This is a genomic window from Clostridium sp. (genome assembly GCF_047718555.1).
GTDB lineage: Bacteria > Bacillota > Clostridia > Clostridiales > Clostridiaceae > Clostridium_I.
The window spans coordinates 1-41,218 of the sequence record NZ_JBDNRK010000036.1 but is presented as its reverse complement, the minus strand read 5'-3'; the positions used below and the strand labels follow the sequence as shown (position 1 = coordinate 41,218).

Genomic DNA, 41,218 nt, shown 5'->3' with positions numbered 1-41,218 from the left:
GTAGGATTCAAAATAGGCTAGCATACTGACTAGTTATTTATTTGAATATGCCTTAAAGCGTTAAAAATATTTCTAGCCAAAAAGCCTAAATGATATTTTTAGGCAGATATCTATACTATAAAGCAATCTTTGTGCCAATTAAAAAAACAGATCTTTTTTTATCATTTTATTAAATTAAGACCTGCTTCTCTAGCATTTTACTATTTAATTTGTCATATTTTGCATTTGTCCGATGACTACCCACTCTAATACTCCCATTGCGCTCTATGAAAGCTATTCACATAAAATATAAGATTTTCTCTGCTTTTTTAAGTGGGAGTAAAGAGTGGGTACGTCCCTGGATAACGATTCACCCTAAAGGACAACGATTTCTAAGTATCGAAAATACCGATACTAAGGACTCTATTTACCTTTATGATAATTAATATCATTTTGATAATTTTTATTTTAATTTGATAAATTTCCTATTCTTTTCATATATAATATTGATTCCAGCACAGCTCCCCCAATATTTCTGGCTTTATCTGAAATAGTAAAACAATTTTTTACTTCTGAAAGCCTTGGATCAATATCTGCAATTTTTAAACCTTTAGACACCTCTGTTTTATTTCTTATTATTCCCCTTAGAACTCCATTTATAGTAGCTCTTACAGGCTCATTGTCTATATAAGCCAATATATCTTCTTTTCTAACTATATCGCCAATGTCTTTTATGTTATTGATAATGCCACTGATAGGGCTGTATATTACACGTTCCTTTGAATATCCTGCTATTACTCCAGGTACACCTGTATTTTCTGCCGCTTTTCCATGGAATATTAATCTTCCCAAATTATGTCCTCTATTAGTTTCTACAACTATATCTACATCTAAGCCTGCTTCAAAACCAGGGCCAAGAGCAATGGTACAGGTCGCCATATTCCTATTTGTTCCTAAGTTTTTTTTAGCCAGTATGGCATCCACTACAATTTCCGGTCTTAACAAATCTATGTACTTACCCTTAGGATCTATTACCACAGGAATAATATCTTCTCTCCAGGCTTCAAATATTTCATCTTTATTTTTTACCTTAGCTGCTGTTATTTCCTCTATAGTAATTCTGTTTTCATACACCGCTTCACCAAAGCATACCTTTCTTCTAATAGAACTTGGCTTTTCTATTTCTAAAACTAAAACTCTGAAGCCGCTTCTATATAATTTTTGTATGGAACCTGACGCAATATCTCCTCCACCTCTTACTACAACAATTTCATTAAACAAAATTTATCATCCTTTTCCTATTGTTTTTAACATATAATAATCTTCCCAGGTATCAACATCCATAAGCACTTCTTCTCTTTTAACATCCACAAATATTATGGATTCCCTGTGATCATTAATAACCTTTTTACCTCCTGTATCTCCTTGAAGCTGTATTAATTCTTTAAAAAATTTAGATGAAAATACTACAGGACTTCCCTTTCTTCCCATGAACCTAGGAACAATTATACTATTACTATTCTTATAAAAAGCATCCATTAAAAGTTCAATAGTTTCAATATCCAGAAGGGGCTGATCCGACGTAAAAAACATATATCCATCACTAACAGGTGAATTATTCAATCCAAGCTTTATGGCTTCACTTTGGCCTTTATCTGCCCATTCATTTTTTACAGTTTTAAAATCTAAACTCTCAGCTAATTCAATTATAGCTTTATCCCTTGCTACAACTATTTTACTATAAAAATTACATTTTTTAACTTTATCCAGAGTATGCTGAATAAAAGTTTTGCCTTTATATTTTAATAACAGCTTATTTTCACCCATTCTCCTAGCATAACCAGAAGCCATGACTATAGCAGTTATTTTCATTATATCACCTTATTTTTACCATATTATAAACAGAGTTCTTGGTATCAGGTGGAGTTTTTATTCCACCTGATGCTTAGAAATCGTTATCCAGGGACGTAGCCACTCTTTACTCCCACTTTTAAGAAAGATGGAAGTATTAGAGTGGGTAGTCATCGGATAAATTTTACATAACATCCTTTAAATACCATATTAAGGATGACATTTTTGCTAATCTTTTTATTAGAATTTTATTATATCTCACTAAAATTACATTTTTCAACAAACATTTATTCTTTAATATTGAATATGCCCGCACTTTAATATATAATCAAAATAAAATTAAGTTTTATTGATAGCAAATAGAGAACAAAGGGTGAGATGCTACTTGATAACTTTTATGTACCTATCCATAATAATCATTATACCAGTTATCCTATTATTCAATTGGCAAAATAATAAAATAATCAAAAAGAATTTTACTCTCAATTATAAATATAAAAAAATGTGTCAATTTCTCATAATAGACATTTTCATTGCCTGCATAGGAATTTTTTTTATAACTTTTATTCTTCCTTTTTTAATATGGAATTTAGGTAACAAAGGATATGTAGTTGAAACTGAAGTTTTAAATAGTTATAATATAAAACCCATATCATCAAATAATAAAAATAATATTTATGTAAAAGAAAGTTCTATAGATAACAAAAAAGAATATATGATTAATGTAAACGGATCATTACAAAATTACGATGCTGCATCAATAGAAATAGAAGAAAATAATTATTATGCAAACAGTCCCAAGTACGAAGAAGTGAATAGTTACAAAGTTTACGAATTAACGGGGAGCAATATAATCGCCAAAAGTGTTAATGATATTTATGTAGATGTATATCTAGATAAGGGTAAAAGCACTTTTTTATATAAGAAAATACATATATGTATACCTGAAAACTCCATTGACAATTCAATTAATTAGGTACTGAAACATATGATTAATAATTTTTCATTCTAACTTATTAATTATCTGTACCTCCTAATTCTAGATAATTAGCAATTTATCACCTTCAATTTTCCCTTGACATTAAGCAATATATAGTGTTATAATGTGTAAAATAATTACTTGACAAAATATTTTGAAAACTTAATATTCTTGACTCTTATCAAGAGTGGTGGAGGGATCGGCCCTTTGAAGCCCGACAACCGGCATTATTTAAATGTATCGGTGTCAATTCCTACAGAATATAATTATTCTGGAAGATGAGAACTGTAGTATAAGTTTTTTTATACCCCAAAAGCTACTTTTCTCATAGGAAAAGTAGCTTTTACTTTTTTCATTAGTTAAATCTTAAAATTCTAAATAGATGGAGGTATTTTAAATGGATATTGGAAACAGGTTTCTAAACATTCTCAATGACAGCTTTGAAAATTCTAAACAAAAGGAAAATTTTATCATTTGTCCCAAAGCTTTTTACAGCGGCCTAACTGAGCGAGAAATTTCTGCTATGCAAGAACTTTATAGCAGAGCTTATGCAAAAGCATTAGAACAAGTAAAGAAAAAGAAAAATAAATATGGCGACTTTTTTAATGGAAGTGGAATATAAAAACTATGATCATCTTACCCATAGAGTTATATCAATTTATCAGGTAAAACTTCTTAATGTAATATTTAATTTTACACTTGACATCAATACTAATATGGAATAAAATACAATTAATAAGAAATTCTATTAGGTTAAGGAAGGCGTAAGCATGAAGTTATTAAAAGTAAATTTATTAAATAAAAATTTAATAATCAATGATATGTCACCTTCTGCAACTATGGATAAATCTATGAATATTACCTATTTTTCATGCTGTATGATTATGTACCATTTATGTTGTTGCACAATGAATGGAATGTGTATTTTGTATACCTGTTTATGTAAAATTATAAATAAAAATTATGAATATATTAAATATAGAACTACAGTGATATTTATGAAATATTTTATGAATACTACTGTAGTTTTTTGTGTTTAAAATATACAGATATTAACCTGCTGACCAGAAAACTGGAGGCATTGGCTGACTAGATAAACTAGAGGTACTACTCACTGGAAAAACCAGAGGTACAGCTTACTGGAAAAACCAGAGGCAAAACTTATTAAACAACCAATTATATGGCTAACTAGTAAACTAGAAGCAATTTATTATCAATTTTTAAAATTTTAGGAGGGTATAAAATGCAAACAACAAAAATGATGGGTTCTAACATGAATATGATGATGGGTAAAGGTATGATGATGAATAATGGCATGGGTATGATGGATATGCCAATGACACAAATGAACATGATGATGATTCCACGTATGGAAATGAAAATGGAAAAATGTGAAAATGGAATGAAAATGATGTGCATGTCAAAAGATGAAACAGCAGTTGCAATGATGCAGAATCTTTGCTCAATGTTAAGCGGCGGAATGACTAGTATGTGTATGATGATGAATGGAATGAAAATGATGGAATGCAACATGATGATGGGAATGTGCAAATGTGAAATGACTATGGACGGAATGTGCATGACTTGGACTAGTGGTGATGAAATGATGTGTTCTATGATTCAACGATGTTGTGAATGTATGATGAGCATGATGGAATGTGGATGTACTGCTATGATGTGCATGAACAATACTCCAGTTTGTTGCTGCTAGTTTCTAGTTTATAATAAACATAATTATAATTCAAAATGTTCAAATTGCAGATTTGTGTAAAATAGAACATATCTAGTTATAAAATAGTCTTGATAAACTTCTTTCTATGAAGCTTATTGAGACTATTTTATTATTTTTTCATTACATTTCTTTACCATATTATACCAAACTTATGTAAAATTTTAGAATTGATTAATATTATAGAAAAATTTAATATAACAAATATTAATTTTCCTTAATATTCTAAAATCTTGCAATTCTAAAATACATTGTCTTTTTTTCACCTGCATAAAAAACAAGAGGTACACTCTAGCACAGTGTACCCTTTTCAAATTATATATTAAAATTTAGGGGAATATAATGAATAATTTTCATCACCTTTTAATTATTACCACAATTCTTATTATATATTCAGTATTTAATAAATTAATTTTATTTTTTAAGTATAAGTACTGATTTTACACTAAAACTATATTAAGTATGATTTTGATAATTAATATAAATTTTATTATTCATCAGGCATTGATATTCATGCATTTAGACTGCTTCTAAATCCAATTGTTAAATAACTGCTATTGATTATTCAGTAATTATTTTATAAAATACAATTAAATGTTTAATAGCTCTAATTTTACCACAAACATTTATACAGTTGCTTTTAAATTCTATATAATAAAATAATAATATAATTTATCCATTTGATTATTGGTTGTATTTTATATGTAAAAAATTATTCAGTGGAGGTAAAGACAATGTTAAATAGATTTCTTGACATATTAATTGGTAAACCCCTGGCAAACGAAAAACGTAGTGGTGAAAAGTATAACATCCTCTTTGGACTCGCAATAATGGCCAGTGACGCAGTTTCCTCTGTAGCCTATGCAGCAGAAGAAATTTTACTTGTATTAATAGCAGTTATAGGTTTGGCATCCTATCAATGGCTTGGATGGGTTTCCTTGATGATTATAGGATTACTTTTTATGCTTACAATTTCTTATATTCAGATTATAAAAGCCTATCCTCAAGGTGGAGGAGCCTACATTGTAGCAAAGGAAAATTTAGGCATTAAAGCTGGTCTAGTTGCAGCAGCCTCTCTACTTATTGATTACATATTAACCGTTGCCGTTAGTGCCAGTGCTGGAATGGAAGCCGTGGTATCTGCATTTCCAAGCGCTGCAAAGCATGAGGTTCTACTTGTTGTTCTACTTATTGTAGTATTGACTATATTAAATTTAAGAGGCGTTAGCGAGTCTTCAAAGATATTAAGTATACCTACATATTTATTTATATTTAGTATGCTTTTCATGATTGTTTATGGGTTAATAAGATATTCTCTTTATGGAGCTCCAGCTCCCATGATAAATACACAGATAAAAGTAACTGGAGATATAAGTTTATACTTAATTTTAAGAGCATTTTCATCTGGTTGTTCAGCTTTAACTGGTCTTGAGGCAGTAAGTAATTCAGTTCCAAACTTCAAGGAACCAAGTCAGAAAAATGCCATAATTGTTATGCTTTTATTATCCAGTTTAATATTTTTTATATTCGGAGGTACTTCACTACTTGCAAGATTTTATCATGCATATCCTACAGCACAAGGTAGTCCAACAGTAATAGCACAAATAGCCCATGGAGTTTTTGGAAATACCTTCATGTTCTATGTTGTACAAATTACTACCGCTATAATACTTCTTATGGCCTGTAATACTGCATTTACTGGCTTTCCAATGCTTATGTATGTAATTGGTAAAGATCGTTTTGCACCAAGACAATTTACAGTAAGAGGTAAAAGATTGAGTTTTTCTACAGGTATTGTAGCACTCTCTTTTATAGCATGTATACTTGTTATTTCCTTCAGTGCACAAACTCATAGATTAATTCCATTATATTCAGTAGGAGTTTTCTTTTCTTTTACATTAGCTCAAACAGGAATGGTTATGCATTGGAAAAACAAAAAAGAAACTGGATGGGAAAAACGTGCTTTCATTAATGGTCTAGGAGGTGTTGTTTCTGCAATAACAGCGATAATCATTATATATGAAAAATTTAGGCAAGGTGCATGGATAGTCATAATACTCATACCAATTATTGTACTTATTATGATATGTATAGAAAGACATTACAGTAATGTAGCAAGACATTTGAGTACATCCCATGAAGAATTATCTAATGCAGATATAGGTAAAAATTTCACTCATATTATGGTAGTTCCTGTTCAAAGTTTAAACAAAGCTTCGCTAAATGCACTACAATATGCTAGAAGTATTACATCTAATGTAATAGCGCTTAATGTATATACAAATAAAAGTGAATTAGAAAAATTGCAGAGCAAATGGAATGAACTTAATACAGATATACTTTTAGTTTCTAAATACTCTCCTTATAGAGCAATATTTACACCTTTAGTAAGTTATATTGATACCATAGCAAAAGCTGCAGGTAAGGATGAAAGAATTACATTATTATTATCCCAATTCATGATTGATAAATGGTGGGGAAGTATACTACATAACCATACAAGTTTCTTATTAAGAGAAACAATTCTCCATAATGAGAATATTGTAGTATCAACTTGTCCTTATCATTTTGATGATAAATATTCTAGAAGTTATAGAGATAAGACAAATTAGACTATATTATAATTGAAGCAAGTTCTTAATTCAGGTGGGGATTCTTTTACCCCATCTGAATTTTAGAACTGCAAATGCATGGCTTACTTGGCGTAAGTTTCCCACTTGAATAAGTGGGAAACTTACGCCAAGTTAGTCAGGTTAAATATTATACCAATGAATTCTGGAAAAATTAAAAGAAGCTGCAATACATGCAGCTTCTTTTAATTGTATTTAATCAACTATATCTTATACTAAATATAGAGTACAACTATATCTTATACTAAATATAGAGTACAACTATATTCCATGTTTAGGGTAAATAAAAAAATTGTTTATTTTCTAACAACCACTTACAAATTTATTTTCAATATATTCTTCACTAAAAGTCCCACCACAAATGAAAATCCTGCAACTCCGAGACTTACTACAGACATTTGCAAAAATCTTTTTTTGAAATTAAGTCCTTTAGCTACTGATATATAATAATTGAATATGAATATTATAATAACGGCAATAACAAGACTTATTATAAGTGACTGTACATACATATCATTATTCATAAAAATGAATGGAAGTATCAATAAAATTACAGTACCTAAGTAAGAAAGTCCTGTATACAAGCTAGCTTTTAGAGCATTTTTAGCGCCTTCCGTTTTTTCAGCTATATATTCACTGGCGCCCATGGAAAGAGTTGCAGCTATCCCTGTAATTAGTCCTGCTAGTGCTATTACCCTAGTGTTTGCCATAGACAGAGTAAATCCCGCTAAGCTACCTGTTATCTCTACCAATGCATCGTTTAATCCAAGTACTATAGCCCCTACATATTTAAGTCTTTCCTCATCCAGCATATCAAGCAATAAGAGTTCGTGTTTTTCCTCTTCCTCTGCTATTTTAGAGAGCTTTGGAAAATTAACTGCTAATTTTTCATAGCTGTATCCTTTAACTACTTCATTCTCCCTACCCTCCATTTGCTTAACAGCAAAAGTAAATCCAAAAATCTTAGCTGCTAAATAGTAAAACCATACTCTTATTTTATTTACAGAAACCTCTGTATTAGTATAGTATTTTATTAAATTATAATGCTGCTGCTCTTCTGCTGCGATTTTAAGCATTATTTTTTTATTATTTTCATCTTTTGTAATTTTTGAAACCTTGATGTAAATTTTCTTTTCAGTTATTTCATTACACTGCATTGTAATAAGTATATTTTTTAAATTCTCTTCCATAACTATACATCTCCATGTATGTTTTGTATACAAGCAACAAAAAGCCCAATAGTTATCTTTAATCTTAATTTTTTATTTTTCATTTAACCCCACTCCCCTTATACCATATAAGCAGAATTTAAATTAAAGCTTACATATTCATACAATTTAATTATACTACTATAAATATCATCTTAGAAGCGCTGTATATAATCAAATAATTTTTTAATAAAAATCTACATATTTAAATACTACAAAAAAAATTGTCATCTACTTATTAATATATAAATAGATGACAATTTTTTATGTAAATCTCTACTTTATAATATTGCTAGATGTATCCTTAAGCACAACATCATGTGCTCCTCCCTCAACAATAGAAGTAGCTGATACCAAAGTAATTTTTGCCTTTTCCTGAAGTTCTGGAATTGTCATTGCTCCACAGTTACACATAGTTGAACGAACTTTATTTAAAGTCAATGATACATTATCCTTAAGGCTGCCAGCATAAGGTACATAGGAATCAACCCCTTCTTCAAAGGATAACTTGCTGTCACCGCCCATATCATATCTCTGCCAGTTTCTAGCACGGTTAGAACCTTCTCCCCAATATTCTTTCATATAGGTTCCATTAATACTCACTTTGTTAGTAGGACTCTCATCAAAACGTGAAAAATATCTTCCAAGCATAATAAAGTCAGCTCCCATTGCAAGGGCAAGAGTTACGTGATAATCATACACAATTCCTCCATCAGAACATATCGGTATATATATTCCAGTTTTGTCAAAGTACTCATCACGGGCTTTTGCAACTTCTATAAGCGCTGTTGCCTGTCCTCTACCAATACCCTTTTGCTCTCTGGTAATGCATATAGAACCTCCGCCTACACCTATCTTAACAAAATCAGCTCCTGCTTCTGCTAAAAACAGAAAGCCCTCTCTGTCAACTACATTTCCCGCTCCTACTTTAACTTTATCTCCATAATTTTCACGAATATAGTCTAATGTTAGCTTCTGCCATTCAGAAAAGCCCTCAGAGGAATCTATACATAAAACATCCGCTCCTGCTTCCACTAGAGCTGGTACTCTTTCCTTATAATCACGAGTATTAATCCCTGCCCCAACAATATATCTCTTAGAGCCATCTAAAAGTTCTAACTTATTTTCTTTATTTGAATCATAATCCTTTCTAAATACCATATAGACAAGATGCTGATCATCATCTACAATTGGCAATGAATTTAATTTATAATCCCAAATAATATTATTAGCTTCTTTTAAAGAAGTTCCTTTTTTTGCAGAAACCAATTTCGCAAAAGGTGTCATAAAATCAAGGACCTTACAATCTGGACTCATTCTGCTTACACGATAATCTCTACTGGTAACAATACCCAAAAGTTTTCCAGTAGCTGTACCATCCTCTGTAACTGCCACCGTAGAGTGTCCTGTCTTCCTCTTTAGTTCTAAAATATCCTGCAATTTTTGATCCGGTCTAATATTTGAATCACTAATAACAAAACCTGCTTTATGATTTTTTACACGTGATACCATAGCAGCTTCGTTTTCGATAGACTGGGAACCATAGATAAAGGAAATTCCACCTTCCTTAGCAAGTGCAATTGCCATTTTATCATCTGAAACAGACTGCATAATTGCAGAAACCAAAGGAATATTCATCTCAATTGCTGAGGTTTCTCCTTTTTTAAATTTTACCACTGGCGTTTTCAAACTAACATTTGCTGGTACACACTTTGAAGATGAATATCCAGGAACTAATAAATATTCACTAAAAGTATGTGAGGGTTCATCAAAGTAAAAAGCCAATTTTATCAACTCCTTAAAATATAATATAGTCAGTATTATCAATTATACATCATAAAGTACATATTGAAAATTTATTTCCTATGAATTTTATATATTATATATCAGCAACGATCCTATTCTTGCCATTTTTCTTAGCCTTATATAAATTTTCATCTAACATTTCCATTATACCATCAAAGTCTGCATAGCTATTGACGGTGCATACTCCAAGACTTAAGGTAACGTTAATACTCTTGTCCACATATTTAAATTTATGTTTTTCTATTTTTGCCCTGATATTCTCTACAGTCTTAAAAACATCTTTTCTATCAGTATTATACAATACAATTATAAATTCATCGCCGCCATATCTGCCTACCCAATCTTCACTTTTACTTAAACAATTTTTAATCAATTTGGAAGTATCTTTAAGTACTATATCCCCCATTACATGTCCATAATTATCGTTACCTTCTTAAAAGAATCTACATCTGCTATGACTACTGTTAAGGGTTTCTTAATTTTAATACTATTATTTATATCCACAGGCAATCTTTCACTAATATACCTTCGATTGTATACATTAGTAAGATCATCAATTACAATTTTTTTATTTAAATTATTGATCAACTCTTTTAAGTCACCTTTTCCATGAATATTTAAATCTTCTATAAAAATTTCCTTTATCATTTCTACAACATATGCCTTTTCATGAAATTTTATAGGAGTAGCGATTATAAAGAATATTTTTCCGTTATTGTATTCGAATTTAGTAAAGGTATCTTGATTTATATAAGCCCTCATAGAAATGCAGTTTTTACATGAAGATTTATTTTTCCAAAAATCATAGCAATTACTTTTAACTGTTTTAATATTATCATCTTTTGTTATTATTGTTCGCTTATTTATGGGATCTATAATTCTGATTGTGTCATATAAATTTTTAAACATAGACAATCTGTTTTTTACTTCTTCAGATACATTCAAATAACTACACCAACTTTTATTTAAATATTAACATTCATTATACTGTATTATTTACATTAAAAATACATATTTAACTATAAATTTTTCATATGTATTTAACTAGTTTTATTTAGTATATTATAAAATATGGAAAGCCAAAATTCAACATAAAATATAATAATTATTATCTAATAATATAAAAATTTACCTACTTATTATTAATTAGACAATTATTTAACAATTGTAAATTATAATTACTTGCATATTAACATTGAATAAGTTTCACATTGTAAAATTACCTCACTTAATTATCAGCAAATAACTGTATAAAAAACAAGGGCTCCATTGCGAAGTCCTCATTTTATATTCAAGGTTATACGGTTTTTACTAATGTCTTTTTCTATAGTAATTTTTTAAAAACAATGCTGTCAATATATCCATTGTTATTTTTACAAACACTTTCAACTAATTCTTTTGTTAAAACAATATCATTTTTATTTTCTACCTTATTTATAAATAAAATTTTTTCTCCTACAGCATCTTTAAATAAACCTTTAGGATGAAATATTAATTTTATAATATGATCTATATTTATAATATCACCTTTAGAAGAAGCGGTAATATTCATAAACTGCTCCAACCTATGAATATTATTTTCATTGACTTCTTTTCCTATGTTTTCTATACTAAAAACTCCTATAGTTTTATTAGTCATATCACTTATAACAGGTTCATTATCTTTCCAGCCCTTAATGGATTTTTTCTTAGAACCATCTGCTTCTATAAGTATATAATCAAAATAAGGCAATTGCTTTTGCAAAAGTTCACAATCCAAACCAATTAATTTATTCTCATGGTGATTTATTCCTTTTCCATATACATAAATTCCATTATTATTCATATGATTATAATAATGGAGTTTATTTTCACTATTGGCGATGTAATTATATTGCTGTTCCTTTGGTACATATATTTTTGTAGTAGTGGTTACAAGGACTTTATTTCCTTTTCCTAATTCTTCTGCTAGAGAAAACATCAATGTAGTCTTTCCGCCTGCTCCTACTATGGAGATAACATCGCCCTTACGCAGTTTAAGTAGACTTTTTAAACTTATTTTGTTATTATTTTTTTCGATCATTTAATAGTTCAATAAGCTCTATAGGATTGTCAATTATTTTCTTAGCCCCATTTTCTAACAATTCATCAGCTTTTCTGAAACCCCAGGTAACTCCTACGGCATACATACCAGCAGCATTAGCTGTTTTCATATCTACTCCGGTATCTCCTAGGTAAAGGTACTCCTCTACTGGTATTTTTGATAGTTTTGATATTTCCAAGGCTGCTGTTGGATCAGGTTTTTTAGGTACATTTTCTCTGGCTCCAAAAACAATTTTAAAGCGTTTTAATCCAAAAAACTTATCTATTAAAACCCTAGTAAAATTATTTGGTTTATTTGAAAGCACAGACATCTCTATACCATTATTATCAAGAGCTTCCATTAAATCATTTATTCCATTATATGGCCTTGTTAATTTGTCCCATCTTCTGTCATATTCTCTCATAAATTCATCTAAACATGTCTTCACCATTTCCTCATCCTGTAAAATACTTTCTGGTACAGCTCTTCTAATTAATTTCTCCATTCCGTTACCAATAAAGTATTTATACTTTTCCACATCATGTACAGGAAATCCATGCTTTTCTAATATAGAATTCACTGAATCAGCCATATCATCAAGGGTATTAAGAAGTGTTCCATCAAGATCAAAAATAACTCCAGAATAACTCATATTGTTTCCTCCATCTAATTATTTGTTCTCACATACATAATCATATTAAATATTTATTACCTTCAATTTGCAAAGTAATACGATAAATCATTGATAAGTTCTTTAACTCTCATATAAGAAATCCATATATAAGCACAGATATATTATAACACCTAAGAGTCTTATTGCGAAATTTAGTATTATTGAAGCAAGTTCTTAATTCAGTGGGGATTCTTTTACCCCATCTGAATTTTAGAACTGCAAATGCATGGCTTACTTGGCGTTGAACTCCCACTTGAAGAAAAGTAGAGAACCCAAATTTTAATTTGGTGTGAATCACTTTCACAGAGTGCGTGGGAGACTTACGCCAAGTTAGTCAGGTTAAATACTTCCTTAGTTATCATTATAATGCATAAAAACAATATGTCTAATATTACCATTATACTTTCAAACATATTTTTTGTACCCTTAAATTTATCTATTCATCTCCATAAAAATCTTCTCCGGGGTAATTGGAAGCTTGTTTATCCTAACACCGGTAGCATTATAAACTGCATTAACTATAGCTGGAGGTGGTGTATTTGCTACTACCTCTCCAATTGATTTTGCTCCAAAAGGCCCTGTAGGCTCATAACTTGGCTCAAAATATATTTTTATACTTTTTATATCTTTTCTGCTTGGAATTTTGTATTGCATAAAGGAATTTGTCTGAAGATTACCCTTATAATCAAATTTAACATCTTCATACAGCGCCATGCCAATACCTTGGGCAATTCCGCCTTCTGCTTGAATTTTAGCTAATTTTGAATTAATCACAGTTCCACAATCAATCACTGCCGTATAATCTATAAGTTCTACCTTTCCAGTTTCAATATCAACTTCCACCTCTGCAAAACCAGCCACAAAAGGCGGTGGAGATGTCTCGCTTCCATAAGTCCCGTTGCCTACCAGCTGCAGCTTTCCTGTACCCAAAACTGCCTGCTCTGCAATTTTCCTTAAGCTTATAGATTTGGACCCATCTTTTGTCATAATCCCATCTCCGCTGAAATCCACCTCACTGGAATCCACTCCTATAAATTTCGCTCCACATTCTATTATTTGCCTTTTCAGTTCCTCAGCTGCCCTTACCACGGCCATTCCTGTAACGTAAGTAGTGCTTGAGGCATAGGATCCTGGATCATAGGGTGAAACATCTGTATCCGCCGCATTTACTATGAATTTTTCAATGGAAGTTTCTAAAATCTCTGCTGCCATCTGAGTAAGAATTGTATCACTGCCAGTTCCCATATCCGTAGAGCCTATAAGAAGAGTATAGTTCCCATCATCACTTAATCTAACCTCTGCAGAAGCTGTATCTATATTAGCTATACCTGAGCCTTGCATGGTCACCGCCATGCCCATTCCCCTAACTTTATTCTTTGATACCCTTCTCCTTGGATACTTTTCCTTCCAACCTACTAGTTCCCTACCTCTCTTTATGCATTTATGAAGAGTAGAGCTTCCTAAACCTTCAGAATGTATTAGAGAACTTTCTCCTTCTTTTATTAAATTCTTTAATCTTATTTCCGTACTATCCATATTAATTTTTTCCGCTAATTCATTTATAGCTGATTCAAGAGCAAAAGTTCCCTGAGTAGCACCATATCCTCTAAAAGCACCAGAAGGTGTCTTATTAGTGTATACTACATTCCCCATAAATCTTACAGCTTTAGTCTTATTATACAATGGAAGAGTTTTCTGACCAACAACTCCAAACACAGTAGAGGCATGTTCACCATAAGCTCCTGTATCAGATAAACCCTGAATATCAATAGCTCTTATAAAGCCTTCTTTGTCAACTCCAAGCCTGACTCTTATTCTCATAGGATGTCTTGTAGTTGTACACTGAAAAGTCTCTTTTCTTTCATATACAATTTTAGCAGGTTTACCTGTTTTTATAGTTACAAGAGCTGAGAATATTTCTACTGCTGAAGTCTGTTTCCCACCAAATCCTCCTCCTATTCTTGGTTTAATTACTCTTATCTTGCTGGCTGGCATTTCCAGAGCTATGGATAATTGTCTTTTTACATGAAATGGAATCTGAGTAGAACTTACAACTACCAGCCTTCCCATATGATCAAGATAATTGAAGGCGCGATAGGTCTCCATCATACAGTGGGCCTGGGCCTGAGTATAATAGGTTTCATCCACAACTACATCACATCTCTTAAGTTCTTCTTCCACGTCTCCAATTTCCACCTTTTGGCTTGAAACAACATTCCTTTCTCTGTCCATTCCTATATCAAAATTACAATGAATATCCTCTTCAGGATGCACAATTATTTCAGAATCTGCTGCTTTTTCAAAATCTAAAACCGGCTGAAGTATTTTATATTTAACCTTTATCATCTTCATAGCCTTTATAGCAGTTTTCTCATCTATTGCTGCTATAATAGCCACCTCATCCCCAGAATATCTTACTATCTTATCTAATATCAATCTATCATAGGGTGATGGTTCTGGATAAGACTGACCAGCCAAAGTAAATCTTGTCTTTGGCACATCTTTATAGGTTAGAATACACTCAACACCTTCTATTGCCTCTGCCCTTGAAATATCTATATTTTCTATCATTGCAAAGGCATGAGGACTTCTAAGTATTTTAACCACTAAAGCATTTGACATAGCTAAATCTTCTGTATAAACAGGCTTTCCTGTAGCAATAGACATTCCGTCTATTTTTGAAATACCTTTTCCCACAATTTTCATAATTTAAACTACCTCCAAATACTTTTTAATGGCTCTCATTTGCCCCATATATCCTGTGCATCTACATAAATTACCTGTTAAATAGTGAACTATATCTGATTCTTTTGGATTATGCAATTCCTTTTTCATAGCAATTACAGTCATTATAAAACCAGGACTGCAAAATCCACATTGCTCTGCACCTTCATCTACTAGAATTTTGGCAAATTTATCAGCCTCTTCTGAGATCCCTTCTATAGTAATAATCTTTTTACCATTAGCCCTAGCACTTAAGAAAGAGCATGATAAAATCGGTTTCTCATCTACCCATACTGTACAAAGCCCACAGCAAGTGGTGTCACAGCCTTTTCTTATACTGTATATTCCCTTTGATCTTAAAGTATCTGCAAGAAATTCATCTGGTTCTACTTGAAAATTCACTTTTTTGTTATTCAGCATAAATTCTATTTCCACTATAACACCTCCATTATTGCTCTTTTTACTAATACTTTGCACATGGCTTTTCTATATTCTCCTGACCCTCTCATATTAGTACCAAAGGCTAATTCTTTTGATGCCATATCAGCTGCTTTATCTATATCTTCCTCTGTTAAATTTTCTTTGGACAATTCCTTTGACGCTTCTTTAGCTATAGCAGCTTTTCCAGGTCTTGCACCTACAACTATAATCCAATTATTCTTCAAGGTTGATACTGTAACATTTAATATAGGATAATCACTAACAGCATTTCTAAAATCTTTATATACTGCTTTTCTACTGTTCTTTTTTATAAATATTCTTGTTAAAATATCCTTTTCATAGGGCATATTTAGAAAATCCTCTAAATTAATTCTTCCACCATTGTATAATTCAACCTCTGTATCCAATGCTAACAGCGCTGTTATAACATCCGAAAAACCATATTTTGAAAATACCGTAGCACCCACTGTAACAATATTTCTAAATTGAACTCCTATTATATTCCTTACCGCTTCTCCAAGAACTCCTCCAAAATATTCCTTAAATAAATAATGAGTTTCAAATTCTCTTAGATTTGTCATAGCACCTATTTCTATGTAATCGTCCTGTTCCCTTATGTAATTTAAATCTAATTTTGATAAATCTATGGCTGTACCTATACTTTTAGACCCCATTCTAAGGAAAGCACATCCACCTAAAATGTTATTGTTTTTTCTCTCTATCAAGATCTTATAGGCAGCAGCAAGTCTTTCTGGCTGAACTAGTTTTTGTATTGTAAACACTATTGAGATCCTCCTATTTCAATTATTGCAGTAAAATCTATATACGCTGCACCAAATTTACCTTCACTAGTAAAATAGCTATTTTATTTAATATCATATACTAGCTCCTATCAATCAAATGCATAATTTTAACCTGACTAACTTGGCGTAAGTCTCTCACGCACTCTGTGAAAGCGATTCACACAAAATCCAAGATTTTGGTTCTCTGCTTGCACACAGCGAAAGCGATTCACACAAAATCCAAGATTTTGGTTCTCTGCTTTTCTTCAAGTGGGAGTTCAACGCCAAGTAAGCCATGTATTTGCAGTTCTAAAATTCAGATGGGGTAAAAGAATCCCCACCTGAATTAAGAACTTGCTTCAATTCCAGCTTATATTTACTCATGAATAGCCCTTATTTCCTTAATTAATCCTGTCTTTTTAATATGATAATAACCGGACACCTGTATTTTGTCTTTAAATAATATCTTTCTTGCTTCATTTAAATCATCTAAATTTATTTTTATGGAAAGTCCACAGCCGGAAGTTATTTCTGTTGGCACAGGTATAACCTTAACCTTTATACCCACTGAAAGCAGCTCTTTTTCTGCTCTAATTGCACTATGGGTTGAATCAAAAGTAATTAAATTAAATATTTCTATATTCATAAATGCCACCTGTAATAAACCTAAGGTTTAATAATCTTATCAGCCGCGTTCATTTTTTCCACGATGCTGTACATATTTGTTATTGCTCCCACAGCTAAAGACTCTTTTATGTTGTAATAATCAAGACAGGTTCCACAGGTTAATATTTCTACTCCCAGCTGCTGAAGTTTTTGCAGATCCTCTATCACTGGGGATTCTTTTATGGTAAGCTTTGCTCCACCGTTATAAAATATAATAGAAGCAGGTAATTTTTCTATCTCTGTTAAGGCATATATAAATCCCTTAACAAGTATTTTCCCAAGTTCTTCATTGCCATCTCCCATTGTATTAGAAGAAATTACTACTATGGAATTGTTGCTTTTAGGGTAATTTCCTATTTCATTATCATTCTCTGTTTCATTCTGATTTTTTAAGTTCTCAGAAATTTTTTCTGTACCTTCACCCTTTACAATTTCCACCTCATAATGTTCTTTATTTATAGTTTCACTGCTATATTTATAACCAAGCTCTTTGGCCATCTTTTCTAAATTTTCCTTAGCTATTTCATTATCCACTACAACTAAAACTATTCCATTATCTTTAATATTTTTGAGTTCCTTTTTTGCCTTTATAATTGGTATAGGACAAGCTTCTCCCCTTGCATCTATTTTTATCATAATATATCCTATCCTCCTTCTATTTTCTTAGGCATCTTCAAAAAATAACCAAGTCAGTATGCTAGCCTATTTTGAATCCTACTGCGTCAACAGAACCCTCTGATAGCCTAACTATCATCAGAACCTGTTTCCTTGTTGGATTCAAAATATTCGTCGCATCTTTGACTTCTTATTTATTTTCACATGCCTTATTTCACTTCAATTTGTCTGATTTTTAACTACTATATTTACATCTTCTCTGCTTACTACTTCCCCTACAATCTCTGACCTTAACTGAAGCTCATTTAAATCCTTTAACAAAGTTTCCGCCTGCGAACTATCCACGCTTATTAAAAGACCGCCGGAGGTTTGCGGATCAAATAGTATTTCCTCCATGGCAAATTCTATATTTTCAAGTTTTACTTTATCCTTTAAATGATTTCTATTTTTTTGACCTGCTGCCGTTATAAAAAATTCCTTTGCATATCCATAGGCCTCTTCTATATAGGGAATCTTATTTGCAGCTACAGAAATAGTATACCCTTCAGTTACCATTTCATTTAAATGTCCTAGAAATCCAAAGCCAGTTACATCTGTGCATGCACTTATATTGTATTTTTTAGCTTTCTCTGCGGCATATTTATTTAAAGTTTCCATAGACTTTATGGCTTTTTCATAGGCGACTTCACTGGCCTCCCCAATCTTATTTGCCGTGGTTATTATACCTATTCCAAGAGGCTTTGTAAGTATAATTTTATCTCCTATATTACATTTATTATTTGATAATACCTTTTTAGGGCTAATTATTCCAGTAACAGATAATCCATATTTAGGCTGATCATCATTTATGGAATGTCCTCCACAGACTATACCTCCTGCTTCCTGAACTTTCTCTGCTCCGCCTCTTAGTATCTCTGCAAGTATTTCTCCTTGAAGCTTTTCTGGGAAACAAACGATATTAAGCGCTGTTTTCACTTCTCCCCCCATAGCATAGATATCACTAAGGGCATTAGCTGCGGCAATTTTCCCGAAGGTGTAGGGATCTTCTACTATAGGTGTAAAAAAATCTAGAGTCTGTATTATGGCTATATCTTCCGTAAGTTTATAAACTGCTGCATCGTCACAACTGTCAAAGCCTATTATTAAATTTTCATCGAATCTATTTGGAATTTTTTTAAGTACCTTTTGTAAAAAGCCCGGGGCCAGTTTTGCACTACAGCCTCCGCCACAGGAAAATTCAGAATTATTTGCTCCCATATTACATCACCTGATTTCTAAATATAATATTAACTTAAATTTACTTAGGCATATTCAAAAAATAAATAGGCCAGTATGCTCGTATATTTTATCTATTATTTATTTAAATCTTCTATAAGTTCACTACTCAAAACGCCCTCTGCTATTTGTCTAACTTCACCGGTCATTCTTATATTCCAATTGTCATCTATTTCTATAAGTAATTCTCCACCAAGCATCTTTATTTTAATATTGCCATCAACTAAATTTCTCTTTCTTAAAACACTTGCTACTGCACAAGATGAGCTTCCTGATGCTAAAGTAAAGCCAGCGCCTCTTTCCCATATTAATATTTCCGCCTCATTTCTTGATATAACCTTTGCAAATTGCACATTAGTTCTATTTGGAAATTTGCTGTGATTTTCTATAAGTGTGCCATATTTTTTTATTTCATCAATGCTTAATTCATCCTTTAAAACTACGCAGTGAGGATTTCCCATAGAAACACAATTTATTTCATACTCTTTATCTTCAACTTTTAATTTTTCTCCTATTACTTCATCAGTAGAAAAATTTGTAGGAATTTCTTTTGAATTAAAATTTGCTCTTCCCATATCTACTGAAATTAATTTTGCTTTTTTATTTGAAGTTTCAATAATCTTTGCCTTAACTAATCCTCCCTTAGTTTCAACAGAAAATTCCTCACTGTTAGTAAAACCATAGTCATAAATATATTTACAAAATATTCTTAAACCATTTCCACTTTTTTCTGCTTCCGATCCGTCTGGATTAAAAATTTTAAGTCCAAAATCTGCCTTTGTAGATTTAACATTTAGTAATATTCCATCTGAACCTATTCCAAAGTTTACATTACATATCCTTTTAATTGCCTTTTCTGTTAATTTGAAATTTATATTTTCCTCATCTAAAACAATATATTCATTTCCCAATCCGTGAGTTTTTACAAAACTATTTATACTCATCTTTATCTCCTCCTGCTATAATTTTTAATTTTAACTTTATAAGACATTTACTAATTTCTCAGACACTAAAAAACTAAAATATATCTATCAAAAATTTATTTTAAACTTAAATTCATTATTAATCCAGTAAAACATTAATAAAAATCAATTCTCTTTTAAAAATCTATAAATAGATCTTAAAAATTAATACTTACAGCACTTACTCACCTAGTTTAATTATTAAAAATTAAGATATCCCCCATTTATGTAATGATTTTAAAAGCATGATATAATAATTGCAAAGGAGGATTAACTAATGATTTACTTTGATAATGCAGCTACAAGTTTTCCAAAGCCACCACAAGTTTCAAAAGCAGTATTTAATGCTATAAATACCCTTGGGAATCCATCAAGGGGCGGCTATAAACTATCTCTAGATGCTTCAAGAAAAGTTTATACTGCAAGAGAAAAAATTGCAAAATTATTCAACCTAGATAACCCATTAAATGTTGCCTTTACTTCAAATGCCACAGAAAGCCTAAATATTGCCATAAAAGGTTCCTTCAAAGCAAATGATCACATAATAACTACATCAATGGAACACAATTCCGTGCTAAGACCTATTTACGAAATTAGAAAAAAAGGTGTTCAGATTTCTATTATAAAATGTGATAAAAAAGGCTTATTAGATTACTATGAATTAGAAAATAAAATAAAAGAAAATACTAAAGCCATAATCTGTACTCACGCTTCAAATCTAACAGGCAACCTAATAGATATTAAAAGAGTAGGCAAAATATGTAAAGATCATAATCTATTATTCATATTAGATGCTTCTCAAACTGCTGGTGTTTTCCCAATTGACATGAAAGCTGACTACATTGATATACTCTGCTTTACAGGACATAAATCTCTTTATGGTCCTCAAGGAACTGGTGGAATTTGCATAAATGATACTGTAAATATAGTTCCTTTAAAAACAGGCGGCAGCGGCAGCTTCTCTTTTTCCCAGGAGCATCCAAATACCATGCCTGATGCCCTGGAAGCTGGAACTGTTAACGTTCATGGTATTGCTGGGCTTTTAGCAGGTATTGAATTCATTAAAAACACTGGCATAGATAGAATAAGAGAGCATGAGCTAAATCTTATGTGGCAATTTTATAATGGAATTAAGGATATCCCAAAGATTAAAATCTATGGTGATTTTTCTACTACCCAGAGAGCCCCCATTGTATCCCTTAACATAGCTTCCTATGACTCAAAGGATATAAGTCAGGAATTAGCGGATACTTATGATATATGTACCAGATCTGGTGCTCACTGTGCCCCTTTAATGCACAAGTCCTTAGGTACGGAAAATCAAGGTGCTGTTAGATTTAGCTTTTCACATTTTAATAATTCAGAGGAAATAAATACTGCTATCAGTGCTATAAAGAAGTTATCAAATGCTTAATCACCTCCGAGATAATTACAATTATTATCTTCATCTCAGAGTGCATTTCAGTAATTAGGCTAAGGCACATTCAAATAAATAACTAGCCAGTATGCTAGTCTATTTTCATATGCCTAATATCCAAAACAGTTATTCATATTTAATTTTATTATATCCTATTATGGCTGCACCAATGGCGCCTGCATACTGAGATACGGGTGAGGTTTCAATTTTTGTATTAAGAAATCCCTCAACCTTCTTTTTCAATTCCTCACTTCCGCTGAGCCCTCCTGTGAAAAAAACTACATTTTCAATACTTAATTTAGAAACAAAATTAGCTGTTCTCTTAGCTATAGCAGACAAAATTCCAGATAGAATCTCTTCCCTTGGAATTTCCTGTGCAATTAAACTTACAACCTCAGATTCAGCAAATACAGTGCACATACTGGATATAGCATAGGGTTCTACCCCTTTGGACAGCTGATCTATAGCTTTCACATCTGTATCCAAAGTATTTGCTATTACTTCTAGAAATCTGCCTGTCCCTGCTGCACACTTATCATTCATTAAGAAATCTACTAAATTTCCGTCTTTGTCCAGCTTTATAACTTTACTATCCTGTCCACCTATATCTATTACAGTTCTCACGTCTTCATTAAAATATTTTGCTCCTTTGCCATGGCAGGTAATTTCTGTAATCTTTTTATCTGCAAAATCTGCTAATTCTCTACCGTACCCGGTTGCTACAACATAAGGCTTTTCTTCTAAATTTCTTGATAGTTCCTCATATATATTTAGTAGACTTTGACGCGGCTTTACAGAAGTCTTTTTAATAATTTTTTTTACTATCTTACCGTTATATAAAATACCTTTAGTTGTTGTAGAACCAGAATCTATTCCTATAGAATAAGCCTTCACCTTATCACCTCTCCGCTGCTTTACAAATAAATAGAATTATTAGCTTTAATTAGTAAATACTTGGTCAATAATTTACTCTACAACATTTCAATAAAAGCTGCCATCCTAGTGTTCAATTGACCTATATCAGACTGTGAATAGTCTGTCTCTACAGACATGTATGGAATATTACATTTGTCATTAACAAACCTTTTTATTGAAAGAGTTTCTACTGCATAGGTGTGACATGCCTGAAGTACCACATCTATTACTCCATCTACTTTATACTCATCTATCATTCTTCCAAGTAAATCTAATCTGTTAGGATTAGGTGACATGCAGGAACAACCTATAGACAAATATTTTTCTGTCAAAGCATCAAATATATCTTTATCTTCAGCCACTAAAAGTTCATTAGCCTTAGATACATTGCAATTTTCGAAGGCAACTACATAGGCACCATTATCTTCTATAGCTTTTATAACCTTTTCCGCTGCTCCTCCAATAGGGCAACCTGTTATTAAAATTCTAGGTTTAGATCCTAGTTTTTTACCTTCTTCATAATCTCTTTTAACTTTTTCTTTTAACATGTGTAGTTCCTTTATGGAACTTTCTTTATTAAATTTGAAACCTGCTCCATTTATGACTTTAAATATATCAGAACCTGTGAGAGCTGGTGGCTCTAATTTCCCTAATGAATAGAAATTTTTCAAAGCCATCCTCTCTTTATTTTTAATTTTAATAGCTTCTTTTATTCTCTCTTCAGATATTTTAACATTGAACTTTTCTTCTATGATTTCTTTTAATTTTATGATTTCATTTTTCCAAAGTTCAAAGCTCTTATCTCCATTTTGACTATTAGGCAATTGCATTACATGTACAGACTTAAATTCTCCTAAATATTCGTACATTTTCTTTTTACCATCACAGGTAGTTTCCCCTACAATTAAATCTGAAAAATAAAAATACGGACATTTATCTGTCTTGCCAAAACCATAGCTGCTTTTTATTAGAGGGCAAAGATTTCTTGGTAAATCCTTTTCTGCATCTCCTATAGTTTCATCAGAGGTAGAACATAGAGAAACTACTGCCGCTCCAGCTGCCATAGCTATTTCCTGAGGCATATAAGTGCAAAATGTTCCTATTAATGGTATACCCTTGCCCTTTAAATCTTTTGCTGTAATAAATCCATTTTTTCTAGCTTCTGAAAAACTCTCATATATTTCTGGTAAATCCTTTTTAATATTCATTAAAATCCTCCAATAAGGTAAAAGTAATGTTAAATATATCCGTATATTTTATTACTTAAACAAATAACTTGCTGACTATGAATCAACAAGTTATATTTCTTAATCTTCTATTGAAGCAAGTTCTTAATTCAGGTGGGGATTTTTTTACCCCATCTGAATTTTAGAACTGCAAATGCATGGCTTACTTGGCGTTGAACTCCCACTTGAAGAAAAGCAGAGAACCAAAATCTTGGATTTTGTGTGAATCGCTTTCGCTGTGTGCAAGCAGAGAACCAAAATCTTCGATTTTGTGTGAATCGCTTTCACAGAGTGCGTGGAAGACTTACGCCAAGTTAGTCAGGTTAAAAACTCAATTAATTTCGGGTAAATTACACTTCAGCAATAGCTTCAACTTCTAGTTTTGCATCCAAAGGTAATTTACCTACCTGAAAGCAGGATCTAGCTGGATAATTAGATGTAAAATAAGTAGCATAAACTTCATTTACTGCTGCAAAATCATTTATATCCTTTAAATAAACTACTGTCTTTACTACTTTGTCTAAAGAAGAACCCGCTTCTTCTAAAATAGCTTTTAAGTTTTCAAAAACTCTAACTGAAGCTTCTTTTATATCTCCATCTACAAGTTTTCCTGTTGCTGGATCCAGTGGTATCTGACCTGAAGTAAAAACAAGATTACCCACCTTATTAGCTTGTGAATAAGGTCCGATTGCTCCTGGAGCATTTTTAGTTGCGATTATTTCTTTACTCATTTTCTATTCCTCCATGTAAGGCATGTTCAAAAAATAAACTAGTCAGTATGCTAGCCTATTTTAAATCCTACTACGTCAACAGAACCCTCTAATAGCTCACTATTTTCGGAACCTGTTTCCTTGTAAGATTTAAAATATTCGTCGCATCTTTGACTCCTTATTTATTTTCACATGCCTAATTTTATTTATATCTTAATAAGCAGCCCTAAAGATTATACTTTCTACAGATAAAGCTTTAAGGGCATATTCTTAGATAATCTAATTTGCTATTTTAATATTTTCATAATAAATGAATCTTTAATTTATAAATAAATTTACCTTTATAGATATCCAATTTCATAATTAAATATTATTTTAAGCTGTACGGCTTTCTAATTTTATATCCTAAATCATAAATTTACATATAAAGTTGTTTATCTATAATTACTTCTTACTCTTGCGGTAAGCTGTATCTTCTAAAGGCAATTTTGTTCTAAAAATGCCATCTAATTTATAGTAAGCTCCCTGAACTGCCGGTGCTGTGGGCACCACCACTATTTCCCCTACTCCTTTTGCTCCATATGCCAGCTGCGCTTTATTCTTCTCTACTATTATAGTATCTATTTCAGGAACACTAGTAGCTCTAAAAAGACCTAAAGTTCCAAATTTAGCAGTAGGTATAGAATTCTTTAGCGGGTAGTCCTCTGTGAGTGAATAGCCAAGTCCCATTACAACTCCACCTTCAATCTGACCTTCTACCGTTGTTGGATTAATTGCTCTGCCTACATCATGTGCAGCTATAAATTTCTTTATTAAGCCCTTTTCATCAAGTACCACCATTTGAGTAGCATAACCATAGGCAACATGACTTACAGGATTTGGTTTATCTGATCCCATAGGATCTGTAGCAAAGGAATACTCACCATAGAAATCTTCACCCTCTAATTCCTGAAGAGTCTTAGTGGCCAGAGTTTTTTTCAGCTTTTCCGATACCACTCTAACTGCTTCTCCTGTAAATACAGTTTGTCTTGAAGCTGTAGTAGTACCTGAATTAGGAGTTATAAGAGTATCTGGCTGATCTAATACTGTGAGTTTTGCATCTATTCCTGTGGTTTCACAGAAAATCTGAGTGACAATAGTTCCAAGCCCCTGACCTATACAGGCAGCACTGGTTCTAATATGTACCCTACCATTTATTATAGTAAGCCTGCATCTTCCTATATCCGGGATACCAACACCTACACCACTATTTTTAAGTGCACAGGCTATACCTACATATTCATCTTTTTTAGCCTCATGAAATAAATACTGATCCTTTACTGCCATAAGGGTTTCCTTTAAAGCAGTACCTGCATCTGCAATCTGGCCATTAGGTAGTTCTTGTCCCTCTTCAATAGCATTAATATACCTAATTTCCCAAGGAGATATGCCAACCATTTCAGCTAATTTATTTAAATTACATTCTGTGGCAAAGGCCGACTGAGTAACGCCAAACCCCCTAAAGGCTCCTCCTGGAGGATTATTTGTATACACAGACTTACCCACTATATCTATATTTTGATAATTATAGGGTCCTGCAGCATGAGTACAAGCTCTTTGAAGTACAGGTCCACCTAAAGATGCATAAGCTCCTGAATCTGATATTAAGGTGGCCTTCATACCTGTAAGTATACCATTTTCATCACAGGCTGTAGTAAATTCCATTTCCATAGCATGTCTTTTAGGATGAATAGCTATACTTTCCTTACGTGACAGTATGACTTTAACAGATTTCTTGGTTTTATAGGCAAGTAGTGCCGCATGATGCTGAACACTCATGTCTTCTTTTCCGCCAAAACCACCGCCTACATAGGCACTTTTTACTCTTACATTATTTTCCGGAAGTCCTAAGAGTGCTGTTATTTCATGTTTTTCATCATATACACTCTGACCACCAGTATAAAGCAGCACACCATCACCTTCAGGCATACCTATGGCACACTCCGGTTCCAAAAATGCATGCTCAGTAAAGGGCGTAGAATACTTATATGTTACCACATATTTTGAATTTTTAATAGCTTCCTGGGCATTTCCTCGCTTTAAAACCTCTTTTACCAATATGTTTCCTTTAGGATGAATCTTAGGAGCTCCTTCCCTTAAGCCTTCCTCTGGACTTGTAATTGGTTCCAATTCTTCATATTCAACTTCAATAAGTGCTAAGGCTTCTTTTAGAATTTTTTTTGATGCTGCCGCAACTAACGCAACAGCATCCCCAATATATCTGGTTTCCTCTCCTACTGCAATAAGAGCTGGCCAGTCCTTAACTATATGTCCTAGGTATCTTTCTCCAGGAATATCTTCTGCAGTAAGTACTGCTTCTACCCCTGGGTGACTTAATGCCTTTGCTACATTTATACTTTTAATTAGAGCTCTAGGATATTTTGTTCTAAGAGCTGATCCATAAATCATTCCAGGAATTTTAATGTCATCTACATATTTAGCAGTTCCCAAAGTTTTTCTAATAGCATCTACTCTATGAAATCTTTCCCCCACTTTTCCATCTTCATCTTCTATAGGAAGTGATTTATTTTCTCTTAAAAATTCTGCTGCCATAAGTATTGCCTTTTCTATTTTTACATATCCAGTGCATCTGCATATATTCCCCCTAATAGCCGCCTTAACATATTCAGTAGTAGGATTATTATTTTTATCTATTAAAGCCTTTGCACTTATCACCATACCAGGTATACAAAATCCGCATTGCACTGCACCTGCCTCAGCAAAGGAATAGGCAAATACATCCTTTTCTCTTTGAGACAATCCCTCTACGGTTAGAACTTCTTTACCTTGAACCTTGGATACAGATAATATACAAGCTCTCATAGGTCTATTATCCACAAGCACCATACAAGCTCCACAGGCACCTTCTGAGCAGCCATTTTTTACTGAAATTAAATCCTCACATTCTCTTAAATATTCTAATAAATTTATGTCCTCATTAACTTTTACCTCTATATTATTGAGTATAAATGTATACATTAAATCACCTTCTTTATATACTCATGGAGTTTTTTTATTTATTTTGATACAATCCATCCCAAGTTATTCTTCTGTAATTTTCAGGATCTGTATCTCCTTCTGTACTTATAACAAGTATTCTTGATTTTTCATCTAATTTTAAATTCTCTGCTATTTCCTTTAAAGAACTGTCCTCAAGTATTAAGCTTAGTATCCCCAATCCAACTGCTCCCGATTCTCCAGATACAACTTTAGGATCTCCCTTTAGCGGATTTCCTAGTATTCTCATTCCCCTGGCACTTACATTATCAGGGCATGAAATATACATATCTGCATAATCCCTTAGTATCTTCCAGCCATTTATATTAGGCTCTCCACAGGCAAGTCCTGCCATTATAGTAGGCATATCCCCTGTTACTGCATGAGGACCCCCATCCTTCATAAGTGCAGATTTATATATGCAAGCTGCTTCATTTGGCTCTACCACTGTTGTTATAGGTCTTTCCCCTTTAAACTTTTCTGCTAAATATCCTTCAATGGCTCCTGCAAAAGAACCTACTCCTGCTTGTAAGAACACATGGGTTGGTATTTCTTTGCCCATTTCCTTTACCTGCTCAATTGCCTCATCGATTAAAGTAGCATATCCTTGCATAATCCAATTAGGTATCTCTTCGTAGCCTTCCCAAGCTGTATCCTGTACCATAACGCCATTATTTTCTTCTGCATATTTATTTGCCAGCCTCACAGCATCATCATAATTTAAATCTGTTATACTTGCTTCTGCACCTTCTGCTCTTATGTTCTCAAGTCTTATATTTGATGAACCCTTAGGCATAAATACAACGGATTTTTGTCCAAGTTTATTTGCCATCCAGGCTACTCCTCTTCCGTGATTACCATCTGTAGCTGTAACAAAGGTTATATCTCCTATTTTATCTTTTACTTCTTTAGATATAAGTTTTTCAAAGGATACTTTATCTATATCTTCCCCTATTTTATTGCATATATAATTTCCAAGTGCATAAGATCCTCCTAAAACCTTAAAGGCATTAAGTCCAAATCTATAGGATTCATCTTTTACCATTATTTCATCTACACCTAAATGTGAAGCTAACTTTTTAAGTATATGAAGCGGAGTTCTTTCATAATCAGGTAACGTCTTATGAAAGTTTCTTACTCCATTAACTACATCTTTTGATAAAAATGCTGTAGAAAATTTATTTCCCTCTGCTTCTCTAGCTATCGGATTGGATATCCATCCTATTTCATTATTATTCGTCATAATCTTACAACCCCTCTTTTATCTGATAACTAGCTGTAAATCACACTCAGTAAAAGAATGTGCTCAGCTACTAATTCCTATGAGCTTAATATTAAAGATAGTACTTATACATATATGAATAAGCTTCATTAATATTATCTTTATACATATGTAGCAAAGTCCATGCCAGATAATTAAGGCAGAAGTATTTTATCATCTCATCAAATATTTATTTGTTTTAATAACATTTTGATATTATAAATAAAATAATATCTTCTTGTCATTTTGATAATTTTATATCATTTTGATAATACTATATTTTAAAAAAATCCATATTATCATTCTTCTCTAATATATACTCCAGACTTTCCACCACTTTTTTCCATAAGTCTTATATCTTTAATTACCATGCCCCTGTCTATTGCCTTACACATGTCATATATAGTAAGTGCAGCAGCAGATACTGCTGTGAGTGCCTCCATCTCAACTCCTGTTTTACCTACGGTTTTAGTAGAGCATGTAACATCTACCTTATTTTCCTCAAAGTCTAAATTAAAATTTATATCGCAGCCTGTTATAAATATAGGATGACACATAGGAATAATGCTGGAGGTAGATTTAGCAGCCATTATTCCTGCTACCTGAGCTACTGCCAGTACATCCCCTTTCTTTATAGTACCTTCTTTTATTTTCTCAAGAGTTTCTCTTTTCATGAAAATAGAACCTTTAACTACAGCTTCTCTTTCCGTTTCGGCTTTTGCTCCTACATCTACCATTTTGGCTCTTCCTTCATCATTTATATGAGTAAATTCCATATTATTTCCTCCTAACACCAGTTATTTAATATAACATTATCATCTAATCTTTACTTTGTGCAAAAATTTCTTCTATACTAAATCGCCTCCTCAGCATTTTTAAACTGACTTTCATATAGCCTAGCATAAAGTCCGCCTCTTGCTAATAATTCTTCATGGTTTCCCCTCTCAACAATTTCTCCATTATTCATTACTAAAATTACATCCGCATCACGAATAGTAGAAAGTCTATGAGCTATGACAAAACTGGTTCTTCCCTTCATCATGGAAAGAAAGGCACTTTGTATTTTTAATTCCGTTCTAGTATCAACACTGCTGGTTGCTTCATCCAGTATAAGCATCGGAGGATCTATAAGCATTACTCTAGCTATAGTTAACAGTTGTTTTTGTCCCTCTGAAAGATTTGACCCCGATTCTGTAATAATAGTATCATAGCCTTCTAGAAGTTTTTCAATAAAGCTATCAATGTAGGCAGCTTTTGCTGCAGCTTCAATTTCACTCTGAGTTGCATTTTCCTTTCCATAGGCAATATTGTCCCTTATGGTACCTTCAAATAGCCAGGTATCCTGAAGCACCATTCCAAATAAACTTCTAAGATTATCTCTTTTAATTTCATATATATCAGTTCCATCAATAAATATTTTACCCTTATTTATATCATAAAATCTCATAAGTAAATTTACCATAGTAGTTTTCCCCGCACCTGTAGGTCCAACTATTGCAATTGTACTTCCTTCTTTTATTTCTGCACTAAAATCATTAATTAATGGCACTTCATCTACATATGAAAAGGATACATTGTCAAAACTTATATTTCCATTACACTTTGTAATTTCTTTAGTATTTTCTGCATCGGATACTTCAGGAGTTTCATCTATTACAGAGAATACTCTTTCACAGGAGGCTAGGGCTGCCTGAAGCTGTGTTGCCACGCTGGTTACATTGTTTATTGGCTGTGAAAATTGTGTGGAATAAGTTAAAAAGCTTGAAATTGTTCCTACACTAAGACCGCTTAAAACTGAAAGCAAGCCCCCCACTATTCCAACTAAAGCATAGGTAATATTATTTATATATCTGGTTCCCGGATTTGTTAAGGATGAATAAAACTGAGCCTGCTGGCCGCATTTGTAAAGCATTTTGTTAATCTCATTAAACTTTTTCTCTGATCTCTTTTCATAACCGAAGGCCTTAACTACCTTTTGATTTCCAATAATCTCTTCAATATAACCATTTAATTCTCCCACAGTTTTTTGCTGCTCTTTAAACATTTTATTTGTTCTTCCAGTGATAAATGAAGCTACCAAAAAACATAAAGGTGTCATCACTATGATTACTATGGTTATTTTTACACTTAATGCCAGCATCAATATAAGTGAACTTACTATAGTTATAATTCCAGGATAGAACTGAGTTATTCCCTGAAATAAGCCATCTGAAATAGAATCTATGTCATTAGTAAGTCTGCTCATTATGTCTCCATGGGCATTTCCATCAAAATATTTAAGTGGCAGTGTACTAATTTTACTAAAGGCCTGATTCCTTATATCTCTTACAGTATTAAAAGCTACAATATTAGCTATAACCGTAAATATCCATGTAAATAAGGCACTGATTATATATACTATACCTAAAATAATTATAACTTTTAAAAGATTATTAAAATCTACTTTTCCCTTTCCAATAATTCTATCTATACCTTTTCCTACAATAAAAGGAATAAAGGCTATTAAAACATTACTGATAAGTGCACATATAAGGGCCATAAACATATATACTTTATACTTTGCAATGTATTTAAATAATCTTAATAAATTACTATTCATCTTTATCACTCTCCTTTGAAAGCTGAGAATTACAAATTTCCCTATATACATCAGAATTTTTCATTAACTCCTCATGACTTCCAACTCCAGAAACTAATCCATTATCTAAGACTATTATCTTATCTGATGCTTTTATTGTACTTATTCTCTGACTAACCATAATAATAGTCATTCCCTCTGTATTTTTCCTAAGATCACTTCTAAGTGCTGCATCAGTGGCATAATCCAAAGCACTTAGACTGTCATCCATAATCAATATTTCTGGTTTACGCACAATGGCTCTTGCTATAGTGAGTCTTTGTTTTTGTCCTCCTGAAAGATTCACTCCTCCCTGTGATACATTTGTTTCGTACCTTAATGGAAGCTTTTCAATAAATTCTGATGCCTTACTAATCTCAGCTGCTTTTTTAATCTCTTCTATACTGGCATCTTCTTTTCCCCATTTTATATTTTCCAAAATTGATCCTGAGAACAAAGCTGCTTTTTGAGGCACTAAGCCTATTTTATTTCCAATTTCTTCTTTAGGATATTCCGCAACATCAATTCCATTAATAAAAACTTTTCCTTCTGAAGCATCATAAAGTCGCGGAATTAAATTTATAAGAGTTGTTTTACCAGAACCGGTACCCCCTATTATTCCAACAGTCTCACCTTTTTTTATATCAAAGGAAATATTGCTTATAGAATTTTTTTTAGAATTTTTATATGCAAAAGAAACATTTTCAAATTTTATTAAACTTCTATTTTTATTTGATAATTTATCTACTAACAGCTTATCCTTATATTCTATACTTGGATTTGTATCAAAAATTTCATTTACCCTGGCAGCACTTGCAGCTGCTTTTGTAAACAATACAATGAGATTGGCAACAATGATGAGAGCTGATAGTACCAAAGTGGTATAATTTATGTATGCAATAATCTTTCCTCTTGTAACGAATCCATTATTTACCCTAATACCTCCAAACCACAATATAAATAAAACTGAAAAATTCATTATTATACTTGTGGCAGGATTCATCAAAGCTGATATCTTACCAACCCTAATGGATGTATCCGTCTGATCTTTATTGGCATTTTTAAATCTTATTTTTTCATAATCCATTTTTGAAAATGCTCTTATAACCCTTATTCCTGATAAATTTTCTCTTAATATTAATGCCAATTTATCTAATTTTCTTTGAACTGTTTTATAGATAGGAAGGGATCTGCTCATTATCATGTATATGGCAAAGGCAATTATAGGCATGGATAAATACATTATGGATGAGAGCTTTACATCTAAAAGCATTGCCATTATAATTCCACCAAGACATAAAAAGGGCACTCTTATGGCAAGTCTCATAAACATTGCCAGTGCTAATTGCAGCTGATTTATGTCATTTGTAACACGATTTATTAAAGAGGATGTACCAAATTCATCAATTTCACTATAGGATAGAGTACCTATCTTATTAAATAATTTTTCTCTTAGAATTGTTCCAAAGCCCTGAGATGCTATAGAAGCAAAATATTGACAGGTAAAGGCAGACGTAACCCCTAACGTAGCTATGACAATCATTATGCCGCCTATTTCAAGTATATAAGGTATACTTCTAATTTTTATGCCCTTATCTACAATTAGAACCATTATCGTGGGCATTAATATTTCAAGTATGGCTTCTAACAATTTAAATATTGGTCCCAAAATAATTTGTTTTTTATATGGTTTAGCAAATCTCAATAGTTTAAACAAAGTGTAACCCCCTTAGATGTTACGCATCTTCCACTCATTATGTTCAGATGCCTTGAATATTTTTTACATTTCTTTTATCATTATATCAAACATAAATATATATAAAAAATACATAATATGTATCTGTTATATACAATTTCTATATAGGAAGTGATTATTATAGATATCAAACAATTAAAATATTTTTACACCATAGTAGAAGAGGGGCAGATAACTAATGCCGCAAAAAAACTTCATATGGCACAGCCGCCTTTAAGTTATCAATTAAAAAATCTTGAAAATGAATTAGGTGTAAAGCTTGTGGAAAGGGGAAGCCGAAATATTAAATTAACTGCTGCGGGACTTATGCTTTATAATCGTGCCAAACAAATATTGAATTTAACAAAAATTGCTATAGATGAACTTAAAGATTTCAACGAAGGCCTTCAGGGAACTTTATCTATAGGAACAGTTTCCTCCTCTGGTTCCTCATTACTGACTAATAGATTAAATGAATTTCATAATAAATATCCTTCCGTAAATTTTGAAATATATGAGGGGAATACCTATAAACTGCTGGAAATATTAAATAGAGGCATAATTGAAATTGCAATCGTAAGAACACCTTTTAGCACAACAGGCATAAATCACATTTATTTACCTAAAGAACCTATGATAGCTGCTATGGTTGAAAATTTCAATTGGAATGATAAAAAGATTATTAAAATAGATGAGTTAAAAGATAAACCTTTGATTTTTTACAGACGATTTGAAAAAATTATATCTGAGGCCTGTGAAAATTCTGGCTTTCAGCCAAAAGTTTTCTGCAAAAATGAGGATGCAAGAACATCCTTACTATGGGCAAATGCAGGCCTTGGAATAGCCATAGTTCCAAAATCTTCTCTTAAACTTATAGGTTCCTCAGATTTACTTTATAAAGAAATTGATGACATATCTCTAACAACTCAAATAGCTGCCATATGGATGAAAGAGGGTTATCTTTCCCCTGCTGCAAAAAATTTTTTAGATACTTTTATATGATAAATAAATATTAATAAACGTGGTGTTGCTTGATTCTCCCTTATACGGGAGTAAGTCGAATATAAATCTGTTAAATCCATCTCCTCTACAAACTGACTTAGCAAATGCACCGAATCATTATCTGGAATCATGTAATCAATATTTAATGGAAGTTTTAATTGATAATTTTCACGATTTGAAGTATAATTTTTGTGTAAATTAATGTATTTGGTCATATATTAATTTTACCATAAATCTTTCACTCTTCCGAGTGGGAGATTTATTTTTTATACAAAAAACTGTCGCACTAATTTTTTTAGTGCAACAGCCCCTTTATTTTATAATTACGATTAAATTATTTAAAAATTAATGATTATTATATTGCCTTCGTTCTTTTTAAATAAGTATATAATTTTGGTAAGGCTTCTTCGATTGTGCCATCATTTTCAAAAGCATGCAACCCACTGAATATTAACATCTTTTCAGCTTTATTGCCAATTTTATTTACTAAAACGGCATCATATTTTGAAAGCAGACTTATCCTTCCAATTAATTGAGAATCATCATGTCCTCCAGAGCATGAACCACCTCCACAGCTACCTTGAGAACTACTGCCACAGCCACTTTGCGAACCACTACCACAGCCTCCACCAAAACTTCCACTGTGGGTTCCATCTAAACTACGTACTTTTTTTGAACTATATTTTTTACTTTCAGTGATTATGTCTTCTTCCTTAATATCACATGTTTCAACATACTGGCTAGTACCATCTTCAAAGATTTCAAATACATAAAATTTATTTCCACTCCCAAAATGTTGATCAATAACCTTTCCATCACTGCTTCCTACAGCAATTTTAATAGACATAAATATTTCCTCCTTTAGTCTATATAGATATAGCGTTAACTCTTTGATTGAAATTCTTATTACTTAAAATAGAAGAGTAAATTTCTTCAATAAGATTTAATCCCCCAGTATAACCAATATAAGTTTTATTTACAATTAGTTTATCTAAAATTGGATTACTTATATAAACTACTGGTGCATTTAAATCTTCAGATAACTTATCTTCCCAGGTGCTTCCTAAAATGAGAGTTTTTCTAGGAATATTTACATCATTTCTTATTATTTTTTCTATAGATCCCCCATCAGTTTCAAAAAATACCTTTCCTTTATATTCCTCATGAATTCCTTCAAATATATTAGTAACATTATCTTTATATTTTTCTGGAACATTATCTATTAAAAAAGCACCCTTAGGAACATATCCTAATTCATTAATTAGGAAATTGCTGGCACCTATTGCATAAGCAGAATCAGCAATAGTATACAATTCAAAGGGTAATCCTGCCCTTGATTCAGCTATAAAATCACCAATATCTAAAAAGTATTTATAAAATGAAAATTCCTCTTCCTTTATTACTTGTTCAACCTTATCTTTATCAAGATTTGCAAACTCTCCAACAGTTCTTAAAAATTTACTAGTTGCAGCAGCTCCAACAGGCAACTCTTGATAATGAAGAAATTTAGTTCCAAATTTTCTTTCAAGAAGTTTTGCCGCCTTTAATCCAACCCATGGGTTTAGCACTAAATTAAATTCTGCATTAGGAATATCCTGCCACTCTTCAATACCTTTACTCTCATACCCAAAAAGTATATTTACTTCTAAGCCTATAGCAGTTAAAATTCTTTTTATTTCCTTTAAGTCGCCTCTCCAAAATGGATCTTGATTTGGAACAACTGAAAATACATTTACTAAGCCCTTTCTAACCTTTGGCTTAGCATCTCCTATGTATTGTTCAATTATGCTTTTTATGACAAGTTCATGACCTACGTAGTTACTTCCTTTGAAACCTGCTGTTTCTGCATTAATAACTGGTTTTCCCTCTCTTTGATATTTACTAGCTATAGATATAACATCATCTCCAACTATATCTGCTGTACATCCTGTCAAAACCACAAATAAATTACCCTTAAGTACCTTTAATGCACCATCAATTGTTTCATCAAGTTTCTTCTCTCCACCAAAAACTATATCCTTTTCTGACGAATTTGTACAAGGTATGTGGGTTCCTCCAAAATCACTTTCTCCTTGATAGCCTGCTGATGTAGTTAAATACAATGAAACTTTATTACTGCAGCCAGGTCCACAGTGTAAAACTGGTACTGCTCCTCTTATTGCAAGAACTGTGTGTTGTGCGCCTATTGCACAAGTATATCTTGGCTGTTCAATTACGTTACCCAAGTTGCTTTCCTCCCTTTGCAAATGTAAATGAGTCCTGCTTTGACCACCAATCCGTATATGGTGACTCAAAATGTTTAGCTAATGTTTCAACATATTTTTGGGTTCTTATTGCCTCATAAACTTTTTCTCCTAAAGCAATTACTCCATCATAGCCTATTATCATGTTTGGATCAGCTAAATGAAAAGCTGGGATGCCTAATTTATTAATTACTACTGCAATTCCTGGATGCCTTACAAGTACAAAATCAGGTTTAAATTCCTTTAGTATATTTGTAAATTGATAAGGCTGCTTATTAGTTACACAATAATTTTCAACATCTCCAATATGCTTTAACATGTTCCCTACTGTATTAAGTTCTTGATAATCGTTATCATAAGCTTGGTCATGGTGAAAAGCTACCGCTCCTATTACTTCAAGTCCTAGGGAATCAGCAACACTTACATAGCTTTGAACAATTGAATCTCCAGCCATAATATATATTTTCTTTCCCTTTAGCTTTTCTCTAAGATCGTCCAATTTGGGCTTAATTTTCTCATGTTCTTCCTTTATTACTTCTTCAACTCTTTCTTCCTTATTTGTCAATCTCCCTATTTCTCTTAACCATTCATCAGTCCACTTTATTCCTGTTGGAACAGGTGCCCTAACCTCAGGTACATCAAATTCACTTTCTAAAGCCGCTGCCACATATGAAGCTAGAGTTTCACATATGTTTGCTGTTGCCACTGCATCTGATATATTCTCAATTTCTTCAATAGTTGAAAATGGGAATAAATATCTTGGTTTTAAATCAAGTTTTCCTAATAAATCATCAAATACGTGAGCTCCCTGAAAATTAATAATATTTATATAATTAGTCTTTTTACTAGACTTCTTAACTATCTTTCTTAATATTGCATGCCCAGATGCATCAAAACCAGTTGTCCAAACTTTAGATTTAAATCCTTCACAATAAACAGGTACAACATTAATACCCGTTTCTTTGCTTAAATTATCTGTTAAACTTTCTAAATCTTCCCCAATAATTCCTGAGGCACAGGAGGCAGTTACAAATACTACCTTTGGATTAAATCTTTCTTTTGCAAGCAGCACAGCTTCTCTTAATTTACTTGCCCCACCATATATGGTGTCTTTTTCTTCAAGATTTGTACTTATAGCTTTAAAATTTCCAACATCTATTCCTCTCAAGGCAGATCCTCTTCTAATATTATTCTGCGCCGTAGCAAAATCCGATGCGCAGCCAATTGGTGCATGATTTATAACTACGGATCCAATAATATTTGATACAATTCCAAAAGCACAGGAAGATGAACAAGCTCCGCACTGACTAAAACTTCTTTCCTGTGGTTTTATACTACGCTCTAGAGATTTTTCATAAATATCTTGTGCAGAGCCATTATAGGATATAATTGCCCCTAATCTCTTATCTCTTATATCCAGTTCTGGTAAATTTAGATTTATTGCCATTTAAATCACCTCTTCATTTTTCTATTAATTCCTTGTTATAACCCTCTAATTCAAATATTTACATTGAAGCAAGTTCTTAATTCAGGTGGGGATTCTTTTACCCCATCTGAATTTTAGAACTGCAAATGCATGGCTTACTTGGCGTTGAACTCCCACTTGAAGAAAAGCAGAGAACCAAAATCTTGGATTTTGTGTGAATCGCTTTCGCTGTGTGCAAGTAGAGAGCCCAAATTTTAATTTGGTGCGAATCACTTTCACAGAGTGCGTGGGAGACTTACGCCAAGTTAGTCAGGTTAAATCAACTGTAATCTTCAAAAGTATTTTGTAAAGTCTTTACAAAGTAGAATGTAATAATGGTTAAATTTTAAATTACAACTAAAAAAAGGAGCACAAAATTCAATAAAGAATATTTGTCCTCCGGTTTTCCAGTTAGAAAATAATCATTTCCATATTTTTCAACTAATAATACTATATAGTAAACTGTTGATTTATATCCATGTTTGCATATATGTTTTATATGATTTTCAGTTTATCTTATTGCTTATCTATTGTCAATGGTTTTTAATTTTATTTAGGATAAACTTTTATCTTAACTAAACCTTCACTTATAAACTCAGCATAAAATCTTAAATTCAATTTTTTAAATTTATCTTCAAACCAACGTGGCACATGAGTGCAGTAAATTTCCAATTCTTTAAACTTGACATTTTGAAAAAATGGCAAAAGTACCTGTTTTGAACTAACTTTCTCATTCCCTTCCATAACAGTTCTAAGATCTATATAATAATGTGCAGGTGTCTCTCTTTCTATTGGTGTCGGAGCTTCTTCTATGCTGATTTTTTCAATCTTCTCTTCCTGCTCTCTTCTAAATACATATTCCAAAAACTCCTCTGGCATTCCATCTATGGTCCAGATATCAAATTCCATACAATCTAAAACTGTATAAAAAACACCTTTAACTTCTGATGCTATTATGACCTTGCATTTATCCAAGGATTCAGCCATATCTCTCATTTTTTCACATATTATATCTTTATCAATTATATTAGTAATATCAAATGGAATTTTCTTTATAATCTGCCATTTTTCTTCTTCTTTTGAATATACATTTATTATGCCACTTTCATTAAAAGATATTGTTTTACCATTATCATTTACAAATACAGCTATCTCCATAAATATTTCAATTTATCAGCAATTGTTTTAGACATCTTCAAAGAAATAAATAGTCAATATGCTAGCTTTGACTTATTATTTATTTTTAGGCGCCTTAATCTGATAAATTTGCCTTCCCCCCTATGTCGCATTTTTTTAATTCTTCAATAATTTCTTCTTCCACAAGGTCTATGTTTGTTTTTCCAATATATCCAAACTTAATTTGATTTATTCTTATAACTTTCATAGCTTTATTATATGTAGAGTGACTCATGAGCCCTGTATAGAAAAATACATAATCTACACTTTTTAAAATACTTATATCAAAATTTTCATTAAATCCATTTAAGGTACGTATTTCATTGTATTTTTCTTTAAATCTCATTCTCCAATATTTGCTTCCACCTATTATTAAAATATTTTTATCTTTAATATAATGATCCAAGGTTTTATCAGACTTAATAGGAATATATTCATTTTTCACCTGAAACATGTATTCTCTTAAATTATTTAATTCATATCTGTATTCTCTTTCTCTATCCAATTGATCTTGAAGAATTCTTATATCTTTCTTTATCTCAAATATTTCAGAATTATGATTTTTATTTAATTTATTTATTTCACTATTTAATGTTTTATCAAATACCGCTTTTTCATTTTTAAGAGATTTTATTTCCATTTCCATCTCTTTGTTTTCACTTTCAAGACTATTAACTTTTTTTTCTAAAGAATGTAATTTAAAATATAAAGTTTCCTGACTATTTTTAAAATAAATGTCTCTGGATTTTTTATATTCATTAATAAAAGATTGTACATAAATACCATTGATAACAGCTTGAATTATATCCTTAAGCTTTAATTTTTTATCATTGCCTTTTATACAGGCCAAAATTATATTATCAATATTTACATCTTGAGATTTATCAAAAAACTGAGTGATATCAATTTTATTTATCATAAAAATATTTTCTATTATTCCATCTATGTCTATAACATCATCATTTTCAGAACGCAAAATATCATTATAGTTTAGAAATTCACCATATGTTTCTTTTACCAAAGACTTAATGTCCTGTATTTCTCTATAATTATCTTCTACCTCTTTATCTATATTTGTTGTCATTGGACTATACATAGAATAATTTTTTATATCATTAATAATAAAGGATATGTGATTATAATCTATTTTTTTTGTATAACAGTACATAACAAAATATAAATATACTGCACCATCAAGTCTTTTTTCCGTGGATATGTCAACTATATCCATACCCAAATATTTTGTTATCAGTTCTTTATTACTGCACTTTTTTACAGCACGATAAATTAAATAATAATGCTTGCGGAGTAATTTAATAATTTCATTTCTTAAGCTTTTATCTTTTTCTGCAACCAAAAGTACTCCAAGCATTCTCCTAGCATGAATTTCCTGTTCTAATGAACCTTGACTCATTATAACATTATCAATACATGTAGAATTTCTATAAGCATCATAATATTTTAATTTATCAGCCTTGTACAATCTTTCTATATCATTTCTCATTTCTTTGTTTCTTGTAAGCCCTACACTTATATTCACCAGTATATAATCCTTCAGAATATTCGAATGCAAATTCCATTTATCTTCGATGTCGTCATAGAAGCATTCTACATTCATATACATCTTTTAGCACATCCTTTAAATATAAGAAAAATCAATATTTAAAGCTTCTTAATAAATGATTTTTCTGATAAAATATTTTAATATAATATAAACGAGGTGGTAGTAATTAGATAAATTTTATATTTATCTAGAAAAAAAGAAAAAATAAGATATAGACATTCCATTTTTAAAATTTACATAAAATGAATTTCTAGTTATATCTTATATCTTAGTTATATATATTTAATTATATTTTATTTTTTATAAAAAGTCAATAATCCTTGAAATTTATAATCAAATTACTATTTTTTGTTTGTTTTAATGATAATATAATAATTATCAACATTTTTTATTTTATCTACAGAGATTCGTTTCATTATTGAAGCAAGTTCTTAATTCAGGTGGGGATTCTTTTACCCCATCTGAATTT

At 31.7% G+C, this 41,218-nt stretch carries 34 protein-coding genes, 1 pseudogene and 1 riboswitch; of the genes and pseudogenes, 7 read left to right on the top strand and 28 right to left on the bottom strand.

The genetic code is table 11. The annotated features are described in order from the left end of the window. Positions 1-447 precede the first annotated feature (447 nt). Both yqeB and mocA read right to left on the bottom strand, forming a co-directional pair. Complete coding sequence (gene yqeB / locus ABF633_RS14070) at positions 448-1,260, bottom strand: selenium-dependent molybdenum cofactor biosynthesis protein YqeB (RefSeq protein WP_415524520.1); 813 nt, start codon at positions 1,258-1,260, stop codon at positions 448-450. 6 nt (positions 1,261-1,266) lie between these two features. Further along, complete coding sequence (mocA, locus tag ABF633_RS14065) at positions 1,267-1,851, bottom strand: molybdenum cofactor cytidylyltransferase (RefSeq protein ID WP_415524519.1); 585 nt, start codon at positions 1,849-1,851, stop codon at positions 1,267-1,269. A gap of 481 nt (positions 1,852-2,332) precedes the next feature. Between mocA and ABF633_RS14060 the strand changes: the two genes are divergently transcribed. The 5 genes from ABF633_RS14060 (at position 2,333) to ABF633_RS14040 (ending at position 7,150) form a co-directional block, all read left to right on the top strand. Then, positions 2,333-2,806: a hypothetical protein gene (locus ABF633_RS14060; RefSeq protein ID WP_415524518.1), complete on the top strand. Its 474-nt coding sequence runs from the start codon at positions 2,333-2,335 to the stop codon at positions 2,804-2,806. A gap of 178 nt (positions 2,807-2,984) precedes the next feature. Continuing rightward, positions 2,985-3,094, top strand: a riboswitch (SAM riboswitch). A gap of 112 nt (positions 3,095-3,206) precedes the next feature. Continuing rightward, positions 3,207-3,431 carry a hypothetical protein gene (locus ABF633_RS14055; RefSeq protein WP_415524517.1) on the top strand — a complete coding sequence of 75 codons (225 nt, stop codon included), beginning with the start codon at positions 3,207-3,209 and terminating at the stop codon, positions 3,429-3,431. A 148-nt stretch (positions 3,432-3,579) separates the two neighbouring features. Continuing rightward, the gene (locus ABF633_RS14050; RefSeq protein WP_415524516.1) at positions 3,580-3,849 is read left to right on the top strand and encodes a hypothetical protein; all 270 of its coding nucleotides are present in this window, start codon (positions 3,580-3,582) and stop codon (positions 3,847-3,849) included. A 203-nt stretch (positions 3,850-4,052) separates the two neighbouring features. Beyond that, positions 4,053-4,520, top strand: coding sequence for a hypothetical protein (locus ABF633_RS14045; protein WP_415524515.1), 468 nt, complete (start codon positions 4,053-4,055; stop codon positions 4,518-4,520). Between the two features lie 752 nt (positions 4,521-5,272). Continuing rightward, positions 5,273-7,150, top strand: a complete 1,878-nt coding sequence (locus ABF633_RS14040) for an APC family permease (protein WP_415524514.1) — start codon at positions 5,273-5,275, stop codon at positions 7,148-7,150. 332 nt (positions 7,151-7,482) lie between these two features. On the opposite strand, the gene ABF633_RS14035 is transcribed toward ABF633_RS14040, so the two are convergent. The 12 genes and pseudogenes from ABF633_RS14035 to dapF form a co-directional block, all read right to left on the bottom strand. After that, positions 7,483-8,358 (bottom strand): VIT1/CCC1 transporter family protein, encoded by an 876-nt coding sequence (locus ABF633_RS14035; RefSeq protein WP_415524513.1) that lies wholly within the window; start codon positions 8,356-8,358, stop codon positions 7,483-7,485. Positions 8,359-8,652: 294 nt separating this feature from the next. Beyond that, a complete protein-coding gene (locus ABF633_RS14030; RefSeq protein WP_415524512.1) occupies positions 8,653-10,161 on the bottom strand; it encodes an IMP dehydrogenase in 1,509 nt (502 codons plus the stop codon). A gap of 94 nt (positions 10,162-10,255) precedes the next feature. After that, a pseudogene (locus ABF633_RS14025) lies at positions 10,256-10,830 on the bottom strand (GGDEF domain-containing protein). Between the two features lie 676 nt (positions 10,831-11,506). Continuing rightward, positions 11,507-12,220 (bottom strand): selenium cofactor biosynthesis protein YqeC, encoded by a 714-nt coding sequence (gene yqeC / locus ABF633_RS14020; protein ID WP_415524522.1) that lies wholly within the window; start codon positions 12,218-12,220, stop codon positions 11,507-11,509. A gap of 7 nt (positions 12,221-12,227) precedes the next feature. Continuing rightward, positions 12,228-12,896, bottom strand: coding sequence for an HAD family hydrolase (locus tag ABF633_RS14015; protein WP_415524511.1), 669 nt, complete (start codon positions 12,894-12,896; stop codon positions 12,228-12,230). 453 nt (positions 12,897-13,349) lie between these two features. After that, positions 13,350-15,623 (bottom strand): xanthine dehydrogenase family protein molybdopterin-binding subunit, encoded by a 2,274-nt coding sequence (locus tag ABF633_RS14010; RefSeq protein WP_415524510.1) that lies wholly within the window; start codon positions 15,621-15,623, stop codon positions 13,350-13,352. Positions 15,624-15,626: 3 nt separating this feature from the next. Beyond that, positions 15,627-16,076, bottom strand: coding sequence for a (2Fe-2S)-binding protein (locus ABF633_RS14005; protein ID WP_415524509.1), 450 nt, complete (start codon positions 16,074-16,076; stop codon positions 15,627-15,629). Beyond that, complete coding sequence (locus ABF633_RS14000; RefSeq protein WP_415524508.1) at positions 16,076-16,864, bottom strand: FAD binding domain-containing protein; 789 nt, start codon at positions 16,862-16,864, stop codon at positions 16,076-16,078. The genes ABF633_RS14005 and ABF633_RS14000 overlap by 1 nt, the downstream gene beginning before the upstream one ends. A 376-nt stretch (positions 16,865-17,240) precedes the next feature. Then, entirely contained in the window at positions 17,241-17,510 is a 270-nt protein-coding gene (locus tag ABF633_RS13995; RefSeq protein ID WP_415524507.1) for a DUF3343 domain-containing protein, read from the bottom strand. Between the two features lie 20 nt (positions 17,511-17,530). Then, complete coding sequence (gene yedF, locus ABF633_RS13990; protein WP_415524506.1) at positions 17,531-18,166, bottom strand: sulfurtransferase-like selenium metabolism protein YedF; 636 nt, start codon at positions 18,164-18,166, stop codon at positions 17,531-17,533. Positions 18,167-18,364: 198 nt separating this feature from the next. Further along, a complete protein-coding gene (selD, locus tag ABF633_RS13985; protein WP_415524505.1) occupies positions 18,365-19,402 on the bottom strand; it encodes a selenide, water dikinase SelD in 1,038 nt (345 codons plus the stop codon). A gap of 95 nt (positions 19,403-19,497) precedes the next feature. After that, positions 19,498-20,364, bottom strand: a complete 867-nt coding sequence (gene dapF / locus ABF633_RS13980) for a diaminopimelate epimerase (RefSeq protein ID WP_415524504.1) — start codon at positions 20,362-20,364, stop codon at positions 19,498-19,500. Positions 20,365-20,659: 295 nt separating this feature from the next. Here dapF and ABF633_RS13975 point away from each other — a divergent pair, with 295 nt between their 5' ends. Further along, the gene (locus ABF633_RS13975; RefSeq protein ID WP_415524503.1) at positions 20,660-21,796 is read left to right on the top strand and encodes an aminotransferase class V-fold PLP-dependent enzyme; all 1,137 of its coding nucleotides are present in this window, start codon (positions 20,660-20,662) and stop codon (positions 21,794-21,796) included. Positions 21,797-21,925: 129 nt separating this feature from the next. Here the strand turns inward: ABF633_RS13975 and ABF633_RS13970 are convergent, their stop codons facing one another. The 8 genes from ABF633_RS13970 to ABF633_RS13935 all read right to left on the bottom strand — a co-directional run bounded on the left by ABF633_RS13970 (position 21,926) and on the right by ABF633_RS13935 (position 33,281). After that, complete coding sequence (locus ABF633_RS13970) at positions 21,926-22,693, bottom strand: acyl-CoA dehydratase activase (RefSeq protein WP_415524502.1); 768 nt, start codon at positions 22,691-22,693, stop codon at positions 21,926-21,928. Between the two features lie 77 nt (positions 22,694-22,770). Then, the gene (locus ABF633_RS13965) at positions 22,771-23,922 is read right to left on the bottom strand and encodes a double-cubane-cluster-containing anaerobic reductase (RefSeq protein WP_415524501.1); all 1,152 of its coding nucleotides are present in this window, start codon (positions 23,920-23,922) and stop codon (positions 22,771-22,773) included. A 368-nt stretch (positions 23,923-24,290) separates the two neighbouring features. Continuing rightward, positions 24,291-24,671: a RidA family protein gene (locus ABF633_RS13960; RefSeq protein ID WP_415524500.1), complete on the bottom strand. Its 381-nt coding sequence runs from the start codon at positions 24,669-24,671 to the stop codon at positions 24,291-24,293. A 423-nt stretch (positions 24,672-25,094) separates the two neighbouring features. Then, on the bottom strand, positions 25,095-27,668 hold the full coding sequence (gene xdh, locus ABF633_RS13955; protein ID WP_415524499.1) for a selenium-dependent xanthine dehydrogenase: 2,574 nt from the start codon (positions 27,666-27,668) through the stop codon (positions 25,095-25,097). 34 nt (positions 27,669-27,702) lie between these two features. Continuing rightward, positions 27,703-28,929, bottom strand: a complete 1,227-nt coding sequence (gene dpaL, locus ABF633_RS13950; protein ID WP_415524498.1) for a diaminopropionate ammonia-lyase — start codon at positions 28,927-28,929, stop codon at positions 27,703-27,705. Positions 28,930-29,246: 317 nt separating this feature from the next. Beyond that, a complete protein-coding gene (gene moaC, locus ABF633_RS13945) occupies positions 29,247-29,723 on the bottom strand; it encodes a cyclic pyranopterin monophosphate synthase MoaC (protein ID WP_415524497.1) in 477 nt (158 codons plus the stop codon). A gap of 77 nt (positions 29,724-29,800) precedes the next feature. Beyond that, complete coding sequence (locus ABF633_RS13940; RefSeq protein ID WP_415524496.1) at positions 29,801-31,546, bottom strand: ABC transporter ATP-binding protein; 1,746 nt, start codon at positions 31,544-31,546, stop codon at positions 29,801-29,803. Continuing rightward, positions 31,539-33,281, bottom strand: a complete 1,743-nt coding sequence (locus tag ABF633_RS13935) for an ABC transporter ATP-binding protein (protein ID WP_415524495.1) — start codon at positions 33,279-33,281, stop codon at positions 31,539-31,541. Before ABF633_RS13935 ends, ABF633_RS13940 begins: the two co-directional genes overlap by 8 nt. A 159-nt stretch (positions 33,282-33,440) precedes the next feature. On the opposite strand from ABF633_RS13935, the gene ABF633_RS13930 reads away from it, so the two are divergent. Further along, on the top strand, positions 33,441-34,301 hold the full coding sequence (locus ABF633_RS13930) for a LysR family transcriptional regulator (protein WP_415524521.1): 861 nt from the start codon (positions 33,441-33,443) through the stop codon (positions 34,299-34,301). On the opposite strand, the gene ABF633_RS13925 is transcribed toward ABF633_RS13930, so the two are convergent. From ABF633_RS13925 to ABF633_RS13900, 6 genes are all read right to left on the bottom strand, one after another. Next, the gene (locus ABF633_RS13925) at positions 34,256-34,516 is read right to left on the bottom strand and encodes a hypothetical protein (protein WP_415524494.1); all 261 of its coding nucleotides are present in this window, start codon (positions 34,514-34,516) and stop codon (positions 34,256-34,258) included. The two genes, ABF633_RS13930 and ABF633_RS13925, sit on opposite strands and share 46 nt — an antisense overlap. A 140-nt stretch (positions 34,517-34,656) precedes the next feature. Continuing rightward, positions 34,657-35,148 (bottom strand): dinitrogenase iron-molybdenum cofactor biosynthesis protein, encoded by a 492-nt coding sequence (locus ABF633_RS13920; protein WP_415524493.1) that lies wholly within the window; start codon positions 35,146-35,148, stop codon positions 34,657-34,659. Between the two features lie 19 nt (positions 35,149-35,167). After that, on the bottom strand, positions 35,168-36,526 hold the full coding sequence (locus tag ABF633_RS13915; RefSeq protein ID WP_415524492.1) for a nitrogenase component 1: 1,359 nt from the start codon (positions 36,524-36,526) through the stop codon (positions 35,168-35,170). Next, the gene (locus ABF633_RS13910; RefSeq protein WP_415524491.1) at positions 36,519-37,991 is read right to left on the bottom strand and encodes a nitrogenase component 1; all 1,473 of its coding nucleotides are present in this window, start codon (positions 37,989-37,991) and stop codon (positions 36,519-36,521) included. The genes ABF633_RS13915 and ABF633_RS13910 overlap by 8 nt, the downstream gene beginning before the upstream one ends. A 567-nt stretch (positions 37,992-38,558) precedes the next feature. Beyond that, the gene (anfO, locus tag ABF633_RS13905) at positions 38,559-39,167 is read right to left on the bottom strand and encodes a Fe-only nitrogenase accessory protein AnfO (RefSeq protein WP_415524490.1); all 609 of its coding nucleotides are present in this window, start codon (positions 39,165-39,167) and stop codon (positions 38,559-38,561) included. A gap of 94 nt (positions 39,168-39,261) precedes the next feature. After that, positions 39,262-40,809, bottom strand: coding sequence for a hypothetical protein (locus tag ABF633_RS13900; RefSeq protein ID WP_415524489.1), 1,548 nt, complete (start codon positions 40,807-40,809; stop codon positions 39,262-39,264). Between the last annotated feature and the right edge of the window lie 409 nt (positions 40,810-41,218).

Excerpts from the sequence above, each read along its gene's own strand:
- xdh (WP_415524499.1), bottom strand. The coding sequence starts at position 27,668 with ATGTATACATTTATACTCAATAATATAGAGGTAAAAGTTAATGAGGAC.
- ABF633_RS13995 (WP_415524507.1), bottom strand. The coding sequence starts at position 17,510 with ATGAATATAGAAATATTTAATTTAATTACTTTTGATTCAACCCATAGT.
- ABF633_RS13960 (WP_415524500.1), bottom strand. The coding sequence starts at position 24,671 with ATGAGTAAAGAAATAATCGCAACTAAAAATGCTCCAGGAGCAATCGGA.
- ABF633_RS13920 (WP_415524493.1), bottom strand. The coding sequence starts at position 35,148 with ATGTCTATTAAAATTGCTGTAGGAAGCAGTGATGGAAAGGTTATTGAT.
- dpaL (WP_415524498.1), bottom strand. The coding sequence starts at position 28,929 with ATGACGAATAATAATGAAATAGGATGGATATCCAATCCGATAGCTAGA.
- ABF633_RS14060 (WP_415524518.1), top strand. The coding sequence starts at position 2,333 with ATGTGTCAATTTCTCATAATAGACATTTTCATTGCCTGCATAGGAATT.
- dapF (WP_415524504.1), bottom strand. The coding sequence starts at position 20,364 with ATGAGTATAAATAGTTTTGTAAAAACTCACGGATTGGGAAATGAATAT.
- ABF633_RS14055 (WP_415524517.1), top strand. The coding sequence starts at position 3,207 with ATGGATATTGGAAACAGGTTTCTAAACATTCTCAATGACAGCTTTGAA.
- ABF633_RS13910 (WP_415524491.1), bottom strand. The coding sequence starts at position 37,991 with ATGGCAATAAATCTAAATTTACCAGAACTGGATATAAGAGATAAGAGA.
- ABF633_RS14045 (WP_415524515.1), top strand. The coding sequence starts at position 4,053 with ATGCAAACAACAAAAATGATGGGTTCTAACATGAATATGATGATGGGT.
- ABF633_RS13900 (WP_415524489.1), bottom strand. The coding sequence starts at position 40,809 with ATGTATATGAATGTAGAATGCTTCTATGACGACATCGAAGATAAATGG.
- ABF633_RS14050 (WP_415524516.1), top strand. The coding sequence starts at position 3,580 with ATGAAGTTATTAAAAGTAAATTTATTAAATAAAAATTTAATAATCAAT.
- anfO (WP_415524490.1), bottom strand. The coding sequence starts at position 39,167 with ATGGAGATAGCTGTATTTGTAAATGATAATGGTAAAACAATATCTTTT.
- ABF633_RS13925 (WP_415524494.1), bottom strand. The coding sequence starts at position 34,516 with ATGACCAAATACATTAATTTACACAAAAATTATACTTCAAATCGTGAA.
- selD (WP_415524505.1), bottom strand. The coding sequence starts at position 19,402 with ATGGGAGCAAATAATTCTGAATTTTCCTGTGGCGGAGGCTGTAGTGCA.
- ABF633_RS13975 (WP_415524503.1), top strand. The coding sequence starts at position 20,660 with ATGATTTACTTTGATAATGCAGCTACAAGTTTTCCAAAGCCACCACAA.
- mocA (WP_415524519.1), bottom strand. The coding sequence starts at position 1,851 with ATGAAAATAACTGCTATAGTCATGGCTTCTGGTTATGCTAGGAGAATG.
- ABF633_RS14010 (WP_415524510.1), bottom strand. The coding sequence starts at position 15,623 with ATGAAAATTGTGGGAAAAGGTATTTCAAAAATAGACGGAATGTCTATT.
- ABF633_RS14035 (WP_415524513.1), bottom strand. The coding sequence starts at position 8,358 with ATGGAAGAGAATTTAAAAAATATACTTATTACAATGCAGTGTAATGAA.
- ABF633_RS14015 (WP_415524511.1), bottom strand. The coding sequence starts at position 12,896 with ATGAGTTATTCTGGAGTTATTTTTGATCTTGATGGAACACTTCTTAAT.
- yedF (WP_415524506.1), bottom strand. The coding sequence starts at position 18,166 with ATGATAAAAATAGATGCAAGGGGAGAAGCTTGTCCTATACCAATTATA.
- ABF633_RS13940 (WP_415524496.1), bottom strand. The coding sequence starts at position 31,546 with ATGAATAGTAATTTATTAAGATTATTTAAATACATTGCAAAGTATAAA.
- moaC (WP_415524497.1), bottom strand. The coding sequence starts at position 29,723 with ATGGAATTTACTCATATAAATGATGAAGGAAGAGCCAAAATGGTAGAT.
- ABF633_RS14040 (WP_415524514.1), top strand. The coding sequence starts at position 5,273 with ATGTTAAATAGATTTCTTGACATATTAATTGGTAAACCCCTGGCAAAC.
- ABF633_RS13965 (WP_415524501.1), bottom strand. The coding sequence starts at position 23,922 with ATGAATATTAAAAAGGATTTACCAGAAATATATGAGAGTTTTTCAGAA.